Source organism: Desulfovibrio sp. OH1186_COT-070 (genome assembly GCF_003860215.1).
Taxonomy (GTDB): Bacteria; Desulfobacterota; Desulfovibrionia; order Desulfovibrionales; family Desulfovibrionaceae; genus Desulfovibrio.
Genome location: NZ_RQYH01000002.1, coordinates 1 through 57,671 on the forward strand (window position 1 = coordinate 1; position 57,671 = coordinate 57,671).

General features: G+C 62.2%; 49 protein-coding genes and 2 tRNA genes (1 of these 51 running past the window's edge). 30 read left to right on the forward strand and 21 right to left on the reverse strand.

Annotated elements, in window-relative coordinates:
* Positions 1-179: 179 nt before the first annotated feature.
* The 3 genes from EII23_RS00745 to EII23_RS00755 form a co-directional block, all read right to left on the reverse strand.
* Positions 180-443, reverse strand: a complete 264-nt coding sequence (locus EII23_RS00745; RefSeq protein ID WP_124791167.1) for a hypothetical protein — start codon at positions 441-443, stop codon at positions 180-182.
* 244 nt (positions 444-687) lie between these two features.
* Positions 688-764 (reverse strand) — tRNA-Asp (locus EII23_RS00750).
* Between the two features lie 9 nt (positions 765-773).
* Positions 774-849: transfer RNA gene (locus tag EII23_RS00755), tRNA-Val, on the reverse strand.
* 302 nt (positions 850-1,151) lie between these two features.
* Here EII23_RS00755 and EII23_RS00760 point away from each other — a divergent pair.
* On the forward strand, positions 1,152-2,084 hold the full coding sequence (locus EII23_RS00760) for a polysaccharide deacetylase family protein (protein ID WP_260424533.1): 933 nt from the start codon (positions 1,152-1,154) through the stop codon (positions 2,082-2,084).
* A 38-nt stretch (positions 2,085-2,122) separates the two neighbouring features.
* Here the strand turns inward: EII23_RS00760 and EII23_RS13310 are convergent, their stop codons facing one another.
* Entirely contained in the window at positions 2,123-2,275 is a 153-nt protein-coding gene (locus EII23_RS13310; protein ID WP_260424534.1) for a hypothetical protein, read from the reverse strand.
* Positions 2,276-2,625: 350 nt separating this feature from the next.
* On the opposite strand from EII23_RS13310, the gene EII23_RS00770 reads away from it, so the two are divergent.
* The 4 genes from EII23_RS00770 to EII23_RS00785 are packed head-to-tail and all read left to right on the forward strand — an operon-like array spanning position 2,626 to position 7,084.
* Positions 2,626-4,524: an ATP-binding protein gene (locus tag EII23_RS00770; protein ID WP_185702257.1), complete on the forward strand. Its 1,899-nt coding sequence runs from the start codon at positions 2,626-2,628 to the stop codon at positions 4,522-4,524.
* 51 nt (positions 4,525-4,575) lie between these two features.
* Positions 4,576-6,045 (forward strand): helicase HerA-like domain-containing protein, encoded by a 1,470-nt coding sequence (locus EII23_RS00775; protein WP_124791170.1) that lies wholly within the window; start codon positions 4,576-4,578, stop codon positions 6,043-6,045.
* A 38-nt stretch (positions 6,046-6,083) separates the two neighbouring features.
* Positions 6,084-6,494, forward strand: a complete 411-nt coding sequence (locus EII23_RS00780) for a thioesterase family protein (RefSeq protein WP_124791171.1) — start codon at positions 6,084-6,086, stop codon at positions 6,492-6,494.
* A gap of 35 nt (positions 6,495-6,529) precedes the next feature.
* The gene (locus tag EII23_RS00785) at positions 6,530-7,084 is read left to right on the forward strand and encodes an NADPH-dependent FMN reductase (RefSeq protein WP_124791172.1); all 555 of its coding nucleotides are present in this window, start codon (positions 6,530-6,532) and stop codon (positions 7,082-7,084) included.
* Positions 7,085-7,149: 65 nt separating this feature from the next.
* Here EII23_RS00785 and EII23_RS00790 read toward each other — a convergent pair whose 3' ends face one another.
* Positions 7,150-10,722, reverse strand: a complete 3,573-nt coding sequence (locus EII23_RS00790) for an FAD-binding and (Fe-S)-binding domain-containing protein (protein WP_124791173.1) — start codon at positions 10,720-10,722, stop codon at positions 7,150-7,152.
* 169 nt (positions 10,723-10,891) lie between these two features.
* Here EII23_RS00790 and EII23_RS00795 point away from each other — a divergent pair, with 169 nt between their 5' ends.
* Entirely contained in the window at positions 10,892-11,875 is a 984-nt protein-coding gene (locus EII23_RS00795) for a hypothetical protein (RefSeq protein ID WP_260424535.1), read from the forward strand.
* Between the two features lie 92 nt (positions 11,876-11,967).
* Here the strand turns inward: EII23_RS00795 and prfA are convergent, their stop codons facing one another.
* From prfA to rpmE, 3 genes are all read right to left on the reverse strand, one after another.
* Complete coding sequence (gene prfA, locus EII23_RS00800; protein ID WP_124791174.1) at positions 11,968-13,035, reverse strand: peptide chain release factor 1; 1,068 nt, start codon at positions 13,033-13,035, stop codon at positions 11,968-11,970.
* Between the two features lie 15 nt (positions 13,036-13,050).
* Positions 13,051-13,980 carry a DUF1385 domain-containing protein gene (locus EII23_RS00805; protein ID WP_124791338.1) on the reverse strand — a complete coding sequence of 310 codons (930 nt, stop codon included), beginning with the start codon at positions 13,978-13,980 and terminating at the stop codon, positions 13,051-13,053.
* Positions 13,981-14,122: 142 nt separating this feature from the next.
* On the reverse strand, positions 14,123-14,335 hold the full coding sequence (rpmE, locus tag EII23_RS00810) for a 50S ribosomal protein L31 (protein ID WP_124791175.1): 213 nt from the start codon (positions 14,333-14,335) through the stop codon (positions 14,123-14,125).
* A 143-nt stretch (positions 14,336-14,478) separates the two neighbouring features.
* Between rpmE and EII23_RS00815 the strand changes: the two genes are divergently transcribed.
* On the forward strand, positions 14,479-15,285 hold the full coding sequence (locus tag EII23_RS00815) for a TlyA family RNA methyltransferase (RefSeq protein WP_124791176.1): 807 nt from the start codon (positions 14,479-14,481) through the stop codon (positions 15,283-15,285).
* A gap of 52 nt (positions 15,286-15,337) precedes the next feature.
* Here the strand turns inward: EII23_RS00815 and EII23_RS00820 are convergent, their stop codons facing one another.
* Genes EII23_RS00820 through EII23_RS00835 form a run of 4 tightly spaced genes read right to left on the reverse strand, consistent with a single transcriptional unit; the run spans position 15,338 to position 21,384 of the window.
* Positions 15,338-17,635, reverse strand: a complete 2,298-nt coding sequence (locus EII23_RS00820) for a hydratase (protein ID WP_124791177.1) — start codon at positions 17,633-17,635, stop codon at positions 15,338-15,340.
* A 39-nt stretch (positions 17,636-17,674) separates the two neighbouring features.
* Positions 17,675-18,346, reverse strand: a complete 672-nt coding sequence (locus EII23_RS00825) for a LysE family translocator (protein ID WP_124791178.1) — start codon at positions 18,344-18,346, stop codon at positions 17,675-17,677.
* A gap of 44 nt (positions 18,347-18,390) precedes the next feature.
* Positions 18,391-19,533, reverse strand: a complete 1,143-nt coding sequence (icd, locus tag EII23_RS00830) for an NADP-dependent isocitrate dehydrogenase (RefSeq protein WP_124791179.1) — start codon at positions 19,531-19,533, stop codon at positions 18,391-18,393.
* 9 nt (positions 19,534-19,542) lie between these two features.
* Positions 19,543-21,384 (reverse strand): cache domain-containing protein, encoded by a 1,842-nt coding sequence (locus tag EII23_RS00835; RefSeq protein ID WP_124791180.1) that lies wholly within the window; start codon positions 21,382-21,384, stop codon positions 19,543-19,545.
* Positions 21,385-21,651: 267 nt separating this feature from the next.
* Here EII23_RS00835 and EII23_RS00840 point away from each other — a divergent pair, with 267 nt between their 5' ends.
* From EII23_RS00840 to EII23_RS00890, 11 genes are all read left to right on the forward strand, one after another.
* Entirely contained in the window at positions 21,652-22,767 is a 1,116-nt protein-coding gene (locus EII23_RS00840) for a glycosyltransferase (RefSeq protein WP_124791181.1), read from the forward strand.
* Positions 22,764-23,279: a hypothetical protein gene (locus EII23_RS00845; RefSeq protein ID WP_124791182.1), complete on the forward strand. Its 516-nt coding sequence runs from the start codon at positions 22,764-22,766 to the stop codon at positions 23,277-23,279. The genes EII23_RS00840 and EII23_RS00845 overlap by 4 nt, the downstream gene beginning before the upstream one ends.
* 122 nt (positions 23,280-23,401) lie before the next feature.
* Complete coding sequence (locus tag EII23_RS00850) at positions 23,402-24,589, forward strand: glycosyltransferase family 2 protein (RefSeq protein ID WP_124791183.1); 1,188 nt, start codon at positions 23,402-23,404, stop codon at positions 24,587-24,589.
* Positions 24,590-24,731: 142 nt separating this feature from the next.
* Complete coding sequence (locus EII23_RS00855; protein WP_124791184.1) at positions 24,732-25,922, forward strand: ABC transporter permease; 1,191 nt, start codon at positions 24,732-24,734, stop codon at positions 25,920-25,922.
* Between the two features lie 40 nt (positions 25,923-25,962).
* The gene (locus EII23_RS00860) at positions 25,963-27,942 is read left to right on the forward strand and encodes a glycosyltransferase (protein WP_124791185.1); all 1,980 of its coding nucleotides are present in this window, start codon (positions 25,963-25,965) and stop codon (positions 27,940-27,942) included.
* Positions 27,939-29,381 carry a D-glycero-beta-D-manno-heptose 1-phosphate adenylyltransferase gene (gene rfaE2 / locus EII23_RS00865; protein ID WP_124791186.1) on the forward strand — a complete coding sequence of 481 codons (1,443 nt, stop codon included), beginning with the start codon at positions 27,939-27,941 and terminating at the stop codon, positions 29,379-29,381. Before EII23_RS00860 ends, rfaE2 begins: the two co-directional genes overlap by 4 nt.
* An 80-nt stretch (positions 29,382-29,461) precedes the next feature.
* Positions 29,462-30,451 carry a glucokinase gene (locus tag EII23_RS00870; protein ID WP_124791187.1) on the forward strand — a complete coding sequence of 330 codons (990 nt, stop codon included), beginning with the start codon at positions 29,462-29,464 and terminating at the stop codon, positions 30,449-30,451.
* The gene (locus EII23_RS00875) at positions 30,448-31,782 is read left to right on the forward strand and encodes a glycerate kinase (RefSeq protein WP_409360221.1); all 1,335 of its coding nucleotides are present in this window, start codon (positions 30,448-30,450) and stop codon (positions 31,780-31,782) included. Before EII23_RS00870 ends, EII23_RS00875 begins: the two co-directional genes overlap by 4 nt.
* Positions 31,783-31,884: 102 nt before the next feature.
* Positions 31,885-32,295 carry a transcriptional repressor gene (locus EII23_RS00880; RefSeq protein WP_124791189.1) on the forward strand — a complete coding sequence of 137 codons (411 nt, stop codon included), beginning with the start codon at positions 31,885-31,887 and terminating at the stop codon, positions 32,293-32,295.
* 80 nt (positions 32,296-32,375) lie between these two features.
* On the forward strand, positions 32,376-32,912 hold the full coding sequence (locus EII23_RS00885; RefSeq protein ID WP_124791190.1) for a bacterioferritin: 537 nt from the start codon (positions 32,376-32,378) through the stop codon (positions 32,910-32,912).
* Positions 32,913-32,978: 66 nt separating this feature from the next.
* Entirely contained in the window at positions 32,979-33,161 is a 183-nt protein-coding gene (locus tag EII23_RS00890) for a rubredoxin (protein WP_124791191.1), read from the forward strand.
* A gap of 20 nt (positions 33,162-33,181) precedes the next feature.
* Here EII23_RS00890 and EII23_RS00895 read toward each other — a convergent pair whose 3' ends face one another.
* Positions 33,182-34,780, reverse strand: coding sequence for a dephospho-CoA kinase (locus EII23_RS00895; RefSeq protein ID WP_124791192.1), 1,599 nt, complete (start codon positions 34,778-34,780; stop codon positions 33,182-33,184).
* Entirely contained in the window at positions 34,777-36,141 is a 1,365-nt protein-coding gene (locus EII23_RS00900; RefSeq protein ID WP_124791193.1) for an NlpC/P60 family N-terminal domain-containing protein, read from the reverse strand. The genes EII23_RS00895 and EII23_RS00900 overlap by 4 nt, the downstream gene beginning before the upstream one ends.
* A 166-nt stretch (positions 36,142-36,307) precedes the next feature.
* On the opposite strand from EII23_RS00900, the gene EII23_RS00905 reads away from it, so the two are divergent.
* On the forward strand, positions 36,308-37,534 hold the full coding sequence (locus tag EII23_RS00905) for a glycosyltransferase family 9 protein (protein ID WP_124791194.1): 1,227 nt from the start codon (positions 36,308-36,310) through the stop codon (positions 37,532-37,534).
* Entirely contained in the window at positions 37,534-38,811 is a 1,278-nt protein-coding gene (locus EII23_RS00910; RefSeq protein WP_124791340.1) for a glycosyltransferase, read from the forward strand. The genes EII23_RS00905 and EII23_RS00910 overlap by 1 nt, the downstream gene beginning before the upstream one ends.
* Before the next feature lie 41 nt (positions 38,812-38,852).
* Here EII23_RS00910 and EII23_RS00915 read toward each other — a convergent pair whose 3' ends face one another.
* Positions 38,853-39,869: a hypothetical protein gene (locus EII23_RS00915; RefSeq protein ID WP_260424536.1), complete on the reverse strand. Its 1,017-nt coding sequence runs from the start codon at positions 39,867-39,869 to the stop codon at positions 38,853-38,855.
* Positions 39,870-40,077: 208 nt separating this feature from the next.
* Here EII23_RS00915 and ybgF point away from each other — a divergent pair, with 208 nt between their 5' ends.
* From ybgF to yecR, 5 genes are all read left to right on the forward strand, one after another.
* Positions 40,078-41,400: a tol-pal system protein YbgF gene (gene ybgF / locus EII23_RS00920; protein ID WP_124791195.1), complete on the forward strand. Its 1,323-nt coding sequence runs from the start codon at positions 40,078-40,080 to the stop codon at positions 41,398-41,400.
* A 28-nt stretch (positions 41,401-41,428) separates the two neighbouring features.
* Positions 41,429-42,676, forward strand: coding sequence for a DNA-processing protein DprA (dprA, locus tag EII23_RS00925; RefSeq protein ID WP_260424537.1), 1,248 nt, complete (start codon positions 41,429-41,431; stop codon positions 42,674-42,676).
* Positions 42,673-43,632 (forward strand): tyrosine recombinase XerC, encoded by a 960-nt coding sequence (locus tag EII23_RS00930; protein WP_124791199.1) that lies wholly within the window; start codon positions 42,673-42,675, stop codon positions 43,630-43,632. Before dprA ends, EII23_RS00930 begins: the two co-directional genes overlap by 4 nt.
* A 243-nt stretch (positions 43,633-43,875) precedes the next feature.
* Entirely contained in the window at positions 43,876-44,793 is a 918-nt protein-coding gene (locus EII23_RS00935; protein ID WP_124791201.1) for a manganese-dependent inorganic pyrophosphatase, read from the forward strand.
* Positions 44,794-45,067: 274 nt separating this feature from the next.
* A complete protein-coding gene (yecR, locus tag EII23_RS00940) occupies positions 45,068-45,457 on the forward strand; it encodes a YecR family lipoprotein (RefSeq protein WP_124791203.1) in 390 nt (129 codons plus the stop codon).
* Positions 45,458-45,533: 76 nt separating this feature from the next.
* On the opposite strand, the gene purN is transcribed toward yecR, so the two are convergent.
* The 4 genes from purN to EII23_RS00960 all read right to left on the reverse strand — a co-directional run bounded on the left by purN (position 45,534) and on the right by EII23_RS00960 (position 49,779).
* Positions 45,534-46,208, reverse strand: coding sequence for a phosphoribosylglycinamide formyltransferase (gene purN, locus EII23_RS00945; protein ID WP_124791205.1), 675 nt, complete (start codon positions 46,206-46,208; stop codon positions 45,534-45,536).
* Complete coding sequence (gene cobA / locus EII23_RS00950; RefSeq protein WP_124791207.1) at positions 46,199-47,728, reverse strand: uroporphyrinogen-III C-methyltransferase; 1,530 nt, start codon at positions 47,726-47,728, stop codon at positions 46,199-46,201. The genes purN and cobA overlap by 10 nt, the downstream gene beginning before the upstream one ends.
* Positions 47,729-47,810: 82 nt before the next feature.
* The gene (locus tag EII23_RS00955; RefSeq protein WP_124791208.1) at positions 47,811-49,313 is read right to left on the reverse strand and encodes a leucyl aminopeptidase; all 1,503 of its coding nucleotides are present in this window, start codon (positions 49,311-49,313) and stop codon (positions 47,811-47,813) included.
* Positions 49,282-49,779, reverse strand: a complete 498-nt coding sequence (locus tag EII23_RS00960; RefSeq protein ID WP_124791210.1) for a hypothetical protein — start codon at positions 49,777-49,779, stop codon at positions 49,282-49,284. The genes EII23_RS00955 and EII23_RS00960 overlap by 32 nt, the downstream gene beginning before the upstream one ends.
* Positions 49,780-49,847: 68 nt before the next feature.
* On the opposite strand from EII23_RS00960, the gene EII23_RS00965 reads away from it, so the two are divergent.
* Positions 49,848-52,103: a bifunctional diguanylate cyclase/phosphodiesterase gene (locus tag EII23_RS00965; RefSeq protein ID WP_124791212.1), complete on the forward strand. Its 2,256-nt coding sequence runs from the start codon at positions 49,848-49,850 to the stop codon at positions 52,101-52,103.
* Between the two features lie 98 nt (positions 52,104-52,201).
* On the opposite strand, the gene EII23_RS00970 is transcribed toward EII23_RS00965, so the two are convergent.
* Entirely contained in the window at positions 52,202-52,771 is a 570-nt protein-coding gene (locus tag EII23_RS00970) for a hypothetical protein (protein WP_124791214.1), read from the reverse strand.
* A 465-nt stretch (positions 52,772-53,236) separates the two neighbouring features.
* On the opposite strand from EII23_RS00970, the gene EII23_RS00975 reads away from it, so the two are divergent.
* From EII23_RS00975 to EII23_RS00990, 4 genes are all read left to right on the forward strand, one after another.
* A complete protein-coding gene (locus tag EII23_RS00975) occupies positions 53,237-53,770 on the forward strand; it encodes an energy transducer TonB (RefSeq protein WP_185702258.1) in 534 nt (177 codons plus the stop codon).
* Positions 53,771-53,784: 14 nt separating this feature from the next.
* On the forward strand, positions 53,785-54,471 hold the full coding sequence (locus EII23_RS00980) for a MotA/TolQ/ExbB proton channel family protein (RefSeq protein ID WP_185702259.1): 687 nt from the start codon (positions 53,785-53,787) through the stop codon (positions 54,469-54,471).
* Between the two features lie 10 nt (positions 54,472-54,481).
* Positions 54,482-54,922, forward strand: a complete 441-nt coding sequence (locus EII23_RS00985) for a biopolymer transporter ExbD (RefSeq protein WP_124791220.1) — start codon at positions 54,482-54,484, stop codon at positions 54,920-54,922.
* 188 nt (positions 54,923-55,110) lie between these two features.
* Positions 55,111-57,264: a TonB-dependent receptor gene (locus EII23_RS00990; protein ID WP_185702260.1), complete on the forward strand. Its 2,154-nt coding sequence runs from the start codon at positions 55,111-55,113 to the stop codon at positions 57,262-57,264.
* A gap of 159 nt (positions 57,265-57,423) precedes the next feature.
* On the opposite strand, the gene ccrA is transcribed toward EII23_RS00990, so the two are convergent.
* On the reverse strand, positions 57,424-57,671 hold the 3' portion of the coding sequence (ccrA, locus tag EII23_RS00995; RefSeq protein WP_221620350.1) for a crotonyl-CoA carboxylase/reductase. Its footprint extends 1,213 nt past the window's final position; only the last 248 of its 1,461 coding nucleotides appear in the window; the start codon falls outside the window, past its right edge; its stop codon occupies positions 57,424-57,426.

A 57,671-nucleotide genomic window follows, 5' to 3' on the forward strand; every position in this document is an offset into this window, starting at 1 on the left:
CCCATGACGATAATCGCTCATGCGGAAACTTTAAACAAGAAACGCTAAAGCTGCCAGCTAAAGCTGGGGGTTTTAACCCTCCCAAAGTGGGACAATAAGCCCTACGTTGAGGGCTTATTCTTTCAGCAGCAGCATGAAGGCGTTCGCTTGAGGCAAGCGAACTCAATAAAATTTTTTGGTTAACTATCGAGCCATTCTCTTCCATATTCCTGCACCGCCTCGTAGAGGTTGATGCCCGAAGCAATCATCCTTTCGCGCCCATAAAGCCGTTTCATGATTTCTGCAGATTTTGGCAATAGTGGAATTTCATTAAGCAGCCTGCCTGCTTCCTCTTTTTTCCCAGCAGTCAATAAATCTGCAACACGCAAACACATTTCATTGATTTCATCTTCTGAATAATACTTCAGATAGGGTTCGCGTCGAACGGCTTCAACTTCTGGCATGGTTTTCCTCCCTGGGCCTACGAAAACTCTATCCAGATTATTCGTGGGCGTCCAGATATGCGGCCAGTAACGTCCTGACGGCATCCGCGGAGGCGGCCACAGTAACCGCGTCCGGGATCAGGGCCGACAGGACTTTTGCGTGGCGGATTGGGCAGATTGCAGAAAAAACGCCCATAGCTTGGGATGCTGCTGCATTCCAAGCTATGGGGAGTATGGAAACTCCTGCGAAAGAGGAGGATATGGCTGGCGGAGCGGAAGGGACTCGAACCCTCGGCCTCCGGCGTGACAGGCCGGCGTTATAACCGTCTTAACTACCGCTCCGTATGGGGCTGGTGGGCAGTACAGGACTTGAACCTGTGGCCCCCGCCGTGTGAAGGCGGTGCTCTACCAGCTGAGCTAACTGCCCTCCCGGAAATCTGCTTGTACAGGAAAACGGGTCACAGCGTCAAGAAATTTTTTGTTCCGGCATGCGCACCCGCCACAAAACGTATCTGCGTGAAAAACCTGAAAAAAGAGGCACGCTCCCGCCCACAGGGATTGCTTGCCGTCTCTCGGGCCGGGTGATACATGTGGACGATACGGTTCCGCCCCGGCGCAAAACAGACTGCGGGCAGCGCCGTCATGGCCGCGCTGTTCCCGAAAACAGGCAGCGCTGCGGATGCACAAGGGAGAAAAAGAGCAATGGGATGTCGGTGGAAACAACTGTGGATGGCACTGTTCTGCGCCGTGCTGCTGTGCGGCGGCAAGGCTCAGGCCTGGATTCTGGACGGCAATGCCATCATGGACCAGCCCATGCGCGAAAACCTTTGCGTGCTCACGTTTGACGACGGCCCTTCGCCCAATACGCCCCAGTTGCTGGACTCATTGGCGGAATATGGCATACCCGCCACGTTTTTTCTTCTGGGCAGACAGGCCGAACGCTTCCCCGATCTTGTGCGGCGCACCCTGGCCGAAGGACATGAGGTGGGCAACCACTCCTATTCGCATCCCAATTTCCGCCGCATCAGCCCTGCGCGCCGCCTTGAGGAACTGCGCCGCACTGACGACATCCTGCGCAAGCTCGGAGCCGCGCCGCGGTTTTTCCGTCCGCCGTACGGCGCCTTTGAAGAATCCACCGAACAGATTGCAGAGGGGCTGGGCCTGGCTGTTGCTCTCTGGTCGCTGGACAGCCGCGACTGGCAGCGTCTGCCGGCAAACTATGCCCAACTGCTCAGCACGCGCGGATCTTCCTACGCCCCCGGCACCCTGCGCGGAGTCTTTCTCTTCCACGACACGCACAAACGCACGGTGGACGATCTGCCGCGCATTGTCCGTGATCTGCGCGCCGGAGGCTGCCAGCGTTTTGTCACTCTCAGCGATTATGTGGACGGACTTCTGGATCCGGAACCGGGTATGCGCATGGTGCGGCGCGCGCTTCCCGCGCCGGAAGCTGCGGCATTTTCCCGTGGCCGCCCTGCCGCGCCGGAGCAGCCTGTTGCCACAACCCAAAGCTTTCCGGCGGGCACCGCCGCCCTGCCGCTGGCCCGCAGCAGCAGGCCGTGGAGTGGTGAAGCCGTGGCGCAGGAAAATGCCCCCCAGCCCCAGGCCGCACAGCCTCCCGACCAAGCCGATCATCCTGCGTCTTTTCCGCCAGCCAGTTAGGCAGCATTCCCTGCGACACTGATGGGCCATTCCCCGGCCTACTGGATACCCGTGCGCATGAATGACTGCACAAACTGACGCTGGAACAGCAGAAAAGCCACCAGCAACGGGCCTGAAGTCATGAGCATGGCCGCAGTGATGATTGTCCAGTCCACCCCCTGCTCGGTGGCGGAAAAAATTTGCAGCCCCACGATAAAGCGGCCACGAATTCACGGAATTGATAACAATGAGCGGCCAGAGAAAGTTGTTCCAGTGCGTGTTGATGGAAACAAGGGCGTATGCCGTATAGGCGGGTTTGGCCAGCGATATATACATGCCACAAGACCTGAAGAGTATTGGCACCTTGCCTGCCGCAGAAGGCCGATTGTATGGTGGTGTAGCGGAGATATTTCCGTCGATGGTCAGCCGGGGAGCGATGCCATTGCCCTGACAGCGCCTTTGCCGTATGCTTCTGTATCCATCGTGCGTCCGGCATTTCCCGGGCGCTCCATTTTCCGCTCCGTCGCCACAGCAGCCGTGCGCCGGGGGCAAAGGGACATGCATGACTCCTACCGGCACTGATGCCCAACAGCGCTTTGAGGCCATCTGGGATTCCGTGGCGTGCGGCATCGCCATCATTGACGCCGAAACCCGCACCATTCTGGCGGTCAATCCCGTGGCTGCCCGCATGCACGGGGCTGACCCCGCGCACCTTGTCGGAAAAATCTGCCACCAGTTCATCTGCCCGGCAGAAACAGGCGCCTGCCCCATCATGGACAAGGGGCAGACCGTGGACCGCACGGAGCGCAAGCTCCTCCGCGCCGACGGTCAGACCCTGCCCATCATCAAATCCGTGGTCAAAATCAACTATCAGGGACGCCCTGCCCTGCTGGAAAGCTTTACGGACATTTCTCTCCTCAAGGAAGCCGAGGAACAACTGCGCGAACTGCGTGTGGCCCAGGTCGCCAGCCAGGCAAAGAGCGATTTTCTGGCCCGCATGAGCCACGAAATGCGCACTCCCCTCAACGCCATTCTGGGCATGGCCCGCATTGCGCAGAAAAACGGAGACGCGCAAAACATCTCCCATGCCCTGTCGGTCATCGTCACCTCTGCCTCGCATTTGCTGGGTCTGGTCAATGACGTTCTGGACATGGCCAAGATCGAAGCCGACAAAACGGAAATCATGGCCCTTCCCTTTTGCCTGGAGCATCTGATCACCCAGGTCTGCACCATGGTGGAAGATGACGTTGAAAAAAAGAAGCTGCGCCTGGGCATCGCTTTTTCCGAAAGCATCCCCCTCTCCTATACGGGAGACGTGCTGCACATTTCACAGATTCTCGTCAACCTGCTGGCCAATGCGGTCAAATTCACTCCCGAAGGCGGCCATGTTTCGCTGTGTGTGGAAGAAGCACAGCGTACGGCCGACAGCAGCGAACTGCGCTTTCTGGTGCGTGATTCGGGCATCGGCATCCCGCAAGACAAGATCGACAAACTTTTTGCTCCCTTTGAGCAGGGAGACGGCAGCATTACCCGCACGTACGGCGGCACAGGACTGGGCCTCTCCATTTCGCAAAGACTGGCCGGACTGATGGGCGGCAAAATCACGGTTTCTTCCGTACCGGGGCAGGGGGCCACATTTGTCCTGCACCTGACTCTGCCCCATGCCCCTGAGAGCCCTCTGCCCCCCGTGCCTCCGCATTTTCGCTGCCTTTTTGTTTCCGACGATGCCCAACTGGCCCTCCAGTTTCAGGGGATTGCCCGCAGGCTGCGCCTCCATGCGGACATGGCGTCCGCCCCAAAGGACGCACTGACGCTGGCGCAAAAGGGTTCGGGCCATGATCTCTGCCTGCTGGATCTTGACCTGCTGGACGGGCAGGCTCTGCCTCTGGCCGAGGCCCTGAGCGCACATACGCGCCATACGGCATTCATGACAGGCTTTTTGCACTGGAACAGCATGGAAAGTTCTGCCCCGGCCAACAGCCATTTTCTTGCCCGGCAGCTTTTGCCCACGGCTGTGGCCGACCTTGTGCGCACATGTGCCGCACAGCGGGAGGAGGCATCCGAGCGCGGGCAAAGCCCGGATTTTTCCCAAATCCATGTGCTGCTGGTGGAAGACATTGACATCAACCAGGAAATCTTTCTCGGCCTGCTGGCGGAAACCGGCATCCACATTGACGTGGCGGACAACGGACGTGCGGCTCTGGACATGCTGCGCGCCCATCCCCGCAAATACGACCTCATATTCATGGACATCCAGATGCCGGAGATGGACGGAATTTCCGCAGCGCAGGCCATCCGTGCCCAACCGCACATCTACGGCACAACGCCGATCATTGCCATGACCGCCAACGCTTTTACCGAGGATGTGGAAAAATGCCTTGCCGCAGGCATGGTCGGCCACCTGTCCAAGCCCATTGAAGAGGAAAAAGTGCTGGAAGCCATCGCCCGTTACTGTTCCTGAACAGAAAATGCGGCTTTTTGAAATGCCTGCTCCGCAAACACAGGAGAAAGCATGCTCGATACCACAAACAGGGCGGCAGTGGCCTTTGCCAACGGCAGTTTTGTCTGCCTTTCGCCCGCAATGGGCAACAGGCACGGGCTGATCTCCGGCGCCACGGGCACGGGAAAAACCGTTACCCTCCAGACATTGGCCGAAACTTTCAGCCAGATGGGCGTGCCTGTTTTTGCCGCCGACATCAAGGGCGACCTTTCGGGAGTGGCTGTTGCGGGCGGCAACAGGGAAAGCGTGAACCAGAGAGTGCGGGACTGCCGCCTGGAAGACCACGGTTTTGCCTTTCGGGGTTTCCCCGTCCAGTTCTGGGATGTTTTTGGCCTTCAGGGCATTCCTGTGCGGGCCACCGTGGCGGACATGGGCGACATGCTGCTGGCGCGCCTGCTCCAGCTCAACGACACCCAAAGCGCCGTGCTCGCCATGATCTTCAAAATTGCCAAGGACATGAGTCTGGAGCTGACAGACCTCAAAGACCTGCAAAAAACCCTGGAATACACCCGCGCCAACGCGCCCCGGCTTTCCCCCGCATACGGCAACCTGCCCGCCAACAGCATCGGGGCAATCCAGCGCAACGTGATGGCCCTGCAACAGGAAGGCGCGGACGACTTTTTCGGCGAACCGGCCCTGAACATCGAAGACCTCATGCACACCGTGGACGGCAGGGGGGTCATCAATATCCTGGCCGCCGATCAGCTCATGCAGTCGCCCAGGGCCTACACCACGTTTCTGCTCTGGCTTCTGACAAAGCTTTTCACCTCCCTGCCCGAAGCGGGCGACAGGGACAAACCCGCGCTGGTCTTCTTTTTTGACGAGGCGCACCTGCTTTTTGCCAATGCCCCCCGCGTGCTTGTGGAGCGCATCGAGCAGGTGGTGCGCCTGATCCGCTCCAAGGGCGTGGGCATCTTCTTTCTTTCCCAATCCCCCACAGACATTCCCGACTCTGTGCTGGGGCAGTTGGGCAACCGTGTGCAGCACGCCCTGCGGGCCTACACGCCCAACGACATCAAGGGGCTGAAGGCCGCAGCCAGGTCTTTTCGCGCCAATCCCGCTTTTGATGCGGAATCCGCCATTGCGGAACTGGGCATCGGCGAGGCCCTGATCTCCTTTCTGGACGCAAAGGGTGTTCCTGCGCCTGTGGAACGGGCCTGGATACTGCCGCCCCAGGGGCAGATCGGCCCTCTGGACGCCGCGCAGCGCGAGTCCATGCTCCAAACCTCCCTGCTCTATCGCGTCTATGCCGAAAAAAAAGACAGATTCTCCGCCTTTGAAGCCCTGAATGCACAGCAGGCCGAGGACCAACGCCAAAAAGAGGAAGCGCAACAGCTTGCCCAGGCTCAAAAGGCCGCACAGGACGAAGAAAAGCGGAAAGAAAAGGAAAAAGCGCAGCAGATACGCTTTTGGAGCGGCGTGGCCAAATCCGTTCTTGTGCCCATTGTGCGCCGCTTCCTTGCGGGCATGTTCCGGCGCTGAAATCCATTGCCGCGCCCAGGGCGCGAAAAGGGGGAAACATGGCCAAAAAACTGGAGCCTGGCCTTGCGGGCAGTCATGAGGCCATTGTCACCGAAGCCATGCTGGCCAGCAACGTGGGCAGCGGCACAGTGTCTGTTTTTTCCACGGCCATGCTGGTGGCCCTGCTTGAGGGCACGGCGGTGGCTCTGGTGCAGGACGCTCTGGAAGAAGGGCAGACCACCGTGGGCACGGCCATCAGTGTCAGCCACACCGCCGCCACGCCTCTGGGCATGAAGGTGCGCTTTTTTGCCGAACTCACGGCCATATCTCCCAACGGCAAAGGCCTGACCTTCAGGGTCCGGGCCGAGGACGAAGCCGGACCCATCGGAGAAGGAACCCACGAACGTGTGGTCGTCAACAGGGAAAAATTTGAAACCAGAGCCCTTGCCAAGGGGCAACAGGGCGCATGACCGCGCTACAGCGGCTTTTGCGCACGGAGGAACCTATGGATAACCTGACATTTGTGGGCATTTCCGGCAGTCTTCGCCGGGCATCGCGCAATACGGGCCTGCTGCGCTGCTGCGCGGCCAACCTGCCCCAGGGCGTCCGCATGGAAATTGCGGATATTTCCGCACTGCCCCTGTACAATGAAGACATGGGCAAACCCGAGGCAGCCCAGGCGCTCATCCGGCAGGTCAGTGCTGCGGACGCCCTTGTGCTGGCCTGCCCGGAATACAACTATTCTCTGGCTCCCGCGCTCAAAAACGCGCTGGACTGGCTCTCCCGCGAGCCAAATCTGGCCCCGCTCAACGGCAAGGCGGCCTGCATTCTGGGCGCTGGCGGCGGCATGGGCACCTCACGCTCCCAGTTGCATCTGCGCCAGGTCTGCGTGTACCTGAACCTGCGCCTGCTCAACAAGCCCGAAGTCTTTTCCAACGCCTTTACCCCGGCCTTTGACGATGCGGGCACGGTGGTGGACGCGGCGCTGGCCGGGCAGACCGCAGAACTCATGCAGGAACTGGCTCTCTGGACGCGCCGGTTGCGCGCCCCCGCAGCCTGAAAAAACCGGCAGCGCCCGCACGCCTGACGGCCCGCGGGCGCTGCCAACAGCCAAACCGGAAAAACCTATCCGTCTTGCGGCTCTGCGCTCTCCAGCGCCACCACACGCACCTCGCCCCGCGTTTCGTTGACCTTTTTGCGGAAACTCTGGCGCCTGTCCTCGCCGTCCATCTGCCCGGCCAGCCATTCCACCACATGCTGCACAGGACGCTTGTCCTCCATATTGATGAGGCAGCGGCCAATACCGATCTTGCACGAGGGGCAGCCCACCACCACAGGCCCGTCGATGCCGTCGGCAAAAGCCCGGCCTATCCGCTCCTGTTTGCGCGCCCGCAAGGGATTGTAGATTTCGGGCGATGTCATGGCTCCCATGCCCGACTCCCCGCAACAGCCGGGGCTGACGGACACCGCGGCTCCGCTGAAGTCCGCCAGAGCCCCTGCAATCATTTTCTGTCCCTTGATTCTGTGCACATCCGCCCATTCGCAGTGGCAAGCCCCGTGATAGAGCACGGAGGAACCCTGTTCCAGCGGCGCGCGCATCTGTTCTTTCTTGAGCAGGGGCAAAACCAGCTGCGCCACGTCACGCTGCACCAGATCAGGGAATTGCTCCTCCAGATGCATGCGTTCCAGCCCGTCACGGCACGAGCCGCAGGCTGTGACCAGATGACGGCAGTCAAAGCCCTGCCGGGACAGATTGCGCAGCATGGCGGTCAGGTATTGCCTGTTCTGGGCCATATTGTCTTCAAAGGCCGTGTCCATGCCTGCGGCCAGCAGGGGAAAGCCGCAGCACATGTGCCGGGGCGGCACAGCCACGGCAAAACCCGCCTTGAGCAACAGCATGAGAGAAGACATGCCTATGCGGTCGTAAAAAAGAGCCCCGCCGCATCCGGGAAAATAGAGCACGCAGGGCATGCCGGGCACAGGCTCCGACGGGGCAAAAACAGAGCCGCGGTGCAGTTTGAGCGATTCGTACAGGTTGGTATAGCCCATCTTGGGGCCGCGCCCGGAAAAAAGCGGGCTTTTCATGCGCTTTTTCCAGACTTCGGGCACAAAGCCCAGGAACCTGTTCTGCACTTTCTGCCCCAGAGAGGCCAGTTTGGCCGCCCTGGGCGCGCGGTGGGCAATATCCCGCGACAGCCATTCCAGCGCGCGCCCCTTGAGGGGATGCCCGCCTGCGCCCTCATGCTCCAGCAGGGCACGCAGCGAAAGGGCCACCTCGCCCGAGGGAATCTTTACCGGGCAGTTTGCCATGCAGCGCCCACAGGCCGTGCAGTGCTCCACAAGGTTGCGCAGTGCCCCGAGCAGGCGCTCGTCAATGCGCCCCTTGTTGACCTGGCTGTAGTACACGGCTTCCAGCAGCATGCCCAGAACCATGTTCTTGTTGCGCGGGTGGTACTGCATGGAGCGTTCGGGATAGCACATGGAGCAGACCTGCTTGCACTTGCCGCAACGCGTGCAGACCTGAATGGCCGTCAGCAGACTGATGAGTTTTTCCTTGTCGGGCAGGCCGCTTTCCCGAATATCCCGGATCAGGTGGTTGAAAGAAAAGGTGAAAGGCCGCACAGGCAGATCACGCTGCACCAGCTTGGCGGGGTTCATCACGTCGCGCGGGTCCACACGCTCCTTGAAGGCCCGCAGGGCATCCATCTTGTCCTTGCCGAAAAAACCGATCTTGGTGATGCCGATGCCGTGCTCGCCCGAAACCTCGCCGCCCATTTCCTGACATTCGGCCATGACCCTGGCGGCGACCTCCTCCGCCTCTTCCAGCATGCGCGCGTCGTTGGAATTGACGGGGATGTTCACATGGCAGTTGCCGTCTCCGGCATGCATGTGGCTGGCCACCACAATACGGCTGGCCTCCATGTAGTCCCTGATTTTTCCGATCTTTTTTGCCAGATGGGGATACTTTTCCTGCAGTCCGGCAAGAAAGGCCTCTGCCCGCTCGTACATTTCCGTGTCGGAAATCTCGCCCGCTGTCACATCGCCCGAGGCGACTTTGGACGCCTGGGAAAACTCGCGGTTGAACTCCTTGTCTTCCAGAGGAAATCCGGACAAGCGCCCCACTTCCTGCAGGGCATGGCGGTATGCGGCGGCCGCGCATTCCAGATTGATCTGCTCCAGAAAAAGCGCAAAGTCCGGGATGCGCTCCATGGGAATGACCACATCCTCGTTGAGCTTGAAGCCCGAAGTACGCTTGGCGATGGCCGAAAGGCGGTGGCGGTCTTCCCAGAAATGCTCGGCTTCCCTGTCGTCAGCAGCCACAATGATGTCGACGTTTTCCTGCTGTTCCACAATGGCAACAATCTGGCCCACGCATGTGTCCAGCAGATAGGGGTCGTCACCGTCCACCTGAAGAATGATCACGGAAATGGGCGAACCTTCATAACGGGAAGACTTGCGCTTGTACTCGATGGCCTGCACATATTTGGCGTTGAACTCCTCCATGGCAGACACGTGGGCATAGTCGCCCTCCTCACGGATGCGGTTGCGCAGGGCCACCAGTTCGCGCACCACCACGGCCGCCGTGTGCATGGAGCGGCCAAAAAATTCCAGCACCATGACCCGCTGGTGTGCGGGCCGGGGATGGATGATGAAGCAGGCTTCGGTAATGATGCCGTCCACACCTTCCTTCTGCATGCCCGGCAGACCGCCCAGGGCCTTGTTGGTCACGTCCTTGCCCAGACCGGGCAGGCGGATTTCGTCGCCGCGCAAATGCACCACGTTCCGCACGCCTCCGCTCACGTCCTTGACAGCAAAGACCGCGGTTTCTTCGGGCAAAATCTTGTGGCGCGGATGGTCCTCGCGCTCCACGGTGATGATTTCGCCGGTGGGCGTGACCATGCGCCACCAGAGCAGATTGTCCAGCGTGGTGCCGTACTCGAAGGCGCTGGGGCCGCCCGCGTTTTCCGAAACATTGCCGCCAATGGACGACGCCTGCTTGGAGGCCGGATCCACGGAAAACAGCGCGCCCGCCTCGGCCACGGCATTGATCACGGCCTGGGTGATGGCCCCGGCCTGGCAGGTGACGGTCATGTTCTCAAGGTCCACAGGGCCGATGCGCGTCAGGCGCGTCAGACTGACGATGACCGTGCGCTTGCGGGCGGGCACGGCCCCGCCGGTCATGCCGGAACCGCCGCCGCGCGGGATAAGCGCAAACTTCATGTCATTGGCCAGACGCACCAGATCCGCCACCTGCTCCGTGGTGTCCGGCTCCACCACCAGAAGGGGCAGTTCCATGCGCAGGTCAGTGGCGTCCGTGGCGGTTTCCACCAGCGCCGCGGGATCGGTCAGGATGCACTCGTCGGGCAGGATGTCGTGCAGGGCATCCACCAGTCGGGTGCGAAAGACTGTTTCGGCCTCGTGGGCCGACCAGAACATGATCATGCCCTCGCCGATGGCCGTGGCATAGTAGTGGGCCAGGGCCACGGACTCCTTTTCAAAACGCGCGGCCACGCTGTTGCGCACGGTTTCCGCGTCAATAAAGGGGTTGTAGGCCACCAGAAACAATTCTTCCGCAATGGCGATGGCCAGATTGCGGACAGATTCCGGCCATTCGGCGAAGTCATCCATATTGATGCGCAGGATACGGTTCACCACCGAGTCGGACGATATGGAAATATGCGGACCCTTGTGGGGCATGGCTTTTTACCTCATGCAATCCATGATTTGGGGACAAGTTCTCCTTGTACGTTCAATAAAAATGGAAGGCAAGCAGCCCCCGACCCCACAGGGCGGGCGCCTTTTGACATTTTTCGCCAGCGCGCTATTCTTTCCCCCGTCCCTCCACAGAGCACGGAGCGTTGCCGCAATGATTGTCCACAAGCTGCAACCCGTCACTGACATCTTTGACTGGCTGCATGTTGCCTGGGAAAACTCCGCCACCCAAAGGCGCGTGGCCCTCGCCATTCTCTGGGTCTACCTCTGCGCCATGCTGGGCATCGAGTTGAACCGGCAGGGCCTCCTGCCGCCCCGGCTGGCCATGCTCGTGCCCGACAGCCATTTTTATGCCATCCATCTGGCCTTCACGCTCATTCTGGGGCTGGAGGTCATGAGCCTCATTTTTATCATTCCCCGCTCCCTGTCCCAGTCCATAGGCAAACAGTTCGAGCTCCTGACCCTCATCCTGCTGCGCAACGCCTTCAAGGAACTGTCCAACCTGCCGGAACCCGTCAGCGTCATGGAAAGCATGCAGTCTGTGCTGCACATCGGCGTGTCCGGTCTCGGGGCGCTCAGCGTGTATCTTTGCCTGGGGCTGTACCGGCGCATGGCGCGCAGAAACATCCACTTCATCCACACCCCGGAACTGCGCATGCGCTATGTTTTGAGCAAGAAGCTCCTGGCGCTGGCGCTTTTCGGCATTTTTGCCGTCACGGCCATACGGGATCTGACGCTCTTTGTGCGCACCGGCGCTGACCAGCACTTTTTTGAAACCCTCTATACCGTGCTGATCTTCGCAGACATCGCCATGGTGCTCATCGCCCAGTTGTACATGCCCGCCTTTCATGCGGTCTTTCGCAACTCAGGCTTTGTCATCGCCACGCTGCTCATGCGCCTCGCGCTTTCGGCCTCGCCCCTGTGGAGTCCGGCCATCGGCCTGTTTGCCGCACTCTTCATGCTGGCCCTGACCTGGTGCACCAACCGCTTCATGCCCGCGCCGCTGTTCCGCAAAACGCACAAAAAAAGCCGGAAGAGAAAAATCCTTTCCGACAGACCGCAACCCTCCCCTGCCCAAAAAGGCAAAAGGCCCCACTCCGGGTGCAAGAACGCACGGCAGGGGCATTCCCAACGGTAATGGCCCGCAATGGAGACGGCGTTACGGGAAGATAAACAGACGGTTTTGTCACGGCCGGAGCATGAGGCAACCATGCCCCAAAGGGCGGCAGTCTATGCGGACTGGGCCTTGAGCGCCTCGGCCTGGGCGGCTGTGCCCAGAGCTTCCACCAGCGGCTCCAGTTCGCCTTCCATGATCCGCTCCAGAGAGTAGAGCGTCAGGTTGATGCGGTGGTCGGTGCAGCGCCCCTGCGGAAAATTGTAGGTGCGTATGCGCTCGGAGCGGTCTCCGGAGCCCACCTGGGCCTTGCGGTCGGCGGAAAGCTCGGAATTTTGCCGCTCCCGTTCCACGGCCAGAATGCGCGACGCCAGCACCTTCATGGCGCGGGCCTTGTTCTTGTGCTGAGAACGCTCGTCCTGACAGGTGACCACGGTATTGGTGGGCAGATGGGTGATGCGCACGGCCGATTCCGTCTTGTTGACATGCTGGCCGCCCGCGCCTGACGCGCGAAAAATGTCGATGCGCAGATCTTCGGGGCGGATTTCCACATCCACTTCCTCGGCTTCGGGCATCACGGCCACCGTAGCCGCCGAAGTGTGGATGCGCCCCTGGGCTTCCGTGGCCGGAACACGCTGCACACGGTGCGTGCCCGCTTCAAACTTGAGGTGGCTGTAAACCTTTTCTCCGCTGACCAGGCAGATGACTTCCTTGAAGCCGCCCGACTCGGAGGGGGATTCGCTCATGAGCTCTGTTTTCCAGCCCTTGAGCTCCGCATAGCGCAGATACATGCGCAGAAGATCCGCGGCAAACAGGGCGGCTTCCTCCCCGCCCGTGCCTGCGCGGATTTCCAGAATGGTGTTCTTTTCGTCCAGGGGGTCGCTGGGCAGCAGCATGACCTTGAGCTCGTGCTCCATACGGGGCAGCGCGCTTTCGGCCCGCTCCACTTCCTCCCGCGCCATTTCGCGGATATCCGGATCGGCATCGCTCAAAAGCTGGCGGTTTTCGGCCAGTTCCTGTGTCAGCGCGCGGTGACGGCGGTACAGTTCCACAACCTGACGCAGGTCGGCATGGGCCTTGGTCAGCTTGCGGTAGTGTTCCTGATCGTCAAAAACATCGGGCTGGGCCAGAGCATGCTCCAGTTCCAGATATTTTTTTTCCAGACCTTCCAGTTTGGCGAACACGGCGGCTCCACTTGCTTATTGCGCGCTGGTTTCCGAGGTATAGGGCACGGCATGCACGTTTTTGCCGGGATCCGGCCCCAGGGCTTCGCGCAGGGCCACCACAGCCACTTCCAACTGCTGCTCGTCCGGCTCGTATGTGGTCAGACGTTGCAGGGCCAGGCCGGGCGCGCGCAGGACAGAGGCCCACCACAAGCCCTCGGGCAGGCGCGCGGCATAGCGGATAAGCTCATAGGCCAGCGCGCTGATGGGCACCATGAGCGCCAGCTTGAAAACAACCGTCAGGCTGTGCTTGGCCACCGCCCCCTGCGGCGAATACAAAACCAGCAGAAGGGGCACCAGCACAGCGTGCAGAATGATGGAAATGCAGATCACAAAAAGCAGAAACGTCGTTCCACAGCGCGGGTGCAGTCGGCTTTTGGCCGCTGCGGCCGCCGCGTCCACAGCGCCTCCGCTCTCCCAGGCGTGGATGGTTTTGTGCTCGGCGCCGTGGTACTGAAAAACCCGGCGTATATCGGGGAACAGGGAAATGGCCTTGATATAGCTCACAAAAATGCAGCACTTGAAAAAACCGTCCCAGATGTGGAAGGACAGGCCCTCCACATCCCCCCCCAAATCCAGCCAGAGCATGAAGACCGAAAGCAGGTGCGGCGCAACCACAAACAAACCGATGGCCATGAGCAGCGCCAGCAGCATGGTGAGCGCAAGCTGCCAGCCGCTGATCTCCTCCTGCTCGCTCCGGGCCGCAACCTCCACCGAACGGTTCAGGGCCTTGACCCCGTTGACCAGGGTTTCCAGCAGCACGGGAAAGCCGCGCAGAAAGGGCTTTTTGAGCCAGGCCGCGCGCGTCAGGGAAAACCAGGCATGCCGCCGGGCAAGAATGCTGCCGTCGGCCTGGCGCACGGCAAGGCCGTACACATCGCCGTTGCGCATCATGACACCTTCCATGACGGCCTGACCGCCCACCGGAGGGCACTGCCCCGCAAGAAACGCGCACGCAAGACGCAACAACAGACCCCTGCGGGGGGGCCTGCCGCCGCGTCCGCCCCCGCCTCCGGGCAGGGGGTGCGCTGCCGTGGGAATCACGCGGCTATTTCTGCTCAAACTTGGAGTACTTCTTGCGAAAGCGGTCAATGCGGCCGGCGGTGTCCAGAAAGCGCTGCTTGCCGGTAAAGAAGGGGTGGCAGGCGGAGCAGACTTCCACGTGCACCTTCTCGCCCTTGGTGGAAAGAACACTCGCCTCGTTGCCGCAGGCGCAGGTGACCGTGGCGTTGAACACTTTGGGGTGAATTTCTTTTTTCATGACGCATACCTCGGATGGCGCTGCAATCGCGCGCGTATTGACCATGCGGAACTCTGCCGCACAAGAGAAAGGCAAATACTCCCTTTTCGCGACTTTGGCAAGGGGCATTGCCATGCGCTCCCCTTGGGAGTATCTTTGCCTCCATGCCCAAAGCTCCCCGCCAACGCGCCGACCAGCTTGTTTTTGAGCAGGGGCTTGCTCCAAGCCGCGAGCAGGCCCGCCGCCTGATCATGGCAGGCAAGGTTTTTCTGCCTCCGGCCCTGCCCGGCGCACCGCAAATCCGGGTGCCCAAACCCGGCCACCCCTACCCCAGCGATACGGTTTTTGCCCTGGCCGCGCCGGAACCCTATGTCAGCAGGGGCGCGTACAAGCTGCTGACCATCATGGAGCATTTTTCGCTGGACGTGCGGGATCTTGTCTGCCTGGACGCCGGAGCCTCCACCGGAGGCTTTACCGACTGCCTGCTCCAGCACGGCGCACGCCTCGTCTACGCTGTGGATGTGGGCAAAAACCAACTCCACGAGCGCCTTTTGGCCGATCCCCGTGTGGTCAGCCTCGAAGGCGTCAATCTGCGCCATGCCCCGCCGGATCTCATCCCCCGGCAGGTGGATCTGATCACGGCTGATGTGTCCTTCATCTCGCTGACGCTGGTTCTGCCGCCCTGCATGCGCTGGCTCAAGGCAGACGGCATGGCTGCCGTGCTCATCAAACCCCAGTTCGAACTCGGCCCCTCGGAAGCCGTCAAGGGCGTTGTGCGCGACAGCGCGGCCCGTCAGCGTGCTGTGGACACTATCCTGCGCTTCTGCGCGGAAAACCTCGGGCTGGACTGCAAGGGAGTCCTGCCTGCGGCACTCAGGGGGCCCAAGGGCAATCAGGAATACATGGCCCTCTTTGTGCGCCGGAAGCAGGAATCCGCGCCCGGCCCGGACGCGGATTCCTCAAACGGATGAACGAAAGTCGCCTGTTTCGCGATGCGGCCAGGCCGCAACCCCTTCCTTTGGCTCAGCGTTTGCTGTTGTAGAAATTGATCAGACAGCCGTCCAGAATAATGCGGCGTTCGTCATCGGTGAGATCCCGCAAGCGCAGTTCGATCCGGCGGGCAGGCCCGCTTTCGGAGGTCACATATCCCGCCATGACAGGCGCGGCCGTTGCCACAAGCTGCCGCACATGCGGAACCACAAGCCAGTCGCCCACATGCAGACTTGCGGCCAGATCCCCGTCCACAAGAAAAGGCAGCATGCCCCAGTTGATCAGATTGGAGCGGTATCTCTTGGTGGCATATTCCACAGCCAGATTGGCCCATCCGCCCAGAACTTTCTGGCAGGAGGCGGCCTGTTCGCGCGCCGAGCCGTCGCCGGGCTTCATGGCAAAAATGGTCGACCCGATGCCCACATTGCCCAGATCAGGCGCATCCCGCAGAATCGCGGCGTCACACAGCGCAAACAGCGCGCGCACACGCGCCAGCAGATCCGGCGCTGCGGGATCGGCCAACCGCGCCTTTTCCAGTTCCTGTGTTTCCCTGGCGCGGCCCACATAGTCCGGATCCTTGCGGGACAGCGTGAACTCCGCGAGCTTGAGGGGGTTGGAGCGTAAGGAAGACGTTTCGCCCGAAGGGATCAGTTCGTCGGTGGTGGTCACGGCATCGGTGATCACGCTGGCCACCCGCAGGAGCAGGTGTTCCGGCAGGGGGCTCATGGCGGGCCAGTCCGCAATGTTGGGGCCAAACACAAGCTTTGCTTCGGGTTCGGGCCGCCCGAAGCCGTTGTATACGCGGCGCTGGTAGATCAGAGGCTCGAAGCGGTATTCCAGGTCAACCCCGGCAAGCTCCGGCGATGTCCAGTCCAGATCCGTGGCCGGCGTCAGACGACCGCCGTTGGCCGCTGTGGCGGCAACGGAGCGCGCGTCCATGAGGGCCACGGCCGCCAACTGCCCGCCGGACGGCTTGGAGCCTTCACGGTTGGGGAAATTGCGCGTGGCGTGACGTACGGACAGAGCGCCGTGCGCCGGGGTATCGCCCGCGCCGAAGCACGGCCCGCAAAACGCGTTTTTGAGCACAGCGCCCGCAGCCATGAGTTTGGCTGTGGCGCCGTTCCTGATGAGGGCCAGCCCCTGCGGTTCGCTGGCAGGATAGACCGACAGGCTGAATACCTGATTGCCCGTGCTCTTGCCGTCCAGAATAGCCGCCGCCAGAGCGATGTTTTCAAAACTGCCGCCCGCGCAGCCCGCAATGATGCCCTGGTCAACCCACAGCCCGCCATCGCGGATTTTCCCGCGCAGATCCAGGCCCGCGGCGGCAAGGCCGAACTGGCGTCTGGCCTCCTCCTCCACCTCGCCCAGCAGTTCCCGCCCGTGCCTGGCCACTTCCGCCACAGGGTAAACATTGCTGGGATGAAAGGGCAGGGCGATCATGGGCACGATCTTGCCCAGATCAACGCGGATCAAGCCGTCATAACAGGCCGGGCCTTCGGGTTGCAGCAGGGCGTAGTCCTCTTCCCGGCCGTGCCGGGCGAAATACTGCCGAACCTTTTCGTCCGTGCGCCAGATGGAGGAAAGACAGGTGGTTTCCGTGGTCATCACGTCGATGCCGCAGCGGTATTCCACAGAAAGCCCCGTCACGCCCGGCCCCACGAACTCCATGACCCTGTTCTTGACAAAGCCGTTCCCGAACACCGCGCCGATAATGGCAAGGGCCACGTCCTGCGGGCCAACGCCGGGACGCGGCGCGCCCTCCAGCCAGACGGCCACGGTCTGCGGCCGGGGCACATCGTAGGTCTTGCCCAAAAGCTGCTTGACCAGTTCCGGGCCGCCTTCGCCAACAGCCATGACGCCCAGGGCTCCGTACCGGGTATGGCTGTCGGAGCCAAGGATCATTCCGCCGCACTTTGCCATCATTTCCCGCACATACTGGTGGATGACCGCCAGATGGGGCGGCACATAGATGCCCCCGTACCTGCGGGCCGCAGACAGCCCGAACATGTGGTCGTCCTCGTTGATGGTGCCGCCCACGGCGCACAGGCTGTTGTGGCAGTTGGTCAGAACATAGGGCACGGGAAATTTGTCAAGCCCGCTGGCGCGCGCGGTCTGGATGATGCCCACATAGGTAATGTCGTGCGAAGCCAGAGCGTCAAAACGCAGGCGCAGCACATTGTCGTCGGCAGCGGTATTGTGCGCGGCCAGAATGCGCGCGGACAGGGTGTTCCTGCGCGCGCCGTCAATATCCACACCGCCCGCGCGGGCCTGCTCCGCACTGCGGATGCTGTCGCCGTCAATGACTACGGCATCGTGGATGAGTTCGATCATGGCAATATCCGGATTTGCCGCTCGCCAGAGCGAGGCGGGTTAGCGGGACGCCGTGGCCAGCTTGAGGCCAAAGGCGATGAAAATGATGCCGGTACAGCGTTGCAGCCATTGCTGGAAGCGGCTGTTCTCAAAAACACGGCGCACACGGCCGAGCATATAGGCCAGCGGCACAAACCACGCAAGGCACAGGCCGACCAGAATGCCGCCCAAAACCAGAAACTGCGGCCCCAGCGGCGCGCGCGGGTCCGTGAACTGCGGCAGGAATGTCAGAAACACCAGAACAGCCTTGGGGTTGAGCGCATTGGTCAGAAGACCCTGGCCGAAAAAATCCAGCCATTGGCGCAATGTCAGGGGCTCTCCCGCGCCGCCCCCTGCCTCTTCCCGGTCCGCATCCGGAGCTGTTTTGACCACAGCGGCGCGAACGCGCCCGGCGCGCAGAGCCTGAATCCCCAGCCAGACAAGCCAGGCCGCCCCCAGGTACTGCAAAACAGAAAACCAGAAGGCGGAATGAGCGACAATGGCAGAAATGCCCAGCATGGCCGCCGCTGTATGCAGGCAGATGCCCAAGGCAATGCCGCAGGCCGCAGCCTGCCCCCGCGCCCGGCCCTTCAGCAGGGCCACACGGGCAACGAGGGCAAAATCCGGGCCGGGCAGCATGACGAACATGGCCGACATGGGAATGTAGAGCAAGAGATTTTCCAGCGAAACCATACCGGACCTTCCGGAACTGCGGAGATGACGTTTTCCTGATGCCGCTACAGGCGGGAGCCGATGATCTCGCCGAACTCCGCGCAGCCCACAACCCGCGCCCCGCTGACCTGCGTGGCCAGATCCTCGGTAACAGCCTTTCCGGCAATGGCTTCTTCCACCGCCTTGCGGATGCGCCTGGCTCCGCCGGGCACACCCAGATGCTCCAGCAAAAGCGCGCCGCACAGGATGACGCTGCCGGGGTTGGCCTTGTCCTTTCCGGCAATGGCGGGCGCTGTGCCGTGGGTCGCCTCGTAGAAAGCCAGCGTGTCGGACATGTTCACGCCCGGAGCCAGCCCCAGGCCGCCCACCTGCGCGGCCAGCGCGTCGGAAATATAATCGCCGTTGAGGTTGGGCGTGGCCAGAACATCATACTGCTCGGGCCGCAACAGGGCTTCCTGAAACATGGCGTCGGCAATGCGGTCCTTGATCACCAGACGTCCGGGCACAGGTTCCTTCTCGGTGCAGGTTTCCGCGCCAAATTCCTGGGCCGCCACATCATAGCCCCACTGGCGGAAAGCCCCTTCGGTAAACTTCATGATATTGCCCTTGTGCACCAGGGTCAGGCTCTTCCTTTTCTGCTCCAGCGCAAAACGCAGGGCGCGGCGCACAAGACGCTTGGAACCGGCTTCGGTCATGGGCTTGATGCCGATGGCCGCGGCGTCGCCGATCACGGACGCGCCCAACTCCTCACGCAGAAAGGCGGCCAGCCTGCGCGCCTCTGGCGTGCCCGCGGCAAATTCCACACCGGCGTACACATCTTCCGTATTTTCCCGGAAGATGACCATGTCCACCCGCCGGGGATGCTTGACCGGCGTTTCCAGCCCTTCAAAATAGCGCACCGGACGGATGCAGGCATACAGATCCAGGCTCTGGCGCAGGGCCACGTTGAGGCTGCGGATGCCCGTGCCCACCGGAGTGCCCAGAGGCCCCTTCATGGCCAAATCCGCTCCGCGCAGGGCCTGCATGGTGCTCTCGGGCAGGGGGGATCCGGTTTCGCGCACAGCCTTGTCGCCCGCGAGCAGTTCTTCCCACTCCAGGCGGATACCCGCATTTTCCGCAGCCAGGGCGGCCTCGATAACGGGACGGGCGGCTTTCCAGATTTCCGGCCCGATGCCGTCGCCTTCAATCCAGTACACTTTCTTTTGCATGGTCGTTCCTCATTCGTTGTCGCTGTTTTCCGCCTCGGCCTCGGCTTCCTGCTGAAGCGCTCTGGACTTCCTGAGCAATTGCTCTATCTGGATATCCACGCCCAGCACTCCCACAATATTGTCTTTGGCGTCCGTTACCGCGCAGGACACCGTGATGATCAACTTGCCGGTAAAGTGCGACTGGTACACGTCCATGATATGAAGCTTGCCGCTTTTCATGGGCATCCGGAACCATTCGCGCTGCGAAAAATCGTAGCCGAGGGGCAGGGCTTCGTAAATTTCCCTGTAGGTGGGGTCAGTGATGGCCGAGCAGCGCAGGCTGCCCGTTGCGTCTGTCAGATAGCAATACTGGATGAAAGGGTACTCGCGCACAAAGGCGTCCAGGCAGGCGCAGGCCCCGGACTCAAAGTCCAAAAGTTTTTTATTGCGCGACAGACGCACCAGAATCTTGGCCGACAATGCCCCGGCCAGTTCTTTCATGTGGTCGAACTCCGAGGCGAAGACCTCTGGCATGAAACGCTGCACCAGAGCCTCCATCTCCTCATGGGACAGACTGGTGGTGCGGCCGGTTTCGTCATACATGGCCATGATGGCTTCATAAATCTGCCCCACGGCAGGGTGCTTCTTGGAAACGCACTGCGCGCCGGTCAGGCCCATGTTGTTGTTGATCCAGTACGCCACTCCGGCACGGCCCGTCTTGTCGGTGATGATGATGGGCACGGGCCGTCCCAGAAGGGAGTTGGTGTCAAAAATATTGTAGATTTCCTCATTCTTGGCCAGGCCGTCGGCATGCACGCCCGCGCTGGTGGCATTGAAATCGCGCCCCACAAAAGGATAGTTGTGGGGAATGCGGTAGTGCAGCTCTTTTTCAAAAAATTCGGCAACCTCGCCAAGAATGGTCGTGTCCGCCGCCGCATCGTCGCCCGTGAGGGAAATGTATTCCACCAGCAGGGCTTCCAGCGGCGTATTGCCCGTGCGCTCCCCGAACCCGAAAAGCGTGCTGTTGACCGCGCCGCAGCCATACAGCCAGGCGGTGACACCGTTGACCAGCACCTTGTGGAAGTCATTGTGCCCGTGCCACTCCAGCCACTGGCCGGGAACGCCCGCCTCGTCGGTAAAGGCGCGCACCACGCGCTGCACGGAACGGGGCAGGGCCGCGCCCGGATAGGGCACGCCGTAGCCCATGGTGTCGCAAAGGCGGATCTTGACCGGCATGCCGCTCTGGCGCGAAAGCTCCATGAGCCTCTGGGCCAGGGGCAGGCAAAAGCCGTAAATGTCGGCGCGGGTCACGTCCTCGAAATGACAGCGGGGGATAATGCCCCATTCCAGAGCCTGCTCGGCCATGCCCACATACATGTCCATTGCCTGCTGGCGCGTTTTGCCCAGCTTGAGAAAAATGTGGTAATCCGACACGCTGGTGAGCATGCCCGTTTCGTCAAACTCCATGTCCCGCACCAGCTTGAGGTCCTCCTTGACAGCCCGGATCCAGGCTGTCACGCGGGGGAAGCGGTAGCCCCGCGCCCGGCAGGTTTCGATGCACTTGCGGTCCTTGGCCGAATACAGAAAAAACTCCGAAGCCGTGATCAGCCCTGTTTTTCCGCCCAGGCGGTGCAGAAAGTCAAACATTTTTGCCACCTGCTTCACCGTGTACGGCGGGCGCGCCTGCTGGCCGTCGCGGAAGGTGGTGTCGGTGATGCGCATCTGTTCCGCAGGGCGGGGAGCCAGGAGAACTTCGTCAAAAGAGGTGCGGCAGATGCTTGTATACGGAAAAAGGTCACGGTAAAGCTGCGGCTTTTCCGGTTCCTGCATGGTCAGTGTGCGGCTTCCGGTCTGATGTATGATCGTGCTCATGGTGCTGCAATCCTGTCTGGCGCTCCGGGAGCGGTAAAAATTGTACCGTAACATTGTATATAAGCACGAAAACCGCCCCGCGTCCAGCCCCGCACCCGGCAACCGCCCGGCCAAGGCCCCCATCGGGCGGCTGCGAGGCGCACTTGCAAGCATTTGCGGAATCATAGTAAAAGCCCTGATGTGCTTCGGACCGCAAAATGCCCGGGCGGATTCCGGGGTTTTTGCTCCGGCGTTTCAGGCCGGGAATCCCGGCATGCAAGGAAGCCTATGCCCAAACCCCTCCGCGTCCTTTTTCTTCTGGAGGATCTCTGCTTCGGCGGCACCCAGCGGCAGACCCTGGAACTGGCGCGGCGTCTGGATCGCGGTCTTTTTTCCCCGGCGCTGCTCACGCTCACCGGCCCCACGGATCTTGACCCTCTGGCGCGGGAGGTCGGCATTGAACTGCACCACATGGGCACGGGGCGGGGGCACGCTCCCGCTTTTTTCCTGCGCCTGGGCCGTGCGCTGCGCAAGCTTGCGCCCCATGTGCTGGTTCCCTGCACTGCCCTGCCCAATATCTGGGGGCGCATCTGGGGACGGCTGGCCTTTGGCGGTTGCTCCTGCGGCCCGCGCATTGTGGGCACCTGCCGCGGGGGCGGCGCTCCCCTGCGCCAGCACGAGCGCCTGCTCTGGCGCCTTGCCGACCACATGATCTGCAACTCCCGGGAGTTGCGGAGCATCCTTCTGGACATGGGCATGCCCGCAACCCGCCTGAGCTATGTGCCCAACGGCGTGGACACGGACTTTTTCTCCCCTGCGGCCCTGCCCCCGTCGCGGCGGGAGCCTCTGGTCCTTTGCGTGGCCCGGCTGGCCGCCGACAAGGATCACCTGACACTGCTGCGGGCTTTTGAGATGGTTCTGGAAAACTGCCCCAAAGCCCGCCTGCGGCTGGTGGGCGACGGGCCCGAAGAAACCCGTTTGCGACACTGGGCAGAAGAACGTACGGCAGGCGGCAGGGTGGAATTTGTGGCCGGTGGCCCGGACATGCGCGCGCATTACAGCGCGGCCCGCGTGTTTGCCCTTTCCTCGGTGCGCGAAGGGCAGCCCAATGTGCTGCTGGAGGCCATGTCCTGCGGGCTGCCTGTCTGCGCAACGGCCGTGGGCGGCATTCCCCAACTGCTGGACGATGGCATTGCAGGCTTTTTGTCACCTCCGGGCGATGCCGCGTCTCTGGCGGCCAACCTCTGCCGCCTGCTGCGCGACGGGGAGGCGTGTGATACGCTGGGGCGGACAGGACGGGAAAAGATGGAAAGCCGTTTTTCCTTCGCCCGCATGGTACAGGCGCATGAGGAGATTTTTTCCGGCGTGGCCGCCCGCGGGAACGGAACGGAGCGCCTGCCATGAACAACATGCGAAAAAAAACACGACGCGGGAAAAACCTTGCCTTGTGTTCTGTCGCGCTGGTGCTGGCGCTGGTCATGCCCTGCCGCGCGGAAATGCCCGAGGAGTACAGCCCGCCCGAAGCAACCAGGGAAGACAGCGTACCGGCGTCCGCACAGGCTCCGGCCACAGACGGGCAGGACCCTGCAGAAAGCGAGGTCAGGGAACTCTGGACTGGCTCCCTCTATACCTCCAGCTATCGGGTGGGCGTCTGTTTTACCGCCCAGGGGGAATTGCGCGGGGTGGTGCATCTGCGGTTGCGCAACGGGCAGGTGGATGTTTATCATATCAGGGGCAGCGTCAAGGGCAAAGAAATCAGGGCGCGCCACGGTTCCGGCCACTCCTTTGCGGGGCGCTTCGCGGACTCCGGGCGGGTGGAAGGTACCATCAGGCTGAAGAACGGCATGAAGGTGCGGCTGGAAGGACGGCGCACGCACAATGCCGCGCTTGCGCCGGAAAATTGCGCGCCCCTGTAAGCACTGATGATGTTTTTGCGGCAAGGCCGGCGGGCGTTGCGTAACGCTTGCGGCGGCCGGTCCGCCGGGCACAAAGACACAGCGGCGTCCCATACGCCCGGATACCGACAAGGAGCAGTGTTATGTTTTGGGTATGGTTTTTTTTGGCGGCTGGTCAGTGTGCGTTGTTCTATATTCTGGCCCGCACCGGCGAATCCCTGCCGGAGCGCGCCCGTGAGGATTTTTGCGCCAATTCTCCGCTGGCCGGGAACCAGTGGCCCAGCGTGGGCATGGTCATTCCTGTGGCGGGCAGCGACGCACGGATGGAAGGAGCGTTGCGCAGCCTTCTTGCCCAGGATTATCCCCGCCTGACGGCTGTGGCCGTGACCAGGGATGACAACGAACCTGCCGCGCACATTGTGGCCCGCGTGCAGAAGGACTTTCCCGCCCTGCGCCATGTGGCGGCCGGTCCCGCCAGCGGTTGCGGCCAGAAAAACCACAACAGCCTGTGTGGCGTCGCCGCTCTGGACGACACGACAGACGTGCTGGTTTTCTGCGACAGCACGCACCGCGCCAGACCGGATTTTCTGCGCCATCTGGTGGGGCCGCTGGCACGGGGGGAAAGCTCTTTCAGCACAGGCTACCATATGGTGGAACCGGCCGATACCCGCCCCGTGACCCTGGGCTATACCCTGTGTGTGCTACTCATGCGCCTCTTGCAGGCAATTTCCGCCTTTACCCAGTTGTGGGGAGGGGCCATGACCATGACCAGATCAGCCTGGAAGAAGTACGGCGTGGCGGATCTCTGGTCCGACAATGTGGTTGACGACTGCTCCCTTTCGGCCCTTCTGCGGGCGCGCGGCGTCAAGGTCAGCCTCTGCCCCGGCGCGCTCCTCGCCACGGAAGCCAAGGCCATGCCCCGTGCCGCATGGCGGGCCTGGATGGAGAGGCAGGTTCTTTTTCTGAAGTTCTGCATGCCCGGACAGTGGATGCTTTTGGGGTTTCTCTGCCTCATGATGGTCCTGCCCCTGACCTGCGCCGCCCTGTCCCTTCTGGGCGGCCTTGTGGGTCTGGGCAGCGGAGCCGGTGTGCTGCTGGCCGTCTTCTGGATGGCGGGGGCGGGAGGCGCGCTCTATCTGTGGCGCGCCATGTTTGACCAGCATTTTCCGCTGTGGCGCTGGTTTCTGGCTTTTGTGGACGCAACATGCATGTTTGCGCGGGTGTACGCATGCAGTCTCCGGGCCACGCAACTGGAATGGAGTTCCGCACGCTACACGGTGGGTCCGGGCGGCGTGGTGGAAAAAACGGAATCCGCGCGGACAGGATTTTGACAGGGGCGCTCTCCGGCCTTATATATCGCCGGGCCGATAACTGGGCCGGGCAAAATATTTGTGCGCGGCGGGCACAATTTCGCAGGGCGAAAAAATTGCCGCGCACGGGCCGTCCCGCGGATTCTTTTGTGGTGGTTGCAGCATGATCGCCGTGTCAGACCTTTTTCGCGTCAGCCTCAGACAGGTTGTGCGCCAACGCTCTTTCGGGGTGGTCTTTTCCATTGCCTTGGGCATCACGGCCTTTATTGTCCTGGCGGTACTCGGCCGCGAAATCCGCTACAAGATCGGACAGGACATGGTACTCATGGGCGGGGTCAACGTCATCCAGATCTCCATGGACGATGCCCAGTATCCGGGCCAGCCCCGCCGGGAATTCTATCCGGAAACCGTGGAGGCGCTGCGCGCCCTGCCCGGAGTGGGCCTTGTCAGCTGCAATATCCGCAGCGGGAAGTCCTTTTCCCTGCGCGGAGAGGGCGAAAGAACGCTGGACGTGCATTTCATCGGCATTGATCAGCTTTTTTTCGATGTCTATTCCCTGACGCTGGACGTGGGCCGCCCGCTGGACGCCACGGACGTGAGCCAGCGCCGCCGGGTTTGCGTGCTGGGGCGGGATGCGGCCAAAAACCTTTACGGCTCTCCCGAGGCTGCCCTGGGCAAACTTCTGTTCCTGTCCCAGGATGTTTTTGAAGTTGTGGGCGTTGTCAGCGGCATCATGCTGGGCAGTTGGAGCCAGGGCGGCTTTCTGCCCTATACCGCCCATCAGGACCGCAACTGGGGCAGCGCCAAGGTGGACCGCCTGTTCGTCAGGGCTGTGGGCTGGGAAGACGTGTCCCGCCTCACCTCCCTGATCCCGCAAACAGTGCGCGCCCATCAGGCCGCGCCCTACCTCACCCTGAAGATTCAGGAAGACCAGCTCGCACGCCTGCAAACCACCTTCCTGTGGGTGGAGGCCCTGCTCTGGCTGGGCATTGCCGCATCCCTCATGCTGGGCGGATTCGGCATCTGGTCCGGCACGTTTGCCGCCGTGCGGGCGCGCACCCGCGAGGTGGGGCTCAAAAAGGCCATGGGCGGCGCCGATGCGGATATTCTGGCTCAATTTCTGGCTGAAGCCCTGTGCAAATCGGTGGCGGGCGGCATTTTGGGCATTGCCCTGGGCGTTGTTCTGGTGAAGCTGGGGGGCTGGCTTCTGGCCACCGACATGTCCTACCCCCTGCTTTTTGCCAGCAGCGCGGGCAGCATTGTTTTTTCCGCCGTGATCGGTATTGCCGGCGGACTGTATCCGGCCATGCAGGCAAGCCGCATGGATGTGGTCACGGCCCTGAGATTCGAATAGGGCTTCAGACGCGGGCCTGCCGCGCACGGCAAGGTGGATCATGACGCCTGTGATTATCGCCAGAAACCTGTACAAGTGCTACACCGGCTTTGCTCCGGTGCTGCGCGGCGTGGATATTGACGTGGCGGCCGGGGAAATGGTGGCTGTCATGGGGCCTTCGGGCTGCGGCAAATCCACCATGCTGCATGTTCTGGGCATGCTGCACGCGCCGGACAGCGGCAGCCTGGAAATTCTCGGCAGGGACGTGCTGGCCCTGAACAGGGAGGAAACCGCCTCCTTTCGGCGCAATGCCATGGGCTTTGTCATGCAGTCCAGCAACCTTTTTGAGCACTCCACCGTATTCGAGAACGTGGAGTTCCCCCTCATTTACGAAAAAATCCCGCCGCAGGAGAGATGGGAAAGGGTCATCCGTGCTTTGGAACTGGTGCGTCTGTCGCCGCGGGTGCACTACCGCAGCAACCGCCTTTCGGGAGGTGAGCAGCAAAGGGTGGCTATTGCGCGGGCCATGGTCAACAATCCCCGCATCCTGCTGGCCGACGAACCCACCGGCGCTCTGGATGCCAAAACCAGCCGACTGGTCATGGACAATTTCCGCACGCTCTGCCACACGGGCGGCGTGGCGCTGGTTATGGTCACCCACGACCCGCAGATGGCCGAATTCTGCGATACCATCTACACTCTTGAAGACGGCATCCTGCACTGCCGACGCAGGAATATTCCCGAAATTCCCTCCGGCGGCGGCACGGAACTCTTGGGGGGGCAAAGCCCCCTTGTGCGCGGCGCGCTGGTGGCCGCGCGCTTTCCCGAGCCTTGCGGGCAGAGCCTGCTGTGCCAGGCGCGCCGCATGTATGCCCAGGGTCTTTTGTCGCGCATTTATGCCCTGCGCGATACCACGCTGTTCGGCGATTCCGCCGGATACTCCCTGCCGCTGGCCGTGCGCCGCGTGGGCCTTGTGCGCATGCTCGGCTCTGTCCTGAACATGTTCCGGCACATGCGCGGCTTTTCCGCCGATCTCTGGGGCCTGTGGCGCGCGCTCCCGGCGCGGGGGCGCGGGAAAAAGGCCTGGGCGCATCTGCGCGCCTTTTGCACGGGCTCCCTGCTGGCCCGCTGGGGTCTGGAAGAAAATATGGAGTTTTTCTTCGCAGCCGGAGCGCACGATGAAGCCACCGCCTGCTGGGTCGCCTCGCGGCTGACCAAAAAACCTTTTGCCTTTGCCGTGCGCGCGCGTGATCTGGCGGAACCCGGTCAGGACTGGGCCGCCAAGGGAAAGGACGCGGCCTTCATGCTCTGCGACACGCAGGCAACCTGCCGGACGCTGCGCGCGCTGCTCCCCGCCCTGCAGGACAAATGCTTTCTTGTGCGTGACCCGCTGACCCTGACCCCGCCCGAAGACGATACGGAAAAAGACCCCGCCTCCACGGCCGGGCCTGTGGCCCTGCTGGCGGCAGGCACGCTGGACAGGCGCAAGGGCTATGATGTGCTTCTGGAAGCCTGCGCTCTTTTGCGGGACAGGGGGCTGTCCTTCACGCTCAGAATTGTGGGGCAGGGGCCTGCGCGCGCAGGCTTGCGCCGCCTGGCGCGGCAACGCGGCCTGACAAGTCTGGTGGAATTTCCGGGGCAGATTCCGCACGAAAACATGGCCGAAATGTATGCCGCAGCGGACATTTTTGTGGCTCCCGGACGGGAGCATCCCCGTGGCCGCACCGACGGCCTGCCCTCCACGCTGACAGAGGCCCAGGCTTTCGGCCTGGCGGTGGTCGCGTCAAACCTGCCCGCCCAGACCGAAGCCGTGCAGGACGGCGATAACGGCCGCCTTGTGCCGCAGGAAGACGCTCCCGCTCTGGCCGCTGTGCTGGAAGAACTCATGGCGCGGCCCGAAGAGAGAAGGCGTTTGGGCGAGGCGGCCAGGGCGTCTGTGGGGGAACTGACGGACGAGGAGGGCGCGCGGGCCCGCCTGAGAGATCTTTTCCTGCAAGCCTGCCGGAAACCTTCCGGCGCAAGCCCGGATACACAGTCATGAATTTCGAGGGTGTGCGCATTCTGGTTGTGGGCGATGTGATGCTGGACCGCTATGTTTCCGGGCAGGTCAGGAGGATTTCTCCCGAAGCTCCGGTTCCGGTGGTCAGCGTGGACAAAACATGGTCTGTGCCCGGCGGCGCGGCCAACGTGGCCCGCAATCTGGCCCGGCTGGGCGTGGAAACATCTCTGACGGGCCTGGTCGGAGAGGACGAAACCGCCCGCGATCTGGAGCAGGCCGTGGAGCGGGAAGGCGTGTGCGGCGTCTTTGTTGCCTCCCCCGACCGCCGCACAACCCGCAAAACGCGCATCCTCTCCCAGGGGCAGCAGTTGCTGCGGCAGGACGAAGAGGAAATACGCCCTCCCTCGCCGGAAGAAATGGATGCCCTGCGCCAAAAAATTGCCGCGCTTCTGCCCGGTCAGGACGCCGTGATCCTTTCCGATTACGACAAGGGCACACTGCGCCGCAGCGTGGACGGCACAAGCCTTTGCGGGCATGTGCTGCGGGAGGCCGGGCATCTGGGCATTCCCGTGCTGGCTGATCCCAAGGGAGCCGACTGGGAACGCTATGCGGGCGCGCAGTGCGTCACGCCCAACAGTGCGGAATTTGCCGCAGCCTGCGGGCGTGATCCCCATGTTTTGCTGGTAAGCGGGGAGCGCGAAAGCCTGGCCGCCCAATTGCGCGCCCGCCACCGCTTCGGGCGGATATTGCTCACCAGGGGAGCCAGAGGCATGGCGCTTTTCGGGGAGGACACTCCCTGGTATTGCCGGGCCACGGCGCGTGAGGTGGCCGATGTTTCCGGCGCGGGCGACACGGTGATCGCCGTGCTGGCGGCCTGCGTGGGCAGGGGCCTTGACTGGAACGACAGCGCGCGCGTTGCCAATGCCGCCGCAGGCATTGCGGTGGGCAAGGTGGGCACGGCGCCCGTCAGTCTGGAAGAACTGAACCAGGCCCTGCGGCAGGATACGGACAATCCCAAACTCTTCTCCCTGCCGGAGCTTCTGGACAAGGTGGAGGACTGGCGGCGCAAGAACGAAAGCGTGGTCTTTACCAACGGCTGCTTTGACCTGCTGCATCCGGGCCATGTGGCGCTGGTGCGTCAAAGCGCGGCCCAGGGCGATCACCTCATCGTGGGGCTGAACAGCGATGCATCCGTCAAGCGGCTCAAGGGCCCGTCCCGGCCGGTTCAGAACGAATACAGCCGTGCCCTGGTTCTGGCGGCCCTCAACGGCGTGGACGCGGTGATTCTTTTTGACGAGGATACGCCCCTGAACCTGATCAGGGCCGTTCTCCCCGACGTGCTGGTCAAGGGCCGCGACTATACCCTTGATACCGTGGTGGGAGCCGACGTGGTGCAGGCCAACGGCGGCCGGGTGCATCTGGCCGATCTGGTGGACGGGTGCAGCACCACCGGCATTGTCCGCAAAATCGGGCAGGCCTGACACTCCCTGCGGCCCGGCAAAAACCGGCGTGCGGCGGTTTTTGCTCCGGGCGGCAGCCAAACCATCCGCGCGGGCGGCACATGCAACGTATCTTCGCGGCGGACATCGGCGGAACCCACGCCCGCTTCGGCAGTTTTTTCCGTGATGCCGCAGGCGTTCTTGCCTGTGAGGCGATTGCCTGGAAAAATTCGGCGGAGCTGCGTACAGAACACGATGTTCTGCACGCCATGCGCAGCGCCCTGAACCGTGAGCCGAAACAGGGAGACACGCTTGCCATTGCCCTTGCCGGGCCGGTTTCCGGACTGCGCGGGCGCCTGACCAACGGCCGCTTGCGCCTGGATCTCGCAGAAATCCGGAAAAAATCCGGCTTGCGGCACTGCGTGCTGCTCAATGACTTTCAGGCCGAAGCCCATGCCGTGCTGACGGAAGCGGGCGAAAAAGCCCGCTGTATCACGGCCGGCGCGCACGCGCCCAAAACAGCCGCACGCGCCGTGCTGGGCGCGGGAACCGGCCTGGGCGCGGCCATGCTGGCGCCCCACCACTGCCCGGACTGCGGCATGCGCTGGCTGACCATCCCCTCGGAGGCCGGGCACACGCCCTTCGCCTTTGTGGGACAGGAGGAAAACGCTTTCCACGACTTCTTGCGCCGAGCCCTGCATGTGCCCTGGGCCTCGGCGGAGCATGTGCTCTGCGGGCGCGGCCTTGCGCTGCTGCACAGCCATCTTTCCGGGCACACGCTCACTCCGGCCGAGGTGGGCGCAACGGCCCTTTCGGACGACACGCCCACCCTGCGCTGGTACGCACGCTTTCTGGCCAGATTCTGTCGGCAGTGGATATGCAGCACGCTGTGCCTCGGAGGATTGTGGATCACGGGCGGCATTGCTGCCCGCAATCCCCTGTGTGTTGAAAGCCCGTATTTTCGGGAAGAGCTTGTCCTTTCTCCCCCGCTGGGTGCGCTGCTGCGCGCCGTGCCCGTCAGGCTTGTGGTCGACAGAAACAGCGGACTGTGGGGAGCCGCGCGGGCCGGACTTACCAGCCCGTGCGGGCATACGGCAAACGGGAGGAAATGATGCGCCGGTACAAGGAAATTCTGCGGCAGATTTTTTCCGCCGCGCTGGAGGCCGTGGCTCCGGACAAAGCCCTGCTGCGCCATATGCGCATGGAAGGCGCGGAGCTTGTGACCCCGCATGGCCGCTGGAATCTGGAGGGGCGTCAGGTGGCGGTTCTGGGCGCGGGCAAGGGCGTTGCGCCCATGGCTGCCGCGCTGGAGCAGTTGCTCGGCCCGTATCTGGCAACAGGCATGGTGGTGACAAAATACGGGCATGGCCTGAATTTGCAGCGCATTCGCCAGAAAGAAGCCGGACATCCCGTGCCGGATCAGGCGGGCGTGGCGGCTGCCGAAGACATGCTGCGCCTTGCCCGGTCGCTGGGAGAAAACCATCTGGCCATCTGCCTGTTCACCGGCGGAGCCAGCGCCCTGACGCCCGCACCGGCACCCGGCCTGACTCTGGAAGACCTTCAAGCCACCACGGAACAACTGTTGCGCTGCGGGGCAACCATCAACGATATCAATGCCCTGCGCAAGCATCTTTCCGTCTTCGGCGGCGGGCAGCTGGCCCGCGCTGTTGCGCCCGCGCCCCTGCTGTCCGTCATTGTGTCCGATGTGGTGGGAGATCCCCTAGACGTCATCGCCTCCGGGCCTTCTGTTCCCGATCCCACAACATTTGCCGACTGCGCGGCCATTGTGGAGCGTCTGGGCCTTGCCAAAAATCTGCCGCCAGCCGTACTCCGGCATCTGGAAAAAGGGCTTGCCGGGCTTCTGGCAGAAACCCCCAAGGCAGACGACCCCGTATTTTGCAGCGTGCAGAACATTCTTGCGGCCAACAACCGTCAGGCTCTGGAAGCCGCGGCAACAGCGGCAAGAGCTCTTGGCTTTGAAGCGGAAATCCTGGGCGACAGCCTTGTGGGTGAGGCAAAAACGCGCGCGGTGGAGCTGGCAGATATGGCTCTGGCGCGGGCCGCGCAGCGGACAAACGATGCGCCTCCCCTCTGCCTTCTGGCCGGAGGCGAAACCACGGTGACCATCACCGGCACGGGCAGGGGCGGCCGCAATCAGGAGATGGCTCTGGCCGCGGCCCTTGCCCTGGAAAAAACAGACCGGGTCTGCGCGCTCTTTGCCGGAACAGACGGGACAGACGGCCCCACAGACGCGGCGGGCGGCTATGCCTTCGCATCGTCCGTGGAAGGCATGGGCGGGCGGGAGGCGGCATGCGCCTTCTTGCGCGACAACAACAGCCATGCGGCCCTAAGCTTCAGCGATGACCTGTTTTTCACCGGCCCCACACGCACCAATGTCATGGACCTGGCTGTGCTGCTGGTTGCTCCCGCACTCCCCGCCTGACACCAAAACATCTTCCAGCGGCATCAGGCGGCATTTGGCCGGGCAGTTTGGGCTTGACAGCCTTTTGCGCTAACAGTAATTTTTATCAAAAAGGAGAGTGCAATGGCCCAGGCCCATACACGGATGACACGCCAGCGGGCCGTCATTCTGGAAGAACTGCGCAAAAGCAGGATGCACCCTACAGCGGACGAACTCTACAGTCGGGTGCGCGAGCGCCTGCCGCGCATCAGCCTCGGCACGGTTTACCGCAATCTGGACTTTCTCGCAGACAGCGGCGAAATCCGCCGCCTGGAAGCAGCGGGAAGCATCCGGCGTTTTGACGGCGACATGACACAGCACCAGCATGTGCGCTGCGTGTACTGCGGACGCATCGGAGACGTGATGCAGGTTCGGGAGGCCCCCACAGTGGACGGCATGCGCGTGGAAGGCTTTGCGGAAGTTCTCAGTTCACGTGTGGAGTTTGACGGCATCTGCAAAATGTGCGCGGCCGCCCTGCCTGCCGGGGCGGAGTAGCCTTTTCGGGCATATTGTCCTATCCTGTGCAGGGAAACAAAAAACGTTGCGCGCCGCGCACAAGCCAAGGAGAGTCGGACATGACGGGAAACAGGGAAGATCGGAAGAAAAAAGTCATTGATGTGCTGAACAAGGCACGGGCCATGGAACTTTTTGCCATTCATCAGTACATGAACCAGCACTACAGCCTGGACGACATGGACTACGGAGAACTGGCCGCCAACATGAAGCTCATTGCCATTGACGAAATGCGCCATGCCGAAGCCTTTGCCGAACGCATCAAAATGCTGGGCGGCGAACCCACAACCCAGAAAGACGGCAAGGTTGTCACCGGGCAGGACGTGCCCACCATCTACGCGGCCGACGCCAGCCGGGAAGACGAAACCATCGAAGCCTATGCGCAGTTTCTTGCCGTCTGCAAGGACGCGGGCGACATTGTGTCTGCCCGTATTTTCGAGCGCATCATCGAAGAGGAGCAGGCCCACCTTTCCTATTACGACAATATCTCCGGCCATATCCAGAAGCTGGGCGATACCTATCTGGCCAAGATCGCGGGCACTCCCTCCTCCACCGGCCCGGCCAACAAGGGCTTTGTGACCGCGACTCCGGCGGAATAACCCGCCCCCGCGCGGCTCCGGTTTTTCCGGCGTCTGCGGCAACCTTTTCAGCAGGGGAGGAACAGCATGGCTGATCCCAAGGACATCTGGCGCTGCCAGATGGTCAACTGCGGTTATATGTACGACCCCGACCGGGGCGACAAGCGGCGCAAAATTCCCGCAGGCACAAAGTTTGAAGATCTGCCCGAAGACTGGACCTGTCCTGTCTGCGGGGCAAGCAAAAAAGCCTTTCAACCGCTGGAGGCTTGAGCCCGGACCCTGCGCAAACCTCAATCGTGCCGGATTTTCCGGCCTTGTGCCCAGAGGGCGGCAAGCTCGCAGGCCATGTCCTGCCGGGCTTGCGCCCTTTTCTGTTCCAGCGCGGCGAGCAGGCGGTCTGCCGCGCCCTGCAGGGCGTCGGGGGAGCCGCTGTTGTCCACCACAAGGTCACAGGCCCGGAGTTTGCGGTCTTCCGGCCACTGCCAGGATTCCAGGGCCGCGATTTTTTCTTCATCCCATCCCCTGTTTTCTCCCAAACGCCGGGCGCGCATGTCCTGTGAGCAGCGCACGCCCACGGCCAGAGGCTTGGGCGCAAAGGCAGCATCCCAGCCGCTTTCAAAATACAGCGGAATTTCCGCTACAGCCAGGGGAAAGCCTTTTTCCTCCTCGCGCCGCCAGAAATCCTCGACCACTTCCCGCGTCATGGCATGGACGGCTCTTTCCAGATCACGGCGCAGATCCGGGTTTTGGCGCATGGCGTCCAGCAGGGCGGGCCTGCACACGTCTCCCCGTGGAGAAAGCAGATCGCGCCTGCCCACACCGGCCAGCCACCGGCTGCCCTCGCCGCCGGGGGCATAGAGATCGCGCACCACAGCGTCGGCGCTGACCACGGGCACCTCCCGCCGGGCAAGACAGCGCGTGAGCGCGGACTTTCCGCTGCCGGGATTGCCCGTGATCACCACACGCTGCATGCGCCGGGCAGCCGCAAGAGCGGCCTCGGGCATATCCGCGGGCGGCGGGCAGGAAAAACAGAGATTTTCGCCCGTGCGCGGGTGCGCAAAGGCCAGACGCCAGGCGTGGAGCATCTGGCGCGGGGCCATGTCGCGCACGCTCTTGGGCGCATAGAGGCTGTCGCCCAGCAGGGGATGCCCCACATGGGCCAGATGAACGCGTATCTGGTGGGTGCGCCCTGTGAGAATGCGCACGGCCAGCAAAGAAAACCTTTCGTCAGGGGCAGTCCAGAGGGTGCGCCAGCGGGTGTCCGCCTGACGCCCACCGCGCGATTCGGGCACCACAGCCATTTTGACCCTGGCCGCGGGATGGCGGCCAAGAGGCTCCTGACAGCGCCCTTCCGCCAAGGGCTTGCCCGCCACCAGCGCCAGATATTCCTTGCCTACCGCCCTGCGGGCAAAGGCCGCGCTGAGCGCCAGCCGGTCCTGCCCGGTCAGGGCCACCACCAGCAGGCCGCTGGTGTCCTTGTCCAGACGGTGCACAATGCCCGGACGCAGACCCTCCTGCTGCCCCAGTTGCGGAAAATATCCCAGCAGGCGCTGCACAAGGGTTTTTTCCGGGCAGGAGGGGCAGGGATGCACGGTCAGGCCCGCAGGCTTGTTGCAGACCGCCAGATGCCCGTCCTGCCAGAGAATGTCCAGATGTCCCTGCTCGGCCCGGAGCGTGCTTTCCGCTGTCGGCAAGTCCATCCGGATGACCTGCCCGATTCTGGTTTTGGCATTGCAGCGGACTTCCGTCACGCCGTCCACGGCACAGGCTCCGGCCTGCACGGCCTTTTGCAGCACGGCTCTGGAAAGATGGGGCGCGGCCGCGCACAAAACGCGGTCCAGCCTCTGCCCGGCCTGCCGGGGCGAAACCGTGAGGCACAGATTCTTCATCTGTTTTCCGCGGGAGTGGACAGGGTGCGCAGCCGGTCCGCAAGGGTTGTGTCCTGATAGAGGTTTTTCAGTTCCCTGCCCGGCGTGATGGAGGTCACCGCCGTTCTGCCGATGACAAAACGCGCGTTGTCGTTGCCCCCCTCGGTGGTGCGCACGCCCCAGAAATTGTGGAAGACGGCGGGCCGCCCCTTGTGTGTGCCCACATAGAGCATGATGTGTCCGCGCATGCCCACCAGGCTGAGAAAGGGAATGCCGTTCCGGACAATCAGATTTTCCTTTTCTTCCGTGCTCATGCCTTCCAGAGGCACAATGGCTCCGATGCGGGCCTGGGCTGAGGAATTGCGCGGCAGCCAGATGCCGAAAGGCGTAAAAAATTCGCGGGTCAGGGCAGAGCAGTCCCTCTCGCCAAACATTCCGCCCCATCCGTAGGGCTGGTGCATCATCACGTTGCCCACCCGCGCCGCGTTGGCCGCCGTCATGGGAACGGGCCAACGGGCAGCGTCGGCAGCGGCAAGCTGCACGGAAAGGGTCGCGGCCATGCCGTCCGCGCCACGCACGGGAACCTGCACGTGCATATGGCCCTGTGCTGTGGGGGCTGCGGCGTGCAGGGGCAAAAGAGTCCCGATATTGGCCGTCACCGTGCCGGAAGGCAGGGGCAGGCCAACCTTGTCGCGCAGCAGGGCTGCAAGGGGGGCGGAGCGGTAGCTCCGGACGAACTCCGGGCTGACGGCGGCCAGATCCCCGGCAGACACCCAGCCACCGGCCACCGGGCATTCCACATAGTGCCACCGGCTGTCCAGACTGGTGTGCACAATGCGCACGGGCGTGCCCACGGGCAACAGGGAATACTGGATGTAGTCAAAGGGATTGGCGCGCGGATCGGGCGTGGGTTCGGAAAAACGGGCTTCTGCCGTGGGCATTTCGCGCAGATTTGTATTGCGCAGCGTGATGGCTGGCTGGCTGCCGGAGGGAAAATTTGCAAGGTCGGCATTGCGGGCCAATCCGTCCCACTCCTCCTGGGTCCAGCGGACGTTGCCGTGCCGGTATCCTCTGGCCTTTTTGAAAATGGCCGCCACATCCCGCTTGCGAACAGAACCCCTGGTCATGTTCCAGGGGCCGAAAAAAATGGACTGAAAACGGGCGGACTGGACGCTTTGCTCCGCAGGCGAAAGCAGGGGCTTGTCAGGAGAATTTTTGCGGGCATAGACCGCAAGATCCTGGGGAAAGCGGCGCTGATCTTCCAGAGTGCCCATCCAGGGGGCGGGGGGGCAGACTTCGCGGGAAGGCTTCTGCCTGCCGCCGCAGGCGGCCAGCAGGCAGAAACAAAGGCAGATCAGGAGCAGGCTGTGGCGTCTGGGCATGAAAACATATCCTCCGTGAACCGTTTTTTGCGTCCGCAAGCAACAGCCTAGCATTGACAGGAGCACGGAGCAACGCCCGCTCCCCAACCCTGGCAAAAGAGCCTTTGGCCGTGCGCTGGCTTGTTTTTCGGCTGTATATGCCGTAGGTTGCAGAACAGGAAGAAGCATGGCGGTTTTTCTGGTCATACAGGCAGCGCGTTTCGGCGATCTGGTGCAGAGCAAGCGCCTTGTGCTCACGCTTGCCCGGCGGGGAACAGTGCATCTGGCCGTGGATGCGGCCCTCGCGGATCTGGCGCGCCTGCTCTATCCCTTTGCCGTGGTGCACGGCCTTGCGCTGCACGGCACGCCCACGGCCTCCGGCCTCGAAGCCAACAAAAAAGTGCTGGCCACATGGCGCACAACGCATTTTGACGCTGTCTGCAACTGCAATTTTTCCGGACTCACGGCGGCCCTGTGCCGCATATTCCCGCAAGAGCGCGTTCACGGCTACCGCTGGGACGCCGGGGGCATTGTGCGTTCGCCCTGGGCCAGAACGGGTTTTCTGCTCAGCCGCAAGCGTTGCGCAAGCCCCCTCAATCTGGTGGATTTTTGGGCGCATTTTGCCCCCGAACCGCTGCCCGCGCATGCGGTCAATCCTCCTGCCCGCCGCGGCGGACAGGGGCTGGGCGTTGTTCTTTCCGGCCGGGAGGCACGCCGTTCCCTGCCAGCAGCCGTGCTGGCCAATGTGGTCACCACGGCCTTTGGCGCGCTGGGCGGAACCGACATACGCCTTCTGGGAACAGCCGCGGAACAGCCGACGGCCCGCCGCCTGCTGCGGCTTCTTCCGGGGCACGTCCGGAGCCGTGTGCGGGATTTGAGCGGCAAAACAGACTGGGCGGGGCTGAGCCACGCTCTGGCAGGGCTGGACGCCCTGATCTCGCCCGATACGGGCAGCATGCATCTGGCGGCGCATCTGGGCGTCCCCGTTCTGGCGTTTTTTCTTTCTTCCGCCTGGTGCCACGAAACCGGCCCCTACGGGCAGGGACATCATGTCTGGCAGGCCGCGCCGCCGTGTGCGCCCTGCCTGGAGTCCGCGCCCTGCCCCCACGGCACGGCCTGTCTTTTGCCCTTTGAACGCAGGGAACTGCTGCGCTCCGTGGCCGCAGTGCTTGCCCAAACTCTGTCCGTTCCCGATCCCGGCAGCGGCCTGCAAATCTGGCGCACCGGGGTGGACGCCCTGGGCGCTGCCCCCCGCCTGATCGCGGGAGAGGACGCGCACGCGCCCGCCCGCGCCCAAGCGCGTGCCTTCTGCGCCCAAAGCCTGCGCCTGCCCCCCTGCACACAGCAAAAATTTGACGACCCCTGGCCCGTTGACGATACGGACTGGATGTTGCCGCCGTGGAGGTACTGCTGATGGCCCGGACTCCGTTGCGCATTCTTGTGGTTCTGCCCATGTACGGCGGCTCGCTGCCCATCGGAAGATACTGTGCGCGGGCGCTGGCGGGCATGGGGCATACGGTGCGCGTGTTCGAGGCCCCTGCCCTGTATCCTGCCTTTACGGGCCTGCGCGAACTGGCCCTTGGGCCGTCACAGACAGCGCAGTTGGAGAGTTCCTTTCTGCAGGTGGTGTCCCAGGCTGTGTGGGCACAGGCGCAGGCTCTGGAACCGCATCTGGTGCTGAGCATGGCCCAGGCTCCCGTGGGCCGCAGCCTTTTGCAGCGTTTCCGGCGCACGGGCATACGCACGGCCATGTGGTTTGTGGAAGATCACCGGGTCTTCGGCTACTGGCGGGCCTATGCGCCCCTCTACGACATTTTTGCCGTTATCCAGAAAGAACCGTTTTTGGGTCTGCTCTCCGAAGCCGGGCAGAATAACGCCCTCTATCTGCCGCTGGCGGCTCTGCCCGATTTTCATGTTCCCGTGCAACTTACAGAGGAAGAACGGCAGGAATACGGGGCGGACATCGGCTTTCTGGGAGCGGGCTACCCCAACCGCAGGCGGGCCTTCCGGCCTCTGGCGGGGCGGAATTTCAAGATATGGGGTTCGGACTGGGAGGGAGAAAGCCTTCTGGCCGCCCATGTGCAGCGGGGCGGAGCGCGCATCGGGGCCGGGGAAAGCGTGAAGATTTACAGCGCCACCCGCGTCAACCTGAATCTCCATTCCAGTCTCGGCACCGGAGATCTGGTCAGCCACGGGGATTTTGTCAATCCGCGCACTTTTGAACTGGCCGCCATCGGCGCGTTCCAACTGGTGGACAAACGCACCCTGCTGCCGGAACTCTTTGCGGACGACGAATTGGCCACATTCTCCAGTACGGAAGAAATGTATGCCGGGATTGACCATTTTCTGGCCCATCCCGAACAGATGCTGGCCTGGACAGAACGCGCCCGCGCCCGCGTGCTGCGCGACCACAGCTATGGGCAACGCATGGCACAACTTCTGGACTTCACGGCCCTGCGCCTCGGCCCCTGGCCGGAGGAAGAAAGAACGGCAGAGGCTGATTTTCCTCCGGAACTGCCGTCAGAACTGCAACAGGAGCTGGCAAAAATGGTGCAGGAACTGGGTCTCGGCCCGAGCGCCGGATTCGGGGAAACCGTTGCGGCCCTGCGCGCGCGCAGCGGCGCGCTGACCGAGGCAGAAACCGGCCTGCTGTTTCTGGACGAATGGCGCAAACAGTACCTGAAAAAGTGAGCGTCCAGGCCCTACCCGGCGCGCTCTGCCCCAAAGCCGCCTTACGGGAGGGCGGCTCCGCCCGCAGGCAGGGCAATGGCCGTGACCGCGTCAAAATAGGGCTGCGCAAAGGCAACGGCCGCCAGCAGCGCCGCCAGCACAAGAGGCTTGAGGCGCAAAGGGGCGGAACTGCGGCTGACAGGAAGCCAGAGCACTGCGGGCAGAAGCCGGAAAAGCAGCAAAGCGCCTTCCCGCAGAAATTCCTCCTGAGAAAAGCTCGCTGTTTGCCCGTCCGGAAAAGCATCCAGCAAAAAAGAACCCAGCAGCAAAAGCCAGAACACGGCCCAGGCGTTGCGCGCCCAGGCGGCGCACCAGGGAAGCGCGGCATTGTAGTGGTCGCGGCCGTAGTCGTCGGCCTTGCGCCGCACCACCAGCCAGAGCGCGCCGCAGCCTCCGGCAAAAGCCAGAATCAGGGGGGGCAGCCAGTAGATAGCCCGCCAGAAGGGGCTCAGCCAGCCCGGAAAAAAGATTTCGGGCAGGGCAAGATGGATGTCCGGGGGCAGGGCCGCAGCGCTGAGCAGCCGGGCGCAGGCCAAGGCCGCCAGAAGGGCAATGCAGCCCGCAACGCCGCTGGCAATGCCCAGCATGACGTGAACAGCGACCATATCCCGCATATGTTTCCAGAGGGTGAAATACAGGCTGCTGCAAAGCACTGCCACGCCCAGCAGCGTCCAGCTGATTTCCAGCGCAAGCTGCAACAGGGAGCCGGAAGCATATGCGCTTTCCGTCAGGAAAAGCCATATCCTGCTGCCCACAAGCAGCAGCCAGCCCAGGCACATGCCCAGAAGCCCCAACTGGCGGGAAAGTTTTTCGCACGAGGAGCGTCGGCGCGTGACCGCCAGAACCCTGGCGGTGGTGGACAGAAAGCCCATACCGGCGAAAGCCAGCAGGGCCGCCAGCGGCAGAACCACGCCAAGACTGCGCAGAGCCTGGCGCGCCAGGGGAAAAGCCTGCAAAAACGCTTGCAGCGCCTCGGGAATGACAGCCAGCGAGGCCGCCATGTCTTGCAGAATGTTCATGAAGCTCCCTGCATCTGTACGGATTGTGCCTTTTGCCCGAATCCGGCGCGGTTCGGCGCGTGCGCCTGCCGGAAAGCCCGCGTGCGCACAACCTTGCGTTGACCGGTGAAGATGCGTTATCGTCACGCAACGTGTCCAGTTCTTGCCTGAAAATTTCTTTTGCCGCAAGGGCATGGCATCAGTCGTGCGGTACGCGGGGGAGCAGCCGATGGGGAAAATACTTCTTGCGCTTTTGGTCTGCCTGACGCTGACAGCCGGATGCGCGTCTTCAAGCCGCATGAGCCGCATGGAAGACACCGGGAAAGCGCATCAGGATCTTTTGCAGCAGACAGACCGCAGGCTGCGCGCGCTGGAACAGGGTATGGCCGGTCTTGAAGGCCGGATGGCGCAGCTTGATGCCAGAAAATACGAAGTCCGCACCAGGGGAGGAAAAAATACCGGCCTGATGGTGGTTCCCCTGCCTCTGCCCCCGCAGGAGAGCAAAACTCCTGCGGACGCCGCCCCCAAAACGCCTGCGCCGTCTCCCGCTCCGCAGGCTGCGGCCGCTCCCGCGCCTTCTTCCGCGGGGCAGGCTTCTTCCGCACCGACTTCCGGGCCGACTGCGGGCGAACCTGCGGCGCACCCCGCCTCCCCGCCCGCAGGCCGGATCATTGATCCGGCGGCTCCGCCGCATCCTCTGACAGGGGCTGCCGCCGCGCCCGCCAAGGCATCCGCGCCTCCCGCATCTGCCGCGCCCACGGAAAAACAAAAGGCCAGAAGGGCCACACCATCCGGAACGCCCGCCCTGCCCGCACCCGCCGGGGCAACCGGATCGGCCGGGCCTGCCGCAACGCCGCCCGGGCCTTCCGCTCTCGGCCTGCCGCCGGAATCCGCCCCGCCGGAAAGCCCCCAGGCCCCCGCGCAAAATACGCCGCCCGCTCCTGCCGCCAACGGAAGAGCGCACGCCGCCAACGGGCAGGACGTTCCCGTGCCTGTGCTGCCTGCGGCAAACCTGCCTCTGCCGCCGGAAAGCCCCTCGCTGGGGCTGCCGCCAACAGAGGCTCCCCCTGCGCCCGCAGCAGCCTCCGCGTCAACAACCCCGCCAGCAAGTCCGCCAACGCCCGCACCGGCGTCCGCGCCGCCCGCTCCTCCGGCCGGGCCTGCCGTGCCCGCAAGCGCCAAGGGAGAAGCCGCGGCATACCAGGCGGCCCTGCGGCCCGCCCTGGCCGGGCGTGCGGCGGAAAGCATCCCGCTTTTTGAGAACTTTCTGCAACAGTATCCGCAGGGGCGCTATGCCGCCAACGCGCAGTACTGGATCGGCGAGGGCCTGTACTCCCAGGGCAAGTATCAGGAAGCCCTGGCCCGTTTCCGGCAGGTGGACGCCGACTGGCCCCGGCACCACAAAAATGCCGATGCCCTGCTCAAAACCGGCATGACCCTGGCCCGTCTCGGCGACCGGGAGGGGGCGGCACAGGCCTACAAAAAGGTTCTGGACCAGTTTCCCTCCTCCGAAGCCGCCGGAAAGGTGCGCACGCGCGGCCTGGCCCGCTGACGGCATGTCTGGCAGGACCCGGCAGGGCATGACCGAGAAAGAACGCAGGGAATACTGGGCCTGCCTGGCCTTGCGGCACTGCCCCGGAGTGGGAGCGCGCACGGCGTGCCGCCTGCTGCGCATTTTCGGCTCGGCATACGAGGCCTTGCAGGAGCGCCAGCGCTGGCCTGAAGCCGGACTGACCCCCAAACAGTCCGCAGCCTTGGCCGGCGGCGCGTGGCGCACTTCTGCCCGTGAGGAATGGGATCGGGCGCGCGATCTTGACGCGGCCATTGTCTTCTGGTCTTCCCCCGCCTATCCCCGCATGCTGCGCCTTCTGCCCGATGCTCCGGCGCTGCTCTACTGCCGGGGGGATTTGTCCCTGTTTTCTTCGGCATGTTTTGCCGTTGTGGGAGCGCGCCGGGCCACGCAACACGGGCAGGCCGTGGCGCAGCACATGGCGCGCTGCCTTTCGGCGTGCGGCATCAGCATTGTTTCCGGTCTGGCCCTGGGAATCGACAGGGTCGCCCACCAGGCGGCCCTGACACGGATCGGAAAAAGCATCGGCGTGCTGGGAACGGGCATTGACGTGCCCTATCCGCAGGCCAACAGGGATATTTTCGAGCAAATGCAAACGCAGGGCCTGCTTGTTTCGGAATGGGCGCCGGGCACGCTTCCCCTGCCGGGCAATTTTCCCGTCCGCAACCGCATCATCAGCGGGCTTTCTCTGGGCGTGCTGGTGGTGGAGGCCGCAGGCAGATCAGGCAGCCTGATCACGGCCCGCCTTGCGCTGGAGCAGAACCGCGAGGTCTTTGCCGTGCCCGGCCCTGCCCTGGATGCCCGCTGTCTGGGCAGTCAGGATCTGGTGCGTCAGGGAGCACGCGCGGTGTTCAATGCCGAGGACGTGCTGCGCGATCTGGCGGAAAATCTGCGGCCCTACGGCATCTCCCCGGAGAATCTGCCGGAGGGCGAAGACCTGCCAATTCCGCCAAGGAACGAAGCGGCAGACCGCCCGGCAAGGCCCGACCCCGGAGCAAGCCAGAAGCGCAAAAGCACTCCGGGTGCTGCGGGGCACCATCCTGCCCCGGCCATGCCCGCAACCGGGGCAGGCCCGCCGATACCGGAGCACGGGGCCGCCCTGCTGGAGCGCCTGCGGGAGCACGGCGCGGAGCATGTGGACGTGCTGGCGCAGGGCCTGGGCCTTTCTGCGGGAGAAGCAAATTCCCTGCTGGTGGAGTTGGAGATGTGGGGACTGGTGCGGCGCCTGCCGGGAGCGCGCTATGAGGTAAAGGCATGAGCGGAACCGGGCGGACAAAAGGGCAGCCCGGCACGACGCGGGCAGAGACCGCTCTGGAGGCTTTTCTTGCCTGGATGGACGTGCAGAAGGGCGCGTCCGCAGCGACCTGCAAGGCCTATGCCACGGATCTGCGGCAACTGGCCAGCTTTCTTGAGGATCAGGGGCAGAGTCTGGCCAGCCCGGAAAGTGTGACCCGCCGCCATATCCAGGCATTTGTGGCTTTTCTGTTCCGCCAGGGGGACGCCAAAAGCTCCATGGCCCGCAAACTGGCGGCGGCTCGTTCCTTTTTTCGCTTTCAGCAGCGCAACGGTTTGGTCCGGGAAAATGTGGCCGCCCAGGTGCGCAACCCCCGTCAGGAAAGACGCCATCCCCGCGCCCTCAATGTGGACGAGGTGTTCGCCCTGCTGGACTCTCCCGGAGAGAGTGCGCAGACCGACGAACAAAAGCGCCTGCACTGCCGCGATCTGGCCCTGGCGGAACTGCTCTACGGGTCGGGGCTGCGCATTTCGGAGGCACTTGGCCTCAACCTCGACGATGTGCAGCTTTCCTCACGGGTGCTGCGGGTCATGGGCAAGGGCGCGCGGGAACGCCTTGCCCCGCTCTCCGACACCTCGTGCGCGCGCCTCAAAATCTGGTTGAGCGAACGCGCGCACATGGCGCAGCCGCAGGAGGAGGCGCTTTTTGTGGGAGCGCGCGGGGCACGCCTGAACCGGCGGGAGGGCATGCGTATCGTGGAGCGGCTCTGTCGCCGGGCGGGGCTGGATTTTGCGGCTTCGCCGCACAGCCTGCGCCACTCCTTTGCCACCCACCTGCTGACCGCCGGAGCGGATTTGCGCAGCGTGCAGGAGCTTCTGGGGCACCGCAGGCTGACCACCACCCAGCGATATACCCGGCTCAGCCTGGAGCGTCTGGTGGAAGTGTACGACCAGGCCCACCCCAAGTCCGGCAAAAAATGAGCCGCGCCATAGCTGCTGCAATCCCCCGCCAGCGGCTCCGCAATCGCCCGTTTTGCAGGCTGTTTCTGGCGGCCGCTAATGCGGGCGTTTTGCTGTCCGGAGCAAAAATTCCGGCCTGATACCCACGGTGCGCCGGAAATTTCGCAGAGCGGGGCTTGGCATGGGCACGACTTTGTGCTAAAGAGAACAAACGCGGCCATCCGGCCTAGCGCGCAACCGAACCCTACCGCGAAGGAGAGTCCCATGTCTGCACTTGTTATTGGCCACATGAATCCCGACACAGACAGCATCATTTCCGCCATTGTCGCCGCTGACCTGTACAAGAAGCGGGGCATGGACGTTACCCCGGCCGCCCAGGGCGCCCCCACGCCGGAAACCGAATTCGTGCTCAAGAAATTCGGCCTTTCCGCCCCGCAGGTGGTCAACGACGTGGCTGGCAAGCAGCTCTATCTGGTGGACTACTCCGACCTGGCCCAGGCTCCCCAGGGCATGGACTCCGCAACGGTTCTGGGTATCGTGGATCACCACAAGCTGGGCGACGTGACCACATCCGCTCCGCTGGAAGCCTGGATCTGGCCCGTGGGCTGCTCCAATACCGTTCTCAAGGCCATGTACGATTTCTACGGCATCGAGATCCCCAAGAATATTGCCGGGGCCATGCTCTGCGCCATCCTCTCCGATACGGTCATCTTCAAATCCCCCACCTGTACCCCTGAAGACAAAAAAGCCGTTGAAGATCTGGCCAGGATTGCGGGCGTGACCGATGTGGTGGCCCTGGGCATGGAAATGTTCAAGGTCAAGAGCGCCGTTGAAGGCACGCCCATACGCGATCTCGTCTTCCGCGATTACAAGGACTTTGACATGAGCGGCAACAAGGTGGGCATCGGCCAGCTGGAAGTGGTCGACCTCTCCATTCTGGATGCCGTCAAGGGCGAGCTTCAGGCGGAAATCGCAAAGGTCAAGGCCGAAGGCCGCCACAGCGTTTTCCTGCTCCTCACCGACATCATGAAAGAAGGCTCCGAAATGCTCATTGTTTCGGACAATCCCGCCGTGGTGGAAAAAGCCTTTGGCGTCAAGCCCGAAGGCACGTCCGTATGGCTGCCCGGCGTCATGAGCCGCAAAAAGCAGGTTGTGCCCAATTTTGAAAAGGCCTTCAAATAAGGCCGCACAACGTGCATATTCTCTCCGCAGGGAGCCAGCCTCCCTGCGGATTTTTTGTATCCCCCAAAAGCTGTCCCCGCCGCACCGTATTTTCATGATCCCCCCGCGACGCGCGGCATCTGCACAAAGCGCATCCGGACTTGTGCCGGTTTTGCATGCATCCCGCCAGGGGCCGCCGTGTGCAAGAATGGGAAAGGGCTGCGCTCCGTGGTTGCGCAAAGCCTTTTTTTGATGCATCGTGAGTCAACGATCTTTATGCCAAAGGAGGAAAATCATGCAACGTTTCTTGGGTCTTATGCTGTGCGTACTGGGCATTGCCGTTCTGGCCGGTTGCGCGAAACCGGCGTACAAAAACTGGGCAGCCATGGACGGCAGCCGCAACGACGGCACGGTCAAACTTGCCTTTACCTGGGATCCCCAGCGGGAAAAGCCGGAATCCAGCACCTATCAGGCCGACGACCTTGCGGCCCAACGCTGCGCAGCTTGGGGCTATGCGGGAGCGCAACCCTTTGGCGGATCCAACCAGCAGTGCGTGCAGTGGTCCGGCAATCTCTGCGTCAGAATGCAGGTCGAACGTGTGTACCAGTGCATCGGCTCCAAGCCGAGGCCCGCGTACAAGCAGGCTCCCCGTCCTGACACTCCGTACAGCAGAACCGAAGGCTGATATATTTACTGCGAGAAAAAGAGCGCCCTGCCTTGTGGCAGGGCGCTCTTTCAGGTTTGCGGACAATGCACGGCCTCTAAAATCCCTGTTCCAGCGGCGGCCAGACCAGCCAGTCGCCCCTGTCCTCTGAGCGTGGGGCTGCGCCCGGGGCAAGGCGCGTCCGGCGGCCGTCCAACGTGATGCGCTTTTCCGCCAGCCACTGGATGGCCTGGGGATAGATGCGGTGTTCCAGGCTCTGGATGCGCTGCTGGAGGCTTTTGGCGCATTCTTCCGGATTGACGGGCACAGCGGCCTGAATGATGACCGGGCCGCTGTCCATTTTTTCTTCCACAAAGTGCACCGTGCAGCCGGAAATCCTGACCCCGTAGTCCACGGCGTCCTGTGCGCCGTGCAGTCCGGGGAAGCTGGGCAGCACAGCCGGATGCACGTTCACGACCCGCATGGCAAAGGCGTCCAGAAAAGGCGCGGTGAGCAGCCGCATATAGCCCGCCAGAACCACCAGTTCCGCACCGGCCTCCTGCAGGGCGGCGACCATGCGGCGGTCAAAGGACTCACGGTCGGCAAACTGCGTATGGTCCAGCACTTGGCAGGGAATGCCCGCTTTTTCCGCGCACGCAATGACTCCGGCTCCGGGCCGGTTGCAGAGAACCGTGACAATACGCGCGTCCAGAAGGCCCGCGGCAATCTTGTCCATGATGGCCTGCGCGTTGGAGCCGCTGCCCGAAGCAAGAATGGCTATGTTCAAGGGCATGGCCGCCCCCCGAAATGACTTTTCAAAGCTTCCACAAGATCCGGAATGGTGTGTCTTTCCGGCATGATGTGGCAGGGAAGTCCGTGCTTTTCCAGAGTGTCCGCGGTCACCGGCCCGATGGCCGCAAGACGCGTTTCCGGATGCGCCTTGAGCGTCTCGGCCGGGATGAGCGCAAGAAAGTTCTCCACCGTGGACGAAGAACCAAAGGTCACGCAGTCCAGAGCGCCTGCTTCCAGCCGTTCCAGCACCCTGGCTTTCTGGTGGGCAGCGGGCACAGTCATGTAGGCGGGCAGCACGTCCACCAGCGCGCCCGCCTTGCGGAGTTCCTCGGGCAGCACTTCACGGGCCCGGGCCGCGCGGGGCAAAAGAAAACGCTTGCCCTCGATCTGCCCGCTTTCCCGCTCCAGCAGGCCCTCCAGCACGCCTTCCGCCACATACCGCTGGGGAATGAAATCCGGGGTGATGCCGCGCCTGCACAGGGCCTCGGCCGTGGCCGGGCCGATGGCCGCAACCTTGCAGGAAGCGATGGCGCGGCTGTCCTTGCCCGCCTGCGCAAGGCGCAGCCAGAAATGGCGGACGCCGTTGACCGAAGTGAAAATCAGCCAGGCATAGCTGTCCAGGCGCTCCACGGCGGCGTCCAGCGGCGCGTAGTCGGCAAGAGGGCTGATTTCGATGGTGGGGCACTGAATGACTTCCGCACCCAGTTCGGTGAGGCTTTGGGCCAGTCCGCTGGCCTGTTCACGGGCACGGGTCACCACCACGCTGCGGCCGAAAAGCGGCTGCTGCTCAAACCAGCCCAGGCTGTCGTGCAGTTGGGCCACCTTGCCCACCACAATGATGGAAGGATTGGAAAATCCGGCCTCGACGGCGGCTGCGGGCAGGCGCTCCAGCGGGGCCGCCAGGCTGCGCTGGCGGGGTGTTGTGCCACGGTACACAAGGGCTGACGGCGTTGCCGGGTCCATGCCTGCCTGCAACAGGTTGTGGACGATATGGGGCAGATTTTTCATGCCCATGACAAAGACCAGCGTGGACGCGCTGGCGGCCAGCGCCTGCCAGTTGTGCGCAGACCGGGATTTTTCCGGTTTTTCGTGTCCGGTGATGATGGTCACCGATGAGGTCATGTCCCTGTGCGTCAGGGGAATGCCCGCATAGGCAGGGGCCGCGATGGCGCTGCTGACGCCGGGCACCTCTTCAAAGGGTATGCCCGCCGCAACCAGCGCTTCGGCTTCTTCACCGCCGCGTCCGAAAATATACGGGTCACCGCCCTTGAGGCGGGCCACAACCTTGCCTTCAGCCGCCTTTGCGATGAGCAGGGCATTGATCTCTTCCTGAGGCAGGGCATGTCTGCCCGCGATCTTGCCCACATAGATTTTTTCCGCCTCGGGCCGGGCATGACGCAACAGCGCATCGTTGGCCAGAGCATCATAAACGACAACATGGGCGGCCGCCAGCGCATCACGCCCCTTGAGGGTCAGCAGCCCCGGATCGCCGGGGCCGGCCCCGATGAGAAAGACCTTCATCAATATTTCCTTGTTCCGGTTTGCGCCGGCCAGTTTCCCCGCGCGCTGCGTTGCGCGGGGGCGTCATGCCTGAAGCGGGCTGTCATACGCCGCCCCGCGCCAGTTCCAGCAGAGTGCGCGCGCCAAAGCCCGTGGGGCCGACCGGTGCGAGGGGTGAGCCCTTGGCGGCCCAGTCCACGCCAGCAATGTCCAGATGCGCCCAGCGCACACCCTCCTGAACAAAATGCGCCAGAAAAAGCGCGGCATTGATGGCACCGCCCTCGCGCGGCCCGATGTGGCAGATATCGGCCACCTCGCTTTTGAGGTCTTCGGCATAGGGCTGCCAGAGCGGGAGTGGCCAGAAATTTTCCCCGCAGGCGCCGCCTGCGGAGCGGATGCGCTCCGTCAGATCCTGATCGCGGCAGAACAGGCCCGCCAACTGCGGCCCCAGCGCCACGGCGCAGGCGCCGGTAAGCGTGGCAATGTCCACCACGGCGGACGGCGTCCAGGTTTTCTGGGCATGGATCAGGGCATCGCACAGCGCAAGGCGGCCTTCGGCATCGGTATTGCGTATTTCCACGCTCTCGCCGTTGGCGGCCCGCACCACATCGCCGGGGCGCGCGGCCCTGCCGCCGGGCATATTTTCGGCGCAGGCCAGAAGGCCGATAACCCGCCGGGGCGCGTCCTCCTGCGCCAGAGCGGCCACTGCGGCCAGAACAGCGGCCGCGCCGCTCATGTCCGCCTTCATCTGGTGCATGTTGGCCGCGGGTTTAATGCTGATGCCGCCAGAATCAAAAGTGACGCCCTTGCCCACCAGAATCAGCGGCTTGTCCTGCTCGTGCCCCCGGGGCGCGTGCTCCAGAACCACAAGGCGGGGAGGGCATGCCGAGCCGCGGCCCACGGCCAGCAGACAGCCCATGCCAAGATCTTCCATGTCTTTTTCGTCCAGCACCGTGCAGGAAAAGCCTTTTTCGCGGGCCAGATCCCGGGCGCGCCGGGCCAGATGGTCGGGAGAGAGCAGGTTGGGCGGCATGGCGGCCAGATCGCGGGCAAGAGCCACAGCCCAGGCCGTATTCTCTCCCCGGCGGGCAGCCGCATGGGCGGCATCGGGCACGTGTTCGCCGTCAAAACCCAAAGCCAGCCATTGGGGCGGAGCAGGCTCCTCCGCATCGGGTTTTTTGAGCACATCAGAACGGTGCAGGGCCAGCAGCGCCGCGCAGACGCATTCTTCCACCAGGCGTTCCCGCCCGCCGGGCAGACGGGACAGAACAGGCTCCGGCAGAAGAAGGGACGCATAGCCCTGTGCCCGGCACCGCTGCACGGCAGCGGCCAGCGCCTTGCGGATGCCCTGCATGTCAACCTTTTCGCGCGGGCCAAGGCCCACGGCCAGCACACGGGGCACAGGCAGTTCGGGATGACCGTGGAGCAGGGCAAATTCGCCGGATTTGCCCTTGAAGTCCCGCATGCCGGGAGCCACGGTCAGCCAGGGGACGGCCTTGTCCAGCGCCGGGCACTCCGCGGGCAAATTTTCTCCCTGGCAGGCCAAAGCCAGCAAGACTTCGCCCTTCCAGTGTTCAGGGCCGAGATTCTGAAAACGTATGTCCATGCAATCTTCCGGATATGTTTTGTCCGGCCGCGCACCACACGCGCATCACGGCCGAAGCGTTGCTTTTCAATACGTCAGTATACGCATCCGGCACAGCTTTGCCAAGGCCGGGCGCGCCTTCCTGCCCGAAAGAGTGCCTCCTCTTGCTGCCCTCGCAGGCGGGAAGGTTGAGACATTCACCTTTATGATGATTTTTCAATAGTTGAAGTACGGCTTTCATTGAAAGCATGAAACCCTCTTTTCTTTTCCCTCTGGCGTCTTTGGGAGAAAATTGGTATTTCTTTTCATCAAGATACTGTGTCCCGACAAAACGTGCCGCTTGCGGCAAAAATGCCCCGGTTCCGAGGCCGGGGGTCAGCGCGGAAACGGTTGTCGCTCCGCGCTGTTTTTGTCGGGCCGGAAAAACCTGTGGCAGACCTGTGTCGCCACGGGGCGTCAGTCTCCCCCAGGGATTTGCTCCGGGCATGATTTTGCCTGCCCGGAATACGGGATGCGCATATTTTGTCCGGCGCGGGTTCTTTTTTCGGAGTGGCCATGAAAAACCGTACTGGCAAAAAGTGGACAGAAAATCAGGCAGAAGAAAACAGCAAGCTCCAGGCTGGCGAAGATTTCTTTCTCCTCCCTCCTGAAGCGGCGGACGATGAGCCTCTCTTTGCGACGCTCCGCTACGCCTATGACGAGATCTACCTGCTGGGTTTTGACAACGGCATTTTCCGTCAGGTGCACCGCAACGGGAACACCCGCCTCATGCCTGTCGCCACGCGGGACATGGAGAGCGCGTTGCGTGATGCCTTCGGGGGCCGCATCCATCCCGGCGACCATGTAGAATACGCCGGGCTGATGGACGCAGCGCGCTGGAGCCTTTCTGCGGGCATATCCGACGTTCTGTGCCGGGACATGCGCAAGCAGACCCGAAACGGAGCCTATGCCTGGGTGCAGGTGAGCGTTTTTCCCCTGAAGGACACCCAAAACCGCCAGTGCTGCCTGCTGTGCTGCAAGGAGATCGAAAATCGCGAGTTTTCCGAAAACCTTGTGCGGGACAACAAACTGCTGCACCAAAAGAACATGGACGCCCTGCGCTACAAGGCGGCCCTGGATCACGCCAGAATACTGGTTTTCGAGTGGCGCGGCAGCGAGCTGTGCTATGTGCATCCACGCATTCCGGCCATTCTGGACGGCAATTACGACGGCCGCTTTCTTTTTGATGTATGGCGCGAGGACAATGTGGTTTACAGCGGGGACATGCCCGTCTTTGAAGACTGCCTTGCGCGCCTGATGCTGGGCATCAAGACCGGCGAAATGACCATACGCCTGCGCCGCAGGGGCGGACGCTTTTCCTGGTACAAGGTCACCTACGTCAGCCTGAACGATGCTGACAGAGCCGAACGCTATATCGGCGCCATCACGGATGTGGACGTTGTGGTGCGCTCGGAGCAGTCCCTGCGGCTGCGCGCCGAAATCGACCCGCTGACCGGAGCCTGCAATACGCAGACCTTTTTTGAAAAAATCGACGCCCTGCGCAAGGCCTGGCCCCAGGAGCCGTATACCGTGCTGCGCTTTGACGTGGCTGGCTTCAAGAGCATCAACGAATCCCTGGGCCTTGCCGAGGGCAACCGGCTGCTGCGGGCCATCGCGCGCCAGACGCGCAAATGCCTGCACCCCGAAAAAGATGTCTATGCCCGGCTGACAGCGGACGTTTTTGCCGTCTGCATGTCCGGCGGCACGGACAGTGCCCTGCGTTTTGTCCAGAGCCTCTCGCAGAAGGTGGAACGCTTTTTTGAAGGCTTCCGCACCCGACTGTACTTCGGCATCTGCCAGGCAGAAGAAGGCATCTCCGGGCATGTACTCTGCGACAGGGCCTATCAGGCGCAAAAAACCGTCAAGGACAGTGAGCTTGGAAATTTCGCCTTTTATGACGCACGCCTGCGCGATCGCCTGCAGAAAGAAAGCTACGTCACCCGCAGAATGCACTCCGCCCTGGAAAAAAAGCAGTTCAAGCTTTTCCTGCAACCCAAGGTGGAAGTGTCCAGCGGGCGCGTTGTCGGGGCTGAAGCCCTGGTGCGCTGGGAGCACCCCGAAGACGGGATCATCTCTCCCGGCAGTTTCATTTCCCTGTTCGAGCGCAACGGCTTCATCGTGCGGCTGGACGAATACATTTGGGCGCAGACCTGCCTCACCCTGGCCTCCTGGCTGGACAAGGGGCACACGCCCGTGCCCATTTCGGTCAATGTTTCGCGGCTGCACTTCAGCACTGCCGATCTGCCCCGCAAATTCTCGCGCCTGCTGCGCGCAAGCGGGCTTCCCCACAACCTGCTGGAACTGGAACTGACCGAAAGCGCCTTTTTCTCCAACAAGGCCGCCATGCAGAAGCTCATGGACGAACTGGGCAACGCGGGCTTTCTTTTTGCCATGGACGATTTCGGCACAGGCTATTCCTCTCTGAGCACGCTGCGGGACCTGCCCTTCACCACGGTCAAGCTCGACCAGGCCTTTGTCAACGACTGCACGGGCAACGAGCGCAGCCGCATTCTGGTGCGCGACGCCATTGCCCTTGTCAACAACCTGAACATGCACGTTGTGGCCGAAGGCGTGGAAACCGAAGACCATGCCTACTTTCTGCTCAAGAGCGGCTGCAACTGCGTTCAGGGCTTTTTGTACGCGCGGCCCATGGAAGCGGAGACCTTTGAAAGGCTTTTTCTTGAGGAGAAAAAGAGTTTTCCCCTCACCAACCACGGCATCCGGGGAGAAGCCCTGCGGCAGGGCCTTCCCCTGGGAGAGCCCACACACTGACGCACGGCGTCAGTGCCGACATTTCGCGCAAAAGCAGGGCCCGCGGCAGAGCATGCCCGGCGGACATTCTGCGAAAGGCAGGCGAATCGGGCAAACGATCAGAAAGACAGGCGCAGCAGGCGTATGGTGGCGGGCTGTATGTGCAGGAGGCAGTCCCCGCTCACGTCCTCGCTGCGGGTCACAAAGCCGTCCTTGCGTATGTTCAGGATGGCCTCGGCCTCGTGGCTGGAATCAAAAAGGTGCAGAACATCGTTTTGCAGGCTGTCGGCTGTTGTCCAGTGCCTGTTGACGGGCGGCGTGTCGGGTGTCATGTGGCGCACAAAACGGAAGATGACCGCCCGGCCGCTGCCGGACGCAAGCCACTGCCCGCAGCACTCCCAGACTGCGTCCCGTGAGGGGGACTCCCCTGCGGCAAAAGGCTGTCGGATGTCCAGGGGGAAAGAGCGGCTCTGAACCCGGAGCATGGTGTCCACCAGCCCGCAATAGTCTGTGGTCTGCTCCAGCACCGCCCGGAAGGCCTCGGGCGAACTGGCCAGGGCCAGAAGGGTTTCGTTGAGGATGTCGCGCGCCTTGGGCACGCGGATGCCGTGGGTCAGGCGCAGGGCGTTGAGCACGGCGTAGATGGCGCAGAAGGTGTCCAGTTTTCCCTGATAAAACGGTTTGAGCACGGGCAGCCTCCGCTGCTGTTATGCCTGTCTGCACGCGCGGGGTCAAGGCGCTTGCCGGGCCTTGCGCCGCGCTTGGGGCAGCAGGCCGGAACCGGCATTGCCCCGCAGCGAGAGGCCGGAAAAATTCTCTATCAATATTGACATTAAATTTCAAATTCGATAACAAAGAGGCCGGTCCGATAGCAGAAAAAAAATACTGTCGGAAATAATCTTATTCAAGAAAAATTCTTGAATAATGGTTGTTTCTGTATGCAAAAGAGGCATATTTTTACATGTCTTAAAGCAAACCTGAAAATGCTCTGCCATTGATGCGCAATCATGCCAAATCATCACATTTTTCCTGCACTTTTTTTCGTTGTTTTGCTCCATATGTTCGCATTTTCTTCAGCATATCTTTTTTTTTCCCGCAGTACGGTACAGGATTCATCCCCAAAAGGACAGGAAATAGCCGTCGATTTTGCCGTTGTGCCCGAGGGGGGCGCAGTTGAAAAAGAACCGGCTGCGGAAGTTTTTGATCCTCCTGCGGCAGAGGTTCCCGAACCTGTGCCCGACCCGGAGCCCCAGCCGGTGCTTGAAGCTCCCAAGCCCAAGCCGGAGTCAAAAACTCCCAAGCCCAAACCCAGACCGGCGGCACAAGGGCCACGGGCAGCGATTCCCAATGCTGCGGGCAATGCATCCCCTTCCGTCAATGCCGCTCCTTCTCCGGTCACACAGAAAGGCGCGGGCGACAATGCCGTGGTGCTTCGGCAGGTCAAGCCTTCGTATCCCGCGCTTTCCCGCCGCAAGGGAGAAGAGGGGCGGGTGGTTCTTAATGTCCTTGTCAGGGCGGACGGAACAGCGGGAAATATCAGCATCAAGCGATCAAGCGGTTTTTCGCGCTTGGATACAGCAGCGGAAAGCGCCGTGCGCCGCTGGCGCTTTGAGCCGTACAGGGTGGGAGGTCTGGCAACGGACCATGAGTACAGCATTGTCATTATATTTTCATTGTTGGACCAATGAGTCCGGGGGCGAGCATGAATCAGCAGTTCAGTCTCATGCATATCTGGGAGCACGGAGATTTTGTCACCCATGCGGTAGCAATAATACTCCTGATCATGTCTGTTGCCTCATGGACGGCCATTGCGCTCGGCGTATTCCGCCAAAAAAAGTTCAAACGTCAGCGCGCCGTGATACGCTCTTTCTGGACAAAGTCCACTCTGGAAGAAGGCATCGCACATATCCGGGATGATTCTTCACCGTGGAAAATACTGGCTCTTGAAGGGCAATATGCCGCTCAAGGCTTTGCCGTATGCGCGCAGGAGCCGCACACGCCCAATGCCAGAGCCGACTGGATTGTGCGCAGTCTGGCCAATGTGATTGACAAAATCGCGGTTTACCAGAGCTACGGACTGGTGCTCCTGTCTTCCATAGGGGCAACGGCTCCGTTCGTGGGCCTCTTCGGGACGGTATGGGGTATCTACCATACGCTCATCGCCCTGAGCGGCGGCGGGCAGATGACAATCGACCAGGTTGCCGGCCCCATCGGCGAAGCGCTTGTCATGACCGCGTTCGGGCTGGTTGTCGCCATCCCGGCGGTGCTCGGCAACAACGCCATCGCCAACAGCAACCGGCGGAATTTGCAGGAACTGGGTACGTTCGCCCAGGATATCCAGGCCTTTCTTGTGACCGGGCAGCGCCCTCTTTCTGCCCTGCAAAAATAACAGGGAGCATATGACCATGATCAGCGGAGACAACCGCCTGTCAGGCAGATCCGGCGACGGGGTCATGAGCGATATCAACGTGACTCCGCTGGTGGACATCATGCTTGTGCTCCTGATCGTTTTCATCATCACCGCGCCGGTCATCCATCAGGCATTTCGGCTGAACCTGCCCAAGGAACATGCCCAAAAGCACGAACTCCAGCAGGACGACGTCACCATTGAAATTTCGGGCGCCGGCGCGCTCAGCCTGAACGGCAGACCCCTTTCCGAAGACGCCCTGCTGGAAGAGCTCCAGTTCATCGGCGCACAACGGGGCAACGACACAAGGCTTCATCTTCACGCGGATCAGACCACACAATACATGAATATCGCACGCGTGCTCGCATTGGCTCAACAGGCGGGAATGACAAGAGTTTCTTTTGTTACCTCGCCTCCACAAAAAGCCCGGTAACGTGTCGTCACGGCATCGCTTCGCCGGATGCCATGATATAAGCAAGATGTACCATAAAGGAGAAGAAGGTAATGACGGGGAGATCAAGGACTGTTGTCGTCGGACTGTTCTCGTTGCTGCTGCATGCTTTTGCCGTACCGGCGTTCGCCGCGGACGATACAGAGGCAAGAGCGGAAGAAAGGACAGCCTTGGATGTCGTTCGGGTGACCGCCCAGAAAAGGTCGGAAGAGGTAAACGCCGTGCCCATGAGCCTTGAGGTTGTGACCCCCAGGGATCTGAAGGCGTCACACACCATGAGAATTGAAGATGTGGCGGCGGAAACGCCCAATGTCATGTTTTCAACGGGGCAGACGGGAGGTGCATTGTCGCCTGTTTTCAGTATCCGTGGCGTGGGGTCCACGGAAAACGAAACAGACCCCTCCATCGGCGTGTTTGTGGATGGCGTGCCCCTCACCCAGGTTCACGGCTATCTGAATAACCTGCTTGACGTGGAGCAAGTTGAAATTCTGCGCGGCCCGCAGGGCACATTGTACGGGCGCAATACGCTTGGCGGCGCCATCAACATCACTTCCAAAAAAGCCAATCCCGGCAAGCAGGAGGCATATATTACCGTAGGCGGGGGGAGCCACGAGCAGTTCCGTACGGAACTCATGGCGAACATACCCCTCTGGGACGGAAAGGCCGCGGTGCGCGCCGCGTTCGGATACAGCCAGCAGGGTCATGTGTGGGACAACAGGTACGGGGGCAACCTCGGCAAGCAGAACAATTATCAGGGACGTTTGAGCTGGTTCATGGAACTCGGCGAAAATACCACGGTGGATTTCAGCGCCGACATGCAGAAGCAGTACCGCAACGATTCCGCGAGAATGACCCTGACCGACTATGAGGACGGTGACCGCACCTTCAAATGGGACGCGCCTTCGGGCGGAGAAATCACCTCCGGCGGCGTCAGGCTTGAGATCAACCACGACTTTGCCGACGGGCACAAACTCACCTCCCTGAGCGCATACCGCAGCATGGCCATGGACTATACGCAGGCCTACGGCCCGGAAGGCTATTTTGAAAATACCAACAGGTTCCATAACTTGATGCTGGGATTCACCAATTTCAGATTCAAGGATTCCGGAGAGTTTACGGAAAGCTTCGGGCAGATTTCCCAGGAACTGCGCCTGACCTCGCCCGATGATCAGGACTTCAAATATGTGATCGGCGTATACGCGGACTACAACCGCGCGGACCGGTTGAACGGCCAGACCAGCCGGTGGGATATGGGCTCCCCCTTTCTCCCGAGCACCCTGGCCGACGATCACGGCTCCGTCAAGTTGAGATCCCAGCAGGATGCATGGTCCGTGGCGGTGTTCGGCAACGCCTCCTATGATTTCAACGAGCACTGGCAGGTGTTCGGCGGTCTTCGCGTGGGCTATGACAAGAAGAATTTCGATTTCAGCCTTACCTCCAATCTTGGCGATGCCTTCATCAGCCAGTATCTGGATGGCCCCGGCATGCGCGCGATCAGATCCTATGACGGGGAATGGAGCAAGGTGTACTGGATGCCCCGCGGAGGCATCAAATACAGTTTCAACGAAAACAACAACATTTATGCCAGCGTGAGCACCGGCTACAAGTCCGGAGGCTTCAACACCTCGCTGTTTTATAACGATCCGGCCTTCAAGTATGACGAAGAAACCACCACCAACTACGAACTGGGCATGAAAAACACGTTCTGGGACGGCCGTGTCACCCTGAATACCGCTCTTTTCTATATCGACTGGAGGGATCAGCAGGTTCTGGCCTATGACGCCGCCACCAACGCGACTCCCATCATCAATGCCCCGCGGAGCAGGTCTTACGGTTTTGAAGCTTCACTTGCCGGCAAGTTCGACAACGGGTTCCGCGCGGGCATCGGCGTGGGCTATGCGGACGCGACATACGAGGAATTCGAAAACGCGCCCGCGACAGCCGGGGGAAGAACCATCAACGCCAACGGCAACCAGCAGCAGTTCCACTCCAAGTTTACCGGCCGCGCCAGCGTGGGGTATGAGCACGAATTGCCTTGGGACAAACTCGTGGCAAGCATCGATCTGACCTTTCGCTATCGCTCGAGCTACTACTATGATATTGAAAACAGGCTTGAGCAGGACGGCTACGGAACCTTTGACCTGAGCCTCGGTCTGGGCAACGACAACTACGAGGTCAACCTCTGGGGCAGAAACCTGCTGAACCAGGCAGCCACAGCATCAAAGTTCTATGTTCCTGCGGGGAACGCGGCCTTTGACCAGAATGTGCTCGTGACGCGGATTGACCCCCTGATGGTCGGCGTTGACTTTACCCTGAAATTCTAAAAAAGGCTTGCGTACATCCCCGCGCGACAATCGCGCGGGGATGTACGCGGCTTGTGTCCAAAATTTTCCGCATTTTCAAGATCCGCCATGCTGTCCGGCACTGCCCCTGGGGGATTGCGTTTTCGCCCGGGCGCGTGCCGGGCTGGCTGCGTGTCCGCCTCAGCAAATGGCGCCGCCCTCTCCGGACAAAGACGTACGAAGGATATTGATGCGCTGCTCCCCGATTTTCTCACGCAATTCCCGGTTACGGATGCCCATCCGCTCCGAGGGGGCCAGATTGAGAATGCCGAGCTTGCCGATCTGTTCGCCGGAATGCATTTTGAAAATCGCATCGGCTGTCCGCGAAAGCGGATATACCTCGGAAAGCACCGGAGTCAGCATGCCCTTGCAGATCAGGCGCACCGCCT

Bases quoted from the DNA above. Each gene is read 5' to 3' on its own strand.
- EII23_RS00745 (WP_124791167.1), bottom strand. From the start codon at position 443: ATGCCAGAAGTTGAAGCCGTTCGACGCGAACCCTATCTGAAGTATTAT.
- EII23_RS00760 (WP_260424533.1), top strand. From the start codon at position 1,152: ATGGCACTGTTCTGCGCCGTGCTGCTGTGCGGCGGCAAGGCTCAGGCC.
- EII23_RS00770 (WP_185702257.1), top strand. From the start codon at position 2,626: ATGACTCCTACCGGCACTGATGCCCAACAGCGCTTTGAGGCCATCTGG.
- EII23_RS00775 (WP_124791170.1), top strand. From the start codon at position 4,576: ATGCTCGATACCACAAACAGGGCGGCAGTGGCCTTTGCCAACGGCAGT.
- EII23_RS00780 (WP_124791171.1), top strand. From the start codon at position 6,084: ATGGCCAAAAAACTGGAGCCTGGCCTTGCGGGCAGTCATGAGGCCATT.
- EII23_RS00785 (WP_124791172.1), top strand. From the start codon at position 6,530: ATGGATAACCTGACATTTGTGGGCATTTCCGGCAGTCTTCGCCGGGCA.
- EII23_RS00790 (WP_124791173.1), bottom strand. From the start codon at position 10,722: ATGCCCCACAAGGGTCCGCATATTTCCATATCGTCCGACTCGGTGGTG.
- EII23_RS00795 (WP_260424535.1), top strand. From the start codon at position 10,892: ATGATTGTCCACAAGCTGCAACCCGTCACTGACATCTTTGACTGGCTG.
- EII23_RS00805 (WP_124791338.1), bottom strand. From the start codon at position 13,980: ATGGAAGGTGTCATGATGCGCAACGGCGATGTGTACGGCCTTGCCGTG.
- rpmE (WP_124791175.1), bottom strand. From the start codon at position 14,335: ATGAAAAAAGAAATTCACCCCAAAGTGTTCAACGCCACGGTCACCTGC.
- EII23_RS00815 (WP_124791176.1), top strand. From the start codon at position 14,479: ATGCCCAAAGCTCCCCGCCAACGCGCCGACCAGCTTGTTTTTGAGCAG.
- EII23_RS00820 (WP_124791177.1), bottom strand. From the start codon at position 17,635: ATGATCGAACTCATCCACGATGCCGTAGTCATTGACGGCGACAGCATC.
- EII23_RS00825 (WP_124791178.1), bottom strand. From the start codon at position 18,346: ATGGTTTCGCTGGAAAATCTCTTGCTCTACATTCCCATGTCGGCCATG.
- icd (WP_124791179.1), bottom strand. From the start codon at position 19,533: ATGCAAAAGAAAGTGTACTGGATTGAAGGCGACGGCATCGGGCCGGAA.
- EII23_RS00835 (WP_124791180.1), bottom strand. From the start codon at position 21,384: ATGAGCACGATCATACATCAGACCGGAAGCCGCACACTGACCATGCAG.
- EII23_RS00840 (WP_124791181.1), top strand. From the start codon at position 21,652: ATGCCCAAACCCCTCCGCGTCCTTTTTCTTCTGGAGGATCTCTGCTTC.
- EII23_RS00845 (WP_124791182.1), top strand. From the start codon at position 22,764: ATGAACAACATGCGAAAAAAAACACGACGCGGGAAAAACCTTGCCTTG.
- EII23_RS00850 (WP_124791183.1), top strand. From the start codon at position 23,402: ATGTTTTGGGTATGGTTTTTTTTGGCGGCTGGTCAGTGTGCGTTGTTC.
- EII23_RS00855 (WP_124791184.1), top strand. From the start codon at position 24,732: ATGATCGCCGTGTCAGACCTTTTTCGCGTCAGCCTCAGACAGGTTGTG.
- EII23_RS00860 (WP_124791185.1), top strand. From the start codon at position 25,963: ATGACGCCTGTGATTATCGCCAGAAACCTGTACAAGTGCTACACCGGC.
- rfaE2 (WP_124791186.1), top strand. From the start codon at position 27,939: ATGAATTTCGAGGGTGTGCGCATTCTGGTTGTGGGCGATGTGATGCTG.
- EII23_RS00870 (WP_124791187.1), top strand. From the start codon at position 29,462: ATGCAACGTATCTTCGCGGCGGACATCGGCGGAACCCACGCCCGCTTC.
- EII23_RS00875 (WP_409360221.1), top strand. From the start codon at position 30,448: ATGATGCGCCGGTACAAGGAAATTCTGCGGCAGATTTTTTCCGCCGCG.
- EII23_RS00880 (WP_124791189.1), top strand. From the start codon at position 31,885: ATGGCCCAGGCCCATACACGGATGACACGCCAGCGGGCCGTCATTCTG.
- EII23_RS00885 (WP_124791190.1), top strand. From the start codon at position 32,376: ATGACGGGAAACAGGGAAGATCGGAAGAAAAAAGTCATTGATGTGCTG.
- EII23_RS00890 (WP_124791191.1), top strand. From the start codon at position 32,979: ATGGCTGATCCCAAGGACATCTGGCGCTGCCAGATGGTCAACTGCGGT.
- EII23_RS00895 (WP_124791192.1), bottom strand. From the start codon at position 34,780: ATGAAGAATCTGTGCCTCACGGTTTCGCCCCGGCAGGCCGGGCAGAGG.
- EII23_RS00900 (WP_124791193.1), bottom strand. From the start codon at position 36,141: ATGCCCAGACGCCACAGCCTGCTCCTGATCTGCCTTTGTTTCTGCCTG.
- EII23_RS00905 (WP_124791194.1), top strand. From the start codon at position 36,308: ATGGCGGTTTTTCTGGTCATACAGGCAGCGCGTTTCGGCGATCTGGTG.
- EII23_RS00910 (WP_124791340.1), top strand. From the start codon at position 37,534: ATGGCCCGGACTCCGTTGCGCATTCTTGTGGTTCTGCCCATGTACGGC.
- EII23_RS00915 (WP_260424536.1), bottom strand. From the start codon at position 39,869: ATGAACATTCTGCAAGACATGGCGGCCTCGCTGGCTGTCATTCCCGAG.
- ybgF (WP_124791195.1), top strand. From the start codon at position 40,078: ATGGGGAAAATACTTCTTGCGCTTTTGGTCTGCCTGACGCTGACAGCC.
- dprA (WP_260424537.1), top strand. From the start codon at position 41,429: ATGACCGAGAAAGAACGCAGGGAATACTGGGCCTGCCTGGCCTTGCGG.
- EII23_RS00930 (WP_124791199.1), top strand. From the start codon at position 42,673: ATGAGCGGAACCGGGCGGACAAAAGGGCAGCCCGGCACGACGCGGGCA.
- EII23_RS00935 (WP_124791201.1), top strand. From the start codon at position 43,876: ATGTCTGCACTTGTTATTGGCCACATGAATCCCGACACAGACAGCATC.
- yecR (WP_124791203.1), top strand. From the start codon at position 45,068: ATGCAACGTTTCTTGGGTCTTATGCTGTGCGTACTGGGCATTGCCGTT.
- purN (WP_124791205.1), bottom strand. From the start codon at position 46,208: ATGCCCTTGAACATAGCCATTCTTGCTTCGGGCAGCGGCTCCAACGCG.
- cobA (WP_124791207.1), bottom strand. From the start codon at position 47,728: ATGAAGGTCTTTCTCATCGGGGCCGGCCCCGGCGATCCGGGGCTGCTG.
- EII23_RS00955 (WP_124791208.1), bottom strand. From the start codon at position 49,313: ATGGACATACGTTTTCAGAATCTCGGCCCTGAACACTGGAAGGGCGAA.
- EII23_RS00960 (WP_124791210.1), bottom strand. From the start codon at position 49,779: ATGCCCGGAGCAAATCCCTGGGGGAGACTGACGCCCCGTGGCGACACA.
- EII23_RS00965 (WP_124791212.1), top strand. From the start codon at position 49,848: ATGAAAAACCGTACTGGCAAAAAGTGGACAGAAAATCAGGCAGAAGAA.
- EII23_RS00980 (WP_185702259.1), top strand. From the start codon at position 53,785: ATGAATCAGCAGTTCAGTCTCATGCATATCTGGGAGCACGGAGATTTT.
- EII23_RS00985 (WP_124791220.1), top strand. From the start codon at position 54,482: ATGACCATGATCAGCGGAGACAACCGCCTGTCAGGCAGATCCGGCGAC.